47 protein-coding genes and 4 tRNA genes are annotated in these 57,671 nt (G+C 44.5%); 9 read left to right on the plus strand and 42 right to left on the minus strand.

What is annotated here, in order from left to right:
• From F9K33_10890 to F9K33_10910, 5 genes are all read right to left on the minus strand, one after another.
• A partial coding sequence (locus F9K33_10890) for a type III restriction endonuclease subunit R (GenBank protein ID KAB2878972.1) occupies nucleotides 1-1,326 on the minus strand: 1,326 nt, incomplete at its 3' end.
• A gap of 165 nt (nucleotides 1,327-1,491) precedes the next feature.
• Nucleotides 1,492-2,178: a DUF3800 domain-containing protein gene (locus F9K33_10895; protein KAB2878973.1), complete on the minus strand. Its 687-nt coding sequence runs from the start codon at nucleotides 2,176-2,178 to the stop codon at nucleotides 1,492-1,494.
• A 170-nt stretch (nucleotides 2,179-2,348) separates the two neighbouring features.
• Nucleotides 2,349-3,137 carry an ImmA/IrrE family metallo-endopeptidase gene (locus F9K33_10900; protein ID KAB2878974.1) on the minus strand — a complete coding sequence of 263 codons (789 nt, stop codon included), beginning with the start codon at nucleotides 3,135-3,137 and terminating at the stop codon, nucleotides 2,349-2,351.
• Nucleotides 3,134-3,589, minus strand: a complete 456-nt coding sequence (locus F9K33_10905; protein ID KAB2878975.1) for a hypothetical protein — start codon at nucleotides 3,587-3,589, stop codon at nucleotides 3,134-3,136. Before F9K33_10905 ends, F9K33_10900 begins: the two co-directional genes overlap by 4 nt.
• A complete protein-coding gene (locus F9K33_10910; protein ID KAB2878976.1) occupies nucleotides 3,576-4,157 on the minus strand; it encodes a hypothetical protein in 582 nt (193 codons plus the stop codon). Before F9K33_10910 ends, F9K33_10905 begins: the two co-directional genes overlap by 14 nt.
• A gap of 142 nt (nucleotides 4,158-4,299) precedes the next feature.
• On the opposite strand from F9K33_10910, the gene F9K33_10915 reads away from it, so the two are divergent.
• Nucleotides 4,300-4,608, plus strand: a complete 309-nt coding sequence (locus F9K33_10915) for a hypothetical protein (GenBank protein KAB2878977.1) — start codon at nucleotides 4,300-4,302, stop codon at nucleotides 4,606-4,608.
• A gap of 50 nt (nucleotides 4,609-4,658) precedes the next feature.
• On the opposite strand, the gene F9K33_10920 is transcribed toward F9K33_10915, so the two are convergent.
• Nucleotides 4,659-7,259, minus strand: a complete 2,601-nt coding sequence (locus F9K33_10920; protein ID KAB2878978.1) for a site-specific DNA-methyltransferase — start codon at nucleotides 7,257-7,259, stop codon at nucleotides 4,659-4,661.
• Between the two features lie 361 nt (nucleotides 7,260-7,620).
• On the opposite strand from F9K33_10920, the gene F9K33_10925 reads away from it, so the two are divergent.
• From F9K33_10925 to F9K33_10940, 4 genes are all read left to right on the plus strand, one after another.
• Complete coding sequence (locus F9K33_10925) at nucleotides 7,621-8,340, plus strand: hypothetical protein (protein KAB2878979.1); 720 nt, start codon at nucleotides 7,621-7,623, stop codon at nucleotides 8,338-8,340.
• Nucleotides 8,341-8,597: 257 nt separating this feature from the next.
• Nucleotides 8,598-9,986: a hypothetical protein gene (locus F9K33_10930; GenBank protein ID KAB2878980.1), complete on the plus strand. Its 1,389-nt coding sequence runs from the start codon at nucleotides 8,598-8,600 to the stop codon at nucleotides 9,984-9,986.
• A gap of 621 nt (nucleotides 9,987-10,607) precedes the next feature.
• Nucleotides 10,608-10,796, plus strand: a complete 189-nt coding sequence (locus F9K33_10935) for a hypothetical protein (protein KAB2878981.1) — start codon at nucleotides 10,608-10,610, stop codon at nucleotides 10,794-10,796.
• Entirely contained in the window at nucleotides 10,793-12,310 is a 1,518-nt protein-coding gene (locus tag F9K33_10940; GenBank protein KAB2878982.1) for a recombinase family protein, read from the plus strand. The genes F9K33_10935 and F9K33_10940 overlap by 4 nt, the downstream gene beginning before the upstream one ends.
• On the opposite strand, the gene F9K33_10945 is transcribed toward F9K33_10940, so the two are convergent.
• From F9K33_10945 to F9K33_10960, 4 genes are all read right to left on the minus strand, one after another.
• Nucleotides 12,284-12,357 (minus strand) — tRNA-Val (locus F9K33_10945). The genes F9K33_10940 and F9K33_10945 overlap by 27 nt on opposite strands.
• 15 nt (nucleotides 12,358-12,372) lie before the next feature.
• Nucleotides 12,373-12,458 (minus strand) — tRNA-Leu (locus tag F9K33_10950).
• Between the two features lie 32 nt (nucleotides 12,459-12,490).
• Nucleotides 12,491-12,561 (minus strand) — tRNA-Cys (locus F9K33_10955).
• A gap of 109 nt (nucleotides 12,562-12,670) precedes the next feature.
• Nucleotides 12,671-12,743, minus strand: a tRNA-Gly gene (locus tag F9K33_10960).
• Nucleotides 12,744-13,095: 352 nt separating this feature from the next.
• Between F9K33_10960 and F9K33_10965 the strand changes: the two genes are divergently transcribed.
• From F9K33_10965 to F9K33_10980, 4 genes are all read left to right on the plus strand, one after another.
• On the plus strand, nucleotides 13,096-13,986 hold the full coding sequence (locus F9K33_10965; GenBank protein ID KAB2878983.1) for a M23 family metallopeptidase: 891 nt from the start codon (nucleotides 13,096-13,098) through the stop codon (nucleotides 13,984-13,986).
• Between the two features lie 102 nt (nucleotides 13,987-14,088).
• Nucleotides 14,089-14,979, plus strand: a complete 891-nt coding sequence (locus tag F9K33_10970; protein ID KAB2878984.1) for an exopolyphosphatase — start codon at nucleotides 14,089-14,091, stop codon at nucleotides 14,977-14,979.
• Nucleotides 14,980-15,106: 127 nt separating this feature from the next.
• Complete coding sequence (locus F9K33_10975; GenBank protein ID KAB2879017.1) at nucleotides 15,107-15,505, plus strand: hypothetical protein; 399 nt, start codon at nucleotides 15,107-15,109, stop codon at nucleotides 15,503-15,505.
• Between the two features lie 170 nt (nucleotides 15,506-15,675).
• Nucleotides 15,676-16,803 carry a hypothetical protein gene (locus F9K33_10980; protein ID KAB2878985.1) on the plus strand — a complete coding sequence of 376 codons (1,128 nt, stop codon included), beginning with the start codon at nucleotides 15,676-15,678 and terminating at the stop codon, nucleotides 16,801-16,803.
• Between the two features lie 183 nt (nucleotides 16,804-16,986).
• On the opposite strand, the gene F9K33_10985 is transcribed toward F9K33_10980, so the two are convergent.
• From F9K33_10985 to F9K33_11140, 32 genes are all read right to left on the minus strand, one after another.
• Nucleotides 16,987-17,247, minus strand: coding sequence for a hypothetical protein (locus tag F9K33_10985; GenBank protein KAB2878986.1), 261 nt, complete (start codon nucleotides 17,245-17,247; stop codon nucleotides 16,987-16,989).
• Nucleotides 17,248-17,493: 246 nt separating this feature from the next.
• Nucleotides 17,494-18,648 carry a saccharopine dehydrogenase gene (locus F9K33_10990; protein KAB2878987.1) on the minus strand — a complete coding sequence of 385 codons (1,155 nt, stop codon included), beginning with the start codon at nucleotides 18,646-18,648 and terminating at the stop codon, nucleotides 17,494-17,496.
• Nucleotides 18,649-18,664: 16 nt separating this feature from the next.
• Complete coding sequence (rsmB, locus tag F9K33_10995; GenBank protein KAB2878988.1) at nucleotides 18,665-20,338, minus strand: 16S rRNA (cytosine(967)-C(5))-methyltransferase RsmB; 1,674 nt, start codon at nucleotides 20,336-20,338, stop codon at nucleotides 18,665-18,667.
• A gap of 9 nt (nucleotides 20,339-20,347) precedes the next feature.
• Entirely contained in the window at nucleotides 20,348-20,674 is a 327-nt protein-coding gene (locus tag F9K33_11000) for a tetratricopeptide repeat protein (GenBank protein ID KAB2878989.1), read from the minus strand.
• 78 nt (nucleotides 20,675-20,752) lie between these two features.
• Entirely contained in the window at nucleotides 20,753-22,114 is a 1,362-nt protein-coding gene (locus tag F9K33_11005) for a glucose-6-phosphate isomerase (protein ID KAB2878990.1), read from the minus strand.
• A 224-nt stretch (nucleotides 22,115-22,338) separates the two neighbouring features.
• Nucleotides 22,339-24,321 carry a Glu-tRNA(Gln) amidotransferase subunit GatE gene (gene gatE, locus F9K33_11010; GenBank protein KAB2878991.1) on the minus strand — a complete coding sequence of 661 codons (1,983 nt, stop codon included), beginning with the start codon at nucleotides 24,319-24,321 and terminating at the stop codon, nucleotides 22,339-22,341.
• 90 nt (nucleotides 24,322-24,411) lie between these two features.
• Nucleotides 24,412-24,954: a CBS domain-containing protein gene (locus tag F9K33_11015; protein ID KAB2878992.1), complete on the minus strand. Its 543-nt coding sequence runs from the start codon at nucleotides 24,952-24,954 to the stop codon at nucleotides 24,412-24,414.
• An 11-nt stretch (nucleotides 24,955-24,965) separates the two neighbouring features.
• The gene (locus F9K33_11020) at nucleotides 24,966-25,370 is read right to left on the minus strand and encodes a CBS domain-containing protein (protein ID KAB2878993.1); all 405 of its coding nucleotides are present in this window, start codon (nucleotides 25,368-25,370) and stop codon (nucleotides 24,966-24,968) included.
• Between the two features lie 199 nt (nucleotides 25,371-25,569).
• Entirely contained in the window at nucleotides 25,570-26,571 is a 1,002-nt protein-coding gene (locus F9K33_11025; GenBank protein KAB2878994.1) for an FAD:protein FMN transferase, read from the minus strand.
• Nucleotide 26,572: 1 nt separating this feature from the next.
• Nucleotides 26,573-26,773: a hypothetical protein gene (locus F9K33_11030; protein KAB2878995.1), complete on the minus strand. Its 201-nt coding sequence runs from the start codon at nucleotides 26,771-26,773 to the stop codon at nucleotides 26,573-26,575.
• Nucleotides 26,774-26,794: 21 nt separating this feature from the next.
• Entirely contained in the window at nucleotides 26,795-27,373 is a 579-nt protein-coding gene (locus F9K33_11035) for an RnfABCDGE type electron transport complex subunit A (GenBank protein ID KAB2878996.1), read from the minus strand.
• Nucleotides 27,366-28,025: an electron transport complex subunit E gene (locus tag F9K33_11040; protein ID KAB2878997.1), complete on the minus strand. Its 660-nt coding sequence runs from the start codon at nucleotides 28,023-28,025 to the stop codon at nucleotides 27,366-27,368. The genes F9K33_11035 and F9K33_11040 overlap by 8 nt, the downstream gene beginning before the upstream one ends.
• Nucleotides 28,022-28,711, minus strand: a complete 690-nt coding sequence (locus F9K33_11045; GenBank protein ID KAB2878998.1) for an FMN-binding protein — start codon at nucleotides 28,709-28,711, stop codon at nucleotides 28,022-28,024. The genes F9K33_11040 and F9K33_11045 overlap by 4 nt, the downstream gene beginning before the upstream one ends.
• Nucleotides 28,711-29,712 carry an RnfABCDGE type electron transport complex subunit D gene (locus tag F9K33_11050; protein KAB2878999.1) on the minus strand — a complete coding sequence of 334 codons (1,002 nt, stop codon included), beginning with the start codon at nucleotides 29,710-29,712 and terminating at the stop codon, nucleotides 28,711-28,713. Before F9K33_11050 ends, F9K33_11045 begins: the two co-directional genes overlap by 1 nt.
• Nucleotides 29,712-31,055: an electron transport complex subunit RsxC gene (gene rsxC, locus F9K33_11055; GenBank protein KAB2879000.1), complete on the minus strand. Its 1,344-nt coding sequence runs from the start codon at nucleotides 31,053-31,055 to the stop codon at nucleotides 29,712-29,714. The genes F9K33_11050 and rsxC overlap by 1 nt, the downstream gene beginning before the upstream one ends.
• A 45-nt stretch (nucleotides 31,056-31,100) precedes the next feature.
• Complete coding sequence (locus F9K33_11060; protein KAB2879001.1) at nucleotides 31,101-34,958, minus strand: hypothetical protein; 3,858 nt, start codon at nucleotides 34,956-34,958, stop codon at nucleotides 31,101-31,103.
• Nucleotides 34,958-35,827: an RnfABCDGE type electron transport complex subunit B gene (locus F9K33_11065; GenBank protein KAB2879018.1), complete on the minus strand. Its 870-nt coding sequence runs from the start codon at nucleotides 35,825-35,827 to the stop codon at nucleotides 34,958-34,960. Before F9K33_11065 ends, F9K33_11060 begins: the two co-directional genes overlap by 1 nt.
• Before the next feature lie 22 nt (nucleotides 35,828-35,849).
• The gene (locus F9K33_11070; GenBank protein KAB2879002.1) at nucleotides 35,850-38,402 is read right to left on the minus strand and encodes a ferredoxin; all 2,553 of its coding nucleotides are present in this window, start codon (nucleotides 38,400-38,402) and stop codon (nucleotides 35,850-35,852) included.
• A gap of 24 nt (nucleotides 38,403-38,426) precedes the next feature.
• A complete protein-coding gene (locus tag F9K33_11075) occupies nucleotides 38,427-39,380 on the minus strand; it encodes a 2-oxoglutarate oxidoreductase (protein ID KAB2879003.1) in 954 nt (317 codons plus the stop codon).
• A 194-nt stretch (nucleotides 39,381-39,574) separates the two neighbouring features.
• A complete protein-coding gene (locus F9K33_11080) occupies nucleotides 39,575-41,482 on the minus strand; it encodes a 2-oxoacid:acceptor oxidoreductase subunit alpha (GenBank protein ID KAB2879004.1) in 1,908 nt (635 codons plus the stop codon).
• A gap of 426 nt (nucleotides 41,483-41,908) precedes the next feature.
• Entirely contained in the window at nucleotides 41,909-43,378 is a 1,470-nt protein-coding gene (locus F9K33_11085) for a hypothetical protein (GenBank protein ID KAB2879005.1), read from the minus strand.
• Nucleotides 43,366-44,445, minus strand: a complete 1,080-nt coding sequence (locus F9K33_11090) for a cytochrome bc complex cytochrome b subunit (GenBank protein ID KAB2879006.1) — start codon at nucleotides 44,443-44,445, stop codon at nucleotides 43,366-43,368. Before F9K33_11090 ends, F9K33_11085 begins: the two co-directional genes overlap by 13 nt.
• Complete coding sequence (locus tag F9K33_11095; protein KAB2879007.1) at nucleotides 44,442-44,897, minus strand: Rieske (2Fe-2S) protein; 456 nt, start codon at nucleotides 44,895-44,897, stop codon at nucleotides 44,442-44,444. Before F9K33_11095 ends, F9K33_11090 begins: the two co-directional genes overlap by 4 nt.
• Nucleotides 44,898-45,082: 185 nt before the next feature.
• Nucleotides 45,083-46,579 carry a cytochrome C gene (locus F9K33_11100; GenBank protein ID KAB2879008.1) on the minus strand — a complete coding sequence of 499 codons (1,497 nt, stop codon included), beginning with the start codon at nucleotides 46,577-46,579 and terminating at the stop codon, nucleotides 45,083-45,085.
• A gap of 93 nt (nucleotides 46,580-46,672) precedes the next feature.
• Entirely contained in the window at nucleotides 46,673-49,471 is a 2,799-nt protein-coding gene (locus F9K33_11105) for a hypothetical protein (protein ID KAB2879009.1), read from the minus strand.
• Between the two features lie 40 nt (nucleotides 49,472-49,511).
• Complete coding sequence (locus F9K33_11110; GenBank protein ID KAB2879010.1) at nucleotides 49,512-51,665, minus strand: cytochrome B; 2,154 nt, start codon at nucleotides 51,663-51,665, stop codon at nucleotides 49,512-49,514.
• 62 nt (nucleotides 51,666-51,727) lie between these two features.
• On the minus strand, nucleotides 51,728-52,075 hold the full coding sequence (locus F9K33_11115; GenBank protein KAB2879011.1) for a cytochrome c: 348 nt from the start codon (nucleotides 52,073-52,075) through the stop codon (nucleotides 51,728-51,730).
• Between the two features lie 244 nt (nucleotides 52,076-52,319).
• Nucleotides 52,320-52,898: a cytochrome C554 gene (locus tag F9K33_11120; protein KAB2879012.1), complete on the minus strand. Its 579-nt coding sequence runs from the start codon at nucleotides 52,896-52,898 to the stop codon at nucleotides 52,320-52,322.
• A 27-nt stretch (nucleotides 52,899-52,925) separates the two neighbouring features.
• Entirely contained in the window at nucleotides 52,926-53,324 is a 399-nt protein-coding gene (locus F9K33_11125; GenBank protein KAB2879013.1) for a hypothetical protein, read from the minus strand.
• Between the two features lie 32 nt (nucleotides 53,325-53,356).
• Nucleotides 53,357-54,436 (minus strand): hypothetical protein, encoded by a 1,080-nt coding sequence (locus tag F9K33_11130; protein ID KAB2879014.1) that lies wholly within the window; start codon nucleotides 54,434-54,436, stop codon nucleotides 53,357-53,359.
• 13 nt (nucleotides 54,437-54,449) lie between these two features.
• The gene (locus F9K33_11135; protein ID KAB2879015.1) at nucleotides 54,450-55,829 is read right to left on the minus strand and encodes a hypothetical protein; all 1,380 of its coding nucleotides are present in this window, start codon (nucleotides 55,827-55,829) and stop codon (nucleotides 54,450-54,452) included.
• A 400-nt stretch (nucleotides 55,830-56,229) separates the two neighbouring features.
• The gene (locus F9K33_11140; GenBank protein KAB2879016.1) at nucleotides 56,230-57,579 is read right to left on the minus strand and encodes a hypothetical protein; all 1,350 of its coding nucleotides are present in this window, start codon (nucleotides 57,577-57,579) and stop codon (nucleotides 56,230-56,232) included.
• Nucleotides 57,580-57,671: the final 92 nt, after the last annotated feature.

A 57,671-nucleotide genomic window follows, 5' to 3' on the forward strand; every position in this document is an offset into this window, starting at 1 on the left:
CCGATTGGCAACAGTGATCATCACCGGTGGAGTAAGAGCCTTTGTTTCTTCCCACCTCTTAGCGGTTTCGAGCCAATCCTTGCCGAGCAGATAATATCCGTTTGTCACAAGGTCGGGAAGAGGTTCGTGTTCATCCACTTTGCGATTGATGTCGGACTTGACTTCTGGATCGTTATAGATGTGATATAGCCTTGACTTGTAGTCTTTCGAGAGCTGGCCGTCGTCGCGAATAACGACGCGCGGGGTTTTTACAAGACCGGATTCAATGGCGTCGTTCAGACCGAAATCGCTGACGATCCAGTCAAATAGCGCCTCCTCGGTACTGCGCTTACCTGACGGTGCGAATGGTGTTGCTGAAAAATCGAAGCAAGTCAGAATGTTTCTTGCTTTGTTAATACGATCCAGTCCGCCGATCCATTTCGTGGCTTCTTCAATGTCTTCTTTCTTCACACCTTTGATCTTTGATTCTGCGGGAACGCGCCAAGCGTGATGCGCTTCATCATTAATAACGATAATATTCTGAGCATTGGACATTTCCGCAAGCACTTCGCGAACGTAAGCTTCATCGCTTTTCGCTCCGCGCTTGTCTACTGACTTTCTCTTTGCAAGGCGTTCTTCTGTGTCCCAATTTAAGGCATGCCAATTGCGGATCAAAACACGGCCTTGCCTCAACTTATCATTCAGACCGGATGGAACAATGTTGAATTCATCATAATAATTCCCCGGCTGGTGAGGATTCAGAACTTGCAGACGGCTTTTTACGGTGAGCCCAGGAGCAACAATAAAAATATTTTTTGAAAATCGTGCGTCCTGTGGATAGGTAACTTTATTCAGTATCTGCCAGGCACAAACCATGGCCATTACAATCGTCTTGCCGGAACCGGTAGCCATCTTAGAACATAGCCGGAGAAATTCTCCGCCATCAGAGGGTACATCGATACCCACCTTTTCCGATTCATTGGCTTCGACAAGCCAGATGAGAGTCTCCATCGCTTCAAGCTGGCAGAAAAAGAATCGTTTGTTTTCCCGTGCTTCCGTGTCTCGCCAATGCTCAAGCAGTCGCTTGGTCATGCCGGAAACTCCCGCGTATGGATTGGTAGGATGCTCACTCCACGCTTTGATACGCGGACGAATAGTATTGACGAGCGGTATTTCGATGAAAATGCCCGGATCGTCAAATGCTCGGGAAGACTCCGACGCTACAATATATCCCGCAGGGCGACGGCCATTTTTGCGGCTGAATGTCCGCGTCTTTGCGTCGTAACTCCAGTAGCTTTTCGGCTCCCCGTAGGGGGAATTGATGATTAGTTTATCTATTGAGTTCATATTGACAAAAAGTTAACAAAGACTTGACAATCTGTACGCTTCATGTTACCTTGTATCAGAGCTTTTGATGACGAAAGTTGCCATTGGCTTTGAAATTTTAAAGGTTCCGCCCTGATGATAAGAGCCCATGGGGCTCTTCGAAAGATAGTCAGGGCGGTCGTTTTTTTAGTAATATAGATTAGTTCCCTGTCCAAATGTCTCGTACTCGCTCGAAATAAACTTCTTAATCAAATCGTAACTCCGCAAATCCTTTTTTTCCCACTTTCTGAAAATCGCCCAGTTCAAATAATCGGCTATTTGAAGATTCAGGTCTGACTTGGAAGAATGAAACATCAAAATATATGGAACACGTGACTCTCTCGACCATTCTGCAAGAGTTAATTTAGTAGCTTTCTCAATTTCCTTCCTTTTCTTCTCCACCGGTATTCGATCTGAGACAACAATTACTCTATCCGGCATAGTTTTCTGGCACTTTAAAACGTACCTTAATAGAATGTTCAGGATTTTGTGATAAAATCTTGCATGGTCAATCTGCAATGTTGGATTAGTTTTTCTCTTTTCCACTATCTGGCAGTCAATGCGGCACTTCGGAAGATGGATTCTGAGTATGTCAAACACACGATCTCGTACCATCTGACGATCTTCAGACGCATGAAAACATTCGAGATCCAGCCCGCCAGATTCCCAAATGTCATATTTCAAATCGACCAGTTCGGTTATTGCATCAAAGGGCCTCACGAGAGAAAAAGACGTGAAAGTGAAAAAAGCCGTGCCCTTATTTGAAAAATCAAAATTTCCAGCTTCATCGAGAAAAATATAAAGCGCCTTTTTACCTCCGGGAGTCTCAGTCATGACCATTCATCGTTTAGTTCCGCCATATTTGGACCAGTTCTGTTGTCATGAGAATATCAAGTAATAGAAATTTTTATTACATGTTATTACATACGCAGTTTTCTTGCACTTCTCATCATAAGGAGAGTTGAAGATGAGTTTGTCTATCGATGATTTCATCTAATCAGGCTTTAGTTATTGTCTTCATCAATCCAAATAAGGCTTAAGACGGTATTGTAGCTTTTAAGAGGGATTACTTCCTCATAAAGGAAACAATTTTCCCCAATGCCGTAATCAGTTAACCACGCTGTACCAATAACGCTTTCACGACTCGATGGGGTCTTGCCTGATTGAAAAAAATCATTTGCGCATGAATATTTGTCCAGGTTAACTCCCCGTCCATTAACTCTATACGGAAAGGCACTATTGGCTGAAACCCATTCAATTTTGCCGTTTTTAGATGCAACGAGAACGCAAGCCTTATTTCCAATGTTTACATAGCGAATTGCAGCAGCACTCAAGCTTGTTTGAAACTCATGTGCTAGCCTTTGTACTTCCGCGAAGCTTGGGGTCTTGTCGGCACAACGCGGTCGGAACAGATCTTCCGGCATAAGGAGTTCAGCAGCGAAAACATTTGCCTCAGTTTCAGCGGGTGATTGCTCGTACCAATCTTGAAAGTCGTCATCAGTACAAATAGTTAAAGGCTTGGCTGACCTGTGAAGAACATAGTGGCCAATTTCATGAGCGATTGCAAACCTCTTTCTGCCAGATTCGATAATGCGGTCACTTACCGAAATAAAACCGGCACTGCCTTTACAGACAATTCTTGCGACCGCTCCAGTGATAGATCGTTCAATTATAAGCAAATTCATCTGTGATGCAATAATTTCTAGGTCAATCTCAGCCGGATTCATGATTGACCATTCTGCGATAATCGCGCGTGCCTTTGCTTTTGCTACTGCGAATGTACTATAGCTCATTCTTGTGGATTCGAGTCAAGTTTTTTGAGTTCTTCTTCGAAAAGATTCAGAAGCTCTGCATCAGAAAGTAAATTTCTTAAATCATCTTCAGTAATATCTTTGTGTTTGTGTGCAAAAGCTTGTGCGAATTGCGAGTCGCCTTCCGCACTAAGAATCGTGCTCAGTTTATTTCGTACAATTTCGATTGGTTGCATTACGTCTATTCGTTGTAACTTATCATAAAGAGACAATAGCTGTTGCCTCCTGGCTTGCGCGACCTTTACTTTTTCTTTTTTTTCAAGATCAAGAATCAGTGCCAATCCTTTTCTAGCGAGCGTATCAGGATTCACTCCAAAAGAAATAAGTTTCTCACGCACTTCTTGCATATTGTTTTCATCAACGTCATGGACGAACTCGATAAGGCTGTCCAGTTTCTCGGCAAAATTTTTGGGAGGGGTGTCATTTTTTTTCATTTTTTTCTCCTTCAAACACTCTAAGAAAGTCCCCTATTTTCTTTTTCGCTTTATATATTTGCTCAATGGACATTCCAGTTTCGACCTTAATATCTGCTGGCTTTGATATCCCACTCTCAATACAACAAAGTACCAACTCAGCATCCTCATCACTCTTGACCATTGTCCACAGCTTCTCGAAAATGTCTTTTGCTACCAACTCATCGTAAGGGGTTGGCATACTTTGGTCTGGTGGATCAAAAATAGTCTCATCTTGTTCGGCGTCTCTTTCGATATCGTCTTGCCTTTTATGGTCCTGAGACTCAACAAGATGACTGATCAAACTATTAACTACGCTCTTCAGATGTATAAGTATATCCGGCTTTCCCTCAAAGTCCCAAGCTCTGTCACCCGTCCAAACTGCCGTAATTGCTTCACATGCAATGTCGTCTGGTTTAAGACCCGCTGGTACCCTTGACTTGTTCCACTTGAGTCGATGCAACTTACCAGCTGCATGCAGTGTCAGCTTGGAAAGAATTGTATCCCAATCCTGCTGCTTAAGCTTTGCTAATTTTTCAAAATCGGCCAATCGAATAACCCTTATAGTAGTATGCCAATAAAAGGATGTTTTTTTCACCTAAGGCATAAAAAACTGCTATTTGTCCGGCATATAATAAAAGAGGGCTAACCTCACCCAAGGTTTTCCTTGGTTTAACTAAATTAATAACTAAATGAAGAGGTGCATCATGTACCAAACTCAAACCTTAACCCCGTTTACGCCTCGGGAAGTTGACAACGTTCCCGAAAGAGAGGGGGTGTATCAGCTTTTCGACGCCAGCCAAGAGCTCACCTACATTGGTAGGTCAGATAATCTTCGCCGGAGACTATCTGAACACCTTAACACCTCGGACTCTTGCATTAAAAATGCAAGATATTTTGTGTACGAGGTTACGAACCGATCCGAAGAAAAGGAGCAACAAATGCTCGCGGAATACAAACGAATACACGGACGGTATCCTCGTTGCAATGATAGAGGATAAAGCTTGTCACAATCGGTGAGGGAGTAACAATGTTACTTCCTCACCCGTTTTTACTCCACCTCCATTACTTTCAAACTCTCAATCCCTCTATCATCCACGATCTTTACCGCTATCCGGTTATGCTTGCCCGGCTCAAAGGGCAGTGAGATCGTGCCGCGATAGGCTTCGATCAAGTCTTCGTCTATCTCGGCTTTCAGATTTCGTGCGAGACGTGACCAGCCTTCATTCTCAGCGGCCATCGGAAAAAATACCTGACGTGGAAATAAACTGCGCCCATCGTAATCCGTATCAAGCAGCCACATGGCAATACGTTCGTTTCCGCCGGAATCAATCGTTCCGGTTTTGGTGTTGTAATAATCAAATCCAAGAACATCGACTTGATAGTTTCCTTTGGCGTCACCCGATTTGATCTTCGACAATTTCACATCCGGCTGACCGATAAGCCAGAAGCTTTCACTGCTGGAACGTTTTTTTCTCAGATCGTCCGTAAGTAGATCGGCATTCATCTGAACTTTCAGAAAAAGCATGCCCGCTTTTTGTGCATCGGTTTCGTCAATATCTTTGGCGGCTTCGGGATCGAACTGGAATGCGGCAAATACAACCAGATCCGGTTTCGGTTTTAATGTGCTGGCTTCTTCCCAGGCAAGTTCCACCTGCCGCTGTTCCAGCGGGCCGTGCTCCGGGCCAAATGAAATGACGACGCGCTGAATTGCTTTGTATTCCTTGATCGTTTCGCGAACAGAATCGGAACCTTTGTCATTCGTCTTTGTTTCCGCTTCGGCGTGAAGCCATCGCGTGCCCGACATAGCTTCTACACGCGAGAAAAGAATATATTGGCCGTTTTTCCCGCGTATGCCCGATTTGAGCAATTCGTCGCGCCACTCACGCTGACGTAATGTTTCACCGGAACGTGCAATGGTCGTATCAGCTTCCTGCTTAGATGATTCTATTGCACCGATAGCTTCTAACGCTTTTACAACAGGCGCCGGTACCGCTTCCACAGTGAACGGCCCTGTTACTCTTTCTTTTTTGGAATCTGCGATTGGTTGATCGTAGAAATAAATCTCGTCTGGCTGTAAATTGTTTGCAAGTGTTTCTAATTTTATTCTTTTGGAAGATCTATATCTAAAACCACTTCCTACACCCTCGTTAGGATGAGCAAATTCGTAATATTCAAAATTTGCCGTCATTAATCTTTGCTTTGCCAATGCAATAGCAATTCGTGAAGTATCACATGTAATCCATCGTCTTCCCCATTGCTCGGCAACAAATGCCGTTGTTCCGCTTCCACAAGTAATATCAAGAACCAAATCTCCGGGCATACTTGTTAAGAGCATACATCGCTGTATTGGCAATTCATCAGTTTGCACGGCATAGACTGGGAACTGTTCTGCAAGAGTATCATCCCAAAGGTTATTTAAGATTTGATATGGGAAATCACTATAAAATATTTTATAAGGACGTGTTGGGCTAGTACCAACTAGACGATTTAATTCAGCTAACCTCTTCATCCCTTGTGGATTCGCTTTCCACTCATGCCCGCTTGGTGGATGTAAAGTTTTAGCTTCAAATTTTATCGGTTCTGTGTATTTAGGTTCTTTGCTTTTTTTGGAAGCTGAATGAGTTCTGAAAACTTTTGATAAATCTAGATTGGGGTTTTGAATATCCGCCTCTGTTATATTCCTAACTTCACCTTTGTCTTGATAAAACCTGAATTCACCTCGAAGCTGTTCTTCTTTATTTGATGGCACATACAACGGGTTTACTTTCACCTTTTCAATATCTTTTGCAAACCAAATTATATAATCAAATAGTTCAAATAGTCCCTTACCAAATCTTGAAAGGAATGAAGCTCTCTTTTTAAAAGGAATAATATTTACACAATTATCGTAACCGAAAATTTCATCCATCACTGCTTTAACGAGGTGCAAATTATTGTCATTGATTTGAACAAAAATACTCCCGGATTCATCCAACATGTTTCTTGCTAATAAGAATCTATCTCTAAGGTAAGTTAAATATGAATGAATACCCAATTCCCATGTATCACGGAATGCTTTTATCATTTCAGGTTCAGCAGTCAAGTCTTCGTCTTTTCCATCTTCGACATTTTTTTTATTAACGAAGGGCATAAAATTACTTCCATATTTAATTCCGTACGGCGGGTCGAAGTAGATCATTTGCACTTGTCCGCCGAGGCCCTCTTTTTCGAGGAGTGAATTCATCACAAGCAAAGAGTCGCCTGCTATCAGGCGGTTGCTCCAGTTATGCCGGTGCTTATAGAAATCAATCGCGTCCCGCAGGGGCGGGTTTTCGTCCTTGCTACTGAATAGCGACATCTGTTCGTAGTTCGATCCGTTCTTGTTTCGCACCGCTTCGATGATCGAGCGCGGGTCTATTCGTTCGTGGACATGCAGCGACACCGTAGGAATTTCAAAAGATGTGTGTTCCGCCTTGCCCGCCCATACAAGCTGTGGATCAAGATGCGGATCGTATTGGTACGTTTTTTTTGGTTGTCCCTGCTTGACATCCGGATCGGTATCCGGCGTGACGAGACCTACCGGCGGATTATTGACCCGCTGTTTGTCCTTGTGTTCGTATTGCTCGATAGGCTTTTTCTTGGCGGGGGATTTAGTTTTTCGTTTTTGCATATTCGGGATAGAATTAATATTTGTGAGTTTTCTGTTTGGTCAGAAAACAGTCGGTTTCTTGTTTGGATATTTTCTTGGGAGACACGATTAGGCTCCACGATAGGTGCATCCACAATTGCTTACGAAAAAAATTAGCGATATTTACGGGCATACGCAAGATAAATTCAAATTGAAATCATGATTGGGGTTTTTCAGATCCTGAAGTCATCCAAATGAGGAATCAAAAATCTAGCATTGCAGAGATATGGATAAGATACTAAATCGAAAAAAATAAATATCGCACATTGCTTGATTATCTGCTCATGGTGTTGCTAATTTAAAGGAGGTTCGGAAGTCACAAAGCAATGAAAGACTTATTATTATGAAATCAGCCAGTAGAAAGCTATTTCGACTCAGTCAAGGTGAACTCGACTTCGCAAAGATCAGATCGTTTTGGAATTTGGCACGCAATGAACATTTAATGCATGGTAACGCTGAAGTTCCAGAAGGTCAAATATTATACTTCACGGAAAAAAATGAACTATTTATGTCAATCTTGGATTCAGATGGTTCTGACGAGATAGTTCTTTCAAACATACCGAGGAAGGCTCGTTCCCTCATTGGAGACCTTTACGTTTATTTTGTAAAGACATATGGATCCATCCTTGTGAAAATGGGGAGACAATCAGAATTACAAGGGCATTTGAATCAATGGTTCAAGTTATTTTTGATGCTTAGTGCGGAACAAATGAGAAATCTGCATTATGGTAAAACTTATGATCTATTTTGGCAAGAATGCATGAAGTCCCTCGAACCAAAGATGGTAAACAAAAAGGGCAAACCAAAAAAGAATATATCTGCTACATTGGAAGTTATTGCAATGGCTCTGAGAGAGTTGTCAGTGGTCCGCAAGCTTAAGAGCTTTCGCGAAGCATATGTCTGGGCAGAAGATGAGCTCTTGGAAAATGGCCGCCCTTTCAGCTGGGAACAACTTGAAAAAGCTGCAAACAATGTCACTTCAAAAATTGCAGAAGCTGAATTCGCCGAAGACAATTCAAAAATAATTAGCTTTGTTTTATCTGAAATTAGTAAGATCAAATAAATAAATAGTTTATAGTATTTTTCCCTACCTCTTTTCTACCTTTTTAACCTCCATCCTATACCTTTTTACAAACACTCGCTACCTCACGACAAATTGTTTCGATTCAACAGTGACCGTAAATTAACCTCAGCAGATACGGAAATGAAGGTGTTTATGAAAGTACAATTATTTGCATCATAGACATGCGCGACGTCGATCTGTGCTTTTACAGAGATTGGAGAGTAAAGCAGTAATGGAATATAAACAATTAAAGGATAATGATTATGGAATCGACCGATGTTTTAGGGAGTAGCATAGGACCGGCCCCTGATGAAAACCTATTGGACTCCTTAGTTGATGATCTAAAACAAGGCCGAATACGAGTCAACGAAATAGCCCTCTATTTGCAAAGCGTACTACGCCTCATCTATAAGGGATCGTCAAACTACTGCTATGATGAAAAGACCGGTATTTGGATTGTGGCCGAAGTGCACATCATCAACAACAGGATTGCAGATTTTTTGACCCTCTATTCTCCAACCAGAGCAGATAACATTCGCATTAATGACATACGGAGGCGCCTGTTTGACATTGTAAGAGAAAGGCACCAATACTACCCAAAATCCGAAAAAACACGGTTTGTCAATTTTAGAAATAAATTATATGACATTGAGACCGAAGGCGTATATCCGCATATCCCTGATATCTATTCATTTTTTCAACTGCCCGTTGACTTTGACCGTAAAGCCACCTGCCCTATGTGGCTCGAATTTATTGATTTTGTCACAGAGGGTGATCTGGAAGTTGCCCGGCTCTTACGTAATTTTGTTGGTCTGATCCTTTCTGAGCGAACTGATATACAACACTATCTCCATATCATCGGTAGTGGAGGTACTGGCAAATCTACGTTTGCAAAGACAATTCACCAACTCATTGGACGAGAACAAACGGCCATCCTGGATTTCGGAAACGAACGTGACAACTTTTCCCTATCTGCTATCGAAGGCAAGAAGTTCTTATTCGTTGATGAATTTGAGTATCCGCGTTTGTCACCCCAAGCGGAAGGCCATATTAAATCGCTTGCTTCCTTCGGGCCTGTTCGGGTAAACCAGAAATACAAGAACGCTCTTGAAATCTACAATAGAGGCAGACTAATCATCTGTTCAAATAATTTCCCCTTGATCTCTGATGCATCAAACGCACTGTTCAGGAGATTATTACTGGTTAAATTTGAAAAGACAATTCCTCGCGACTCGCAGACCAAATGGTTCTCCGATACGAACGCATTCCAAAAAGAACTGCCAGGAATAGCCCTTTGGGCTCTTGAAGGGTTAAAAGAGGTCGAAGCTTTGGGTTCAGCGGCCCTTGCATTGCCTGACAAAGTAATCGAGTGGATCGAGGAAATAAAAAATGACGCTAACCCAGTGATGCGCTGGGTTCAAGATTGTTGTGATTTCGTAACTGATCAGAAAACACCAACCGAAGCCTTGTATAAAAGCTACAGTGATTGGTTTATCAGAGAAGGTATGCACAGTCAATTCAGATCAAGCAAGAATAGTTTTAGTAAGAAACTGAAACAGGCTTTCCCCAGCAAGATTCAGTCTGATACGGACGGAAACTCACGGGGCTACAAAGGAATAACACTCAAAATTAAACCAATTTCTTAACATGTGCTGTAACATAAAAACATGTATTAATTCTGAAGTTAGAATTTACACGAAACCGCTGGTCATGGTGACCTAAATGACGTGTAAATATCAAATTATTGAGAGCTATGAACTTATTACTTACAGGACAGCTAAAAAGAATCGCCTATGAAAAGTAGAAATTTAGCCAAAATGTAGTTGAAGAAAACTCAAAGAAAGGAACAGATATATGACACTAACACAAGATCTCCGCTATCCGTATTCTTTTACCATCTCAGTAAAGGTCGAGTCAGACCTATATGAAATTATCATGGTGTGCTATGACAGGGACCGATTGACATTAAGTGGCTACCTCAGAGAAGTTTTGAACAACTTCTTTTTGGGAAAGACAAAAGCCAATTTAGAGCGTTATCAACTCTACATGGGTCACTTCCATCAGGTATTGAAAAAACAAATCGTCTTCTGTGTTGACCGAAATGTGAATGAAAAACTCATAAAGTGCTCACAACAGTTTCATAGGAAAACGCCCGTAATAGTTAGGACTATCCTCAGACAGATGTATTTTGGATTCTGGAATGAATACAGAGATTACTTGATGGAACTGTCAAAGAATGACGTTTATCGTTCTGATCCTTGGAGGCAATGAGATTATCTAACGAAAAACTGAGATCCATCCTGGAAGATAATGGAACAAAGATGGATGATGTAAAACTCGCTAAACTGGTGGAACTGCTTTACCAATTGGCAGAGATAGATTATGCTATTTTTAAATCAAAGGAATCAATTGACAACGAGAAGAATTCAGAGTACTTTCTGGAAAAAGCATCATGAAAAATGTTGTAATATATCCTCGTGTTTCGACCGGTGACCAGGTCCACGGCTATTCGCTTCGTGACCAGGAAGATAAGCTGCGTCGACATTGTGAACGAAATGGTCTTATAATTCACAAACACTTCGAAGATAGTCAGTCAGGTAAGAATTTCAACCGCAAAGAGTTCCAAAAAATAATTGAATATGTTAAGAGCAATCCTATCATTGACGGATTATTGGTAGTGAAATGGGATCGATTTTCAAGAGCCGAAATTGACGAATCGATAACGATGATCAAAAAATTTCGAAAGCTCGGAGTAGAAGTTCAGGCCATAGAACAACCGCTCAATTGGAATGATCCTAATCACAAATGGATGCTATCCATTTATCTGACGGGTGCAAACGTAGAGAATGATCAAATATCGAATAGAGTAAAAGTTTGTATGCGACGCGCGATGTTAGAAGGCAGGTGGATGGGCAGCGCGCCTTTCGGGTATCGTAATTCGCGAGACGAAAAGATGAAGCCGATCATTGTGCCTAATGAAAATGCAGAGACGGTAAGGTCGATTTTCCGAGATTTCACATCAGGTCAGACCGATGTTTTTGCACTATTCAAGAAGTACAGTGCATTAGCTTATAATGGCTCCCGAAGTAACCTATACAACCTCCTTACAAATCCAGTTTATATCGGAAAAATAAGAATCAAATCAGGTGATAGAACACCGGAGACTATGGTTGATGGAATTCATGAAGCAATTATTTCTGACGATATGTTTGAGAAGGCTCAGGCAATAATCTCTGGGCGACATGTGAAAAAGACGAGAAACCTTAATACAAACGTTCCTCTCAAAGGTCACATCTTGTGTTCAAAATGCGGCAAACCAATGACATGTGGAACTGCAAATGGGAACGGCGGAAAGTATTGGTATTATCGATGCAATCCGTGCCGAGAGATCGTGTCCGTTGAAAAAGCCGATAGACTCTTACAAGAACATATGGCATGCTACAGGCTCCAGCCTGAAGTAGCTGAAATTTATTTGACAGTCGCACAAGATGTGTTTGAACAAAAAGAAAAGTCTGAGCAGACGGAAGCCATGAGGCTAGACAAGGAGATTCAGAAAACAGAAGCCAGAATTTCAAGCTTAGATATGAAGTTCATCGACGATGCTGTTGACAAGGCGACTTATGGCTCACTGAAAAAACAATTGAAGGCTGAAATTGATGTTCTCAAAGGACAGCGTCACGATATGACGTCTGTTAAAGGTAAGGAATTCTTGAAATACCTGGCGGGTGCTTGTACATTGCTAACAGACCTCGATCAGCGTTACAAACAAGCTCCTTCTGAAATTAAGAGTCAAATACTTGGTTGCATATTTCCTGAAAAATTACATTTTCAGAAAAATAGTTATGCAACCACGAAATTGAACCCTATTCTCGCTTCAATCCTATCAAAAAACAATACGTTGGAAAACAAAAAAATCGCCACTACTGATGGCGATCTTGTTGGGTGGACCCGACTGGATTCGAACCAGTGACCCCTACGATGTCAACGTAGTACTCTAACCAACTGAGCTACGAGTCCGAAATTTTTTCGCTGTGCTCGGGACCGGAATCGAACCGGTACGGGCTTTGAGGCCCGCAGGATTTTAAGTCCTGTGCGTCTACCAGTTCCGCCACCCGAGCTTAGGTAGTTTTCGACGATTATGAAAGAACTGAGGCGACGAACAGAGTCGAACTGTTGATGGGGCTTTTGCAGAGCCCTGCCTTACCACTTGGCTACGTCGCCAAAAAAAATGACCAGAACCCGTTAGTAGAATTCTGGTCATCGAGTTACACATACCTCTACAATCTACTGGGTTACAGTAGATCCCATCTGGATTACACAGGAGCAAAAGAGCGAGAGACGAGACTCGAACTCGCGACATCAACCTTGGCAAGGTTGCACTCTACCAACTGAGCTACTCTCGCGTGTAATAATACACGTCTATGTCAAAGAAACCCCTATTTATCGTAGGGATAAGAAATATACCCAAAAAATAATCCCTTGTCAAGCAAATTAATGGCTGATCCATAATGCACCATATTAAACTATTAATAACATTATATTTAACTTTTAAAATTAATATCTTGACACGATTTCAGGGATGAATTGCAATTAAGTCATTATGACATATAGTATCATAAGTATATTAAAATATAAATTTATAAAAAGTCAAAAATCAGACATTTTAACAGTAAAATTTTGTGTTGTTTCCTAAATAATTAGTTTTAAATTTACTTAACAACTTATTCACATTTTTTTTTGATATTGAATTTATCCATGAATATAGTTCGTATCACAATGATATTTTGTTTCATTATCCTGAATTGTTTGTCAAATTCATGCACGACAACATCGTTTAAAACTAAATATCGCCGATTAATTTACCAGCGTGATTCAATTTCTACTGAATTAAATTCGCTGAATCGTGAACTTGAAAGTACGGAACTTGAATTATTCAAAACATTATATGAGATTGAGTTCTTACGTAATACCATTGTAAAAGCCGAGGCGGATTCTGTCGTCCATTTCTATCACAACTATATTTTTAATTTCCGGCGACCTATTCTGGCGCTGGTCGAACCGGATCTGAATTCCCCGTTTCTTTTTCCGCTCACGGTCGAAAAGATAGAACGGAACTGGCATTGGCCGGTTCTCTGGGGCAGGCTTTTTTATTTTGACTACAATCACCTCGGCATAGACCTTCATGCGCGTGAAGGCGACACCGTGAGGGCGGTTTATGACGGCGTGATACGGAATTACGAGCCGGCGAACGGATACGGCGAACTGGTTGCCGTTATCGAACATGCGTACTCACAGAAGTGGAAGAACAACGTGCTGTCGCCCGAATTTATTTCCATTTACGGCCACATCCGTAAGGAAAAAATTCGCGATTCCACGGCCGCGCTTCATTGGAAAAATGACGATCGTATCCAACGCGGAGAGATTATTGGTTTTATCAACGACGATGATCACAACGGCGACGGCGGCGAACACCTGCACTTTGGAATACGCCTGCAAACCGCAGACGCCTCTAAAGCATCGGACGGCGGACGCTGGCTCAGAGGTTATGATAATCGCAAAGGCGATCAGCTTCAATATTTTCTTAATCCGGTGGAACTGTACGGACGGTACATACGCTTTACATTTGACCCGATCGACAGGAATTGAATGAACTTACAATTTATTTTGCATTTTTATTTTATATTCCCTATTTTAATTTCCAATTCGCAATACCATTCCACATAGAGATCAATCAAGGAGCAATAGATTATGCGTCTCATTACACGAACGGATCTTGATGGTTTAACCTGTGCTGTATTCATCACCGTTATGGAAAAGATCGATGAAGTTCTGTTTGCCGAACCCAAGGCAATGCAGGATGGGAAAGTAGCCGTCAACGATCATGATATTATTGCTAACCTTCCGTATCACCCCAAATGCGCGTTATGGTTCGACCATCACACCAGCCAAATGAAACATTCGGAGAAGGAAGGCTACCGGGGAAAATTTGCAGTTGCGCCAAGCTGCGCGCGTGTGATCTATGATTTTTACGAACGCCCGGATGAACTGAAGCCTTTTGATGAACTGTTGGTCGAGACCGACCGCGTGGACAGCGCCAATCTTAACATGGATGACGTGATGAACCCGAAAGGATGGGTCTTATTATCTTACACATTGGATCCGCGTTCCGGCCTGGACGCATTTGAAGATTATTTTCAGCGCATGATTGGCTGGATTCAGGTTCACAAAGTCGATGATATTCTGAATCTCCCGGACGTTAAATCCAAGGTGGAGACGTATTTGGCGGAACAGGATAATTTCAAGAAGGCCTTATTGGAACATAGCCGCCAGGACGGAAACGTTATTATCACAGATCAACGTCCTGTACAGAAATTTCCAGCCGGCAACCGTTTCCTTATCTACACCTTATTTCCTGAAGGCAATATCTCCGCTCGTCTTTTCAGAGGCAAAGAGCCCGGTATAACGGTTTGCGCGGTTGGCCACAGCATATTTAACCGCACGTCGAAAACGGACGTGGGCGCACTGATGGCAGAATACGGCGGCGGCGGCCACAAAGGCGCCGGCACATGTCAGTTGCCTGATGCCGAAGCGGATGCGAAAGTGAAAGAGATCATTGAAAGAATGAAAAAAGCCGGGTAATACCTAAAAAATTCTCAGCCACTAAGGCGCAAAGACTCAAAGTTTTTAAAACCTTTTTAATTCTGTATTAAATAACTTGGTGTCTTGGTGCCTTTGTGGCAATATAAAAATAATCTACCATTTGAAAATAAATACAAAACTACTCATGTCTTCCAGCGCCATTGTCATGGGAGTGCTGGGCATATCCGTTTCATTTCTTCCTCAGGAAATACTGCGCAGCGAAGGCATTGAACCTGCAGTTCTCCCTGTGTTGTTACTGCAAATCCTCGGAGCTCTTCTCATGGCATTCGCGATGGTCAACTGGATGGCCAAAGATATTCTTATCGGCGGAATTTACAGCAGGCCTGTTGCGGTGGGAAACTTTATGCATTTTATGGTTGGCGCGCTGGCGCTGATCAAAGGAGCATTCAAGAACCCCGATATGCCAGTTCTATGGGCGGCGGGTGTTATCTATATCGTATTTGCCGTGGGATTTGCTATAGTCCTTTTTTTCCATCCAACTAAAATAAACATTGACAATCCGTAATCTTTTACCTTAACTTTCCTTTGTTCGTTATCCAAATCTTGCTTATCTGACATCTGCCCCAGATGTATTATTCAATGAACTACCAAATCTAAAAGAGGAGAAACTATCATGAAACACATTTCTATCAAGCCACTAATGGCAAATCTTGTCTTGTCTTGTCTTGTCTTGTCTTGTCTTGCACAGATGAACAGACCAACGTAAAAGATGATGGTCAAATTTCATTTAGTATGCCTCTGTCTGTAGCTAAAACACAAGCCGGAATCCAAATTGATAGCGTTCGTGTAAATTTAAGTGGGCCCACAAATACGAGTGGCAATTTAGTAATTTCCAATGATTCTACAGTAGCTTCTGGTTCATTTAATAATTTAGTTGCTGGAGAATACTCAATTTCTATTCTTGCGTTTGCAAACCATGATACGGTCGCTACTGGATCTGGAAATGCCACGGTCATACCTGGACAGATTACAAATGCAACTATAACACTGACCCTCTTAACTGGTGGTTTGAATATTAATGTAAATTGGAGCATACCTCAAACGATAGTTTATGTAAAAGATGTGGCAGGTATTCAACAGATTTGTACAATCAATACAGATAGTACCAACTTTACAATCCTTACATCTTTTTCCTCCAATCCTTCAACAATTGGAAAGCCGGCGTATTCACCAGACGGAAACAAGATTGCATTTTATCTTAATGATGGATCTGGCATAAATATATGGGTTATGAATTCTAATGGCTCAAATCTAACTCAGGTGACATTTAACAATGAATCGTTCATAGGAGAAAGACCTGAATTCTCTTCAACATCTGATGTATTATATTATCGTCGAACAACCGGGGCAGGTGCTGCTTCAATCTGGAGGGTTGACATTAATGGTCAAAATGACAGCTTATACAATGACTTCTCTGGTAACGAATATATGATAGAGTTCATTGGAAACAGTTATCTGATGTTTTTTGTCCATGGCGGAGGTATCTATCGAACAAATAGCCTCATTGATTTGGCTTCAACTTTATTGATTAGCGGAGCTCAATATCCTGCTGTCAATCATGATTTAACAAAACTTGCATACGCTGGTTCCGGGTTTAATTCAATATGGATTTCTAATCTTGATGGAACATCACCTCTACTTTTAAAGGATGAAGGTGTATTTAGTGGCTCAGTATCGTTTACAAAAGACGGCCAATATGTTGTATATAGTAGGAATGGCGCCACTATCAAAATTGTAAAGATTGATGGCAGTGCGGAAAAAATAATTACTGATGGCTGGGACCCTATGGCAAAACCAAATTAATCACTTGATTCTGGTCTTTTGAGGGCAGATACCGGAAATCATACAAAAAAATAAGATTGTTCTCGTATTTCACCAAATGCATTTTATCGATTAACAAAAAAAGCAATTCCGCATATTCGGAGTTGCTTTTTTTATTCTGCCAGAATTTCCCTTAACGAAGTAAGAAAATTTACAGTTTCTTTACTACCTTTTACTCAGACTCAATAAATGATTTTCAATCTCGGCCATATCCAATTCTTTCAACTCACTCCGGTGCATCCACTTAAAGATCTCAATCTCTAACGCAATCCCGTCCAAATCCGGTTGCTGCTTCTTAACGACCAACTTGGCAAAATATTTACCTGACGCATACAAACGCCCTGTCTTATGCAGCCTTTCTTCGGGGCTCATCGCCGAGATAAGCTCAAGCATCTGTTTTTCAATTTCGGGATGTGTGTCGTTCATAATAATTGTCTAACTATACATCTGTCAGCCCAAAATACCGAGCGTGTCATTCTTGTAAGAATCTTTTTTGAATCATAGATTGCGCGTTGCAAAAAAAAGGATTCTTACAAGAATGACAACGGCTTTTTTTGATTTCCTTTTTTTCTTGATTTCCATTAATCCCTAATTAGTCAAAAAACATCTGGAGAGAAGTAACCATTACTCGTTCGATTCCGGTTTGGTGTCTTTTAATTATTTTCAGCTCTCTCACATCTCCCTGATCTCAATTCCAATACTTCTCTTTTTTAACTCCTCGATGAATTTTTCCGCCGGCACACAGAGTTCCTGCGGGATAGCGCCTTTTTCAGTAATTTCTCCAGCCGACATCATTTGAGCGATCACCGAAATCGGATAGGACGTCAGCCGCATCATAGCGGTTATGTTATTTGCCGCATCGCCGTAATCGATAATTTGATACTGTATACGACGCGGTGTGCCATTCTTCTTTCCTTCGACAACCACGCGCACTAAAACGCAATCTTTACCATCCATGGTGAGTTTGTCCGTGATTAAACTCGACAGTAATTCGCGTGGAGTGATTTTCTGGTCGCCAAGTTTATACGGTTTACTGTCCATCAATCCGAGATCGAAAAGCGTCTTGAACTGCGCGCAATGGCCGGGATAACGGATCGTTTTATAATCGAGGTTCTTAACTTTTCCTTTGTAAGTCTGGGGTAATGTGGATGTTCCGCCGGATGTGTTGAATGCTTCCAATTTGCCGAACGGCGCGGGAAATTCAAGTTCCTCCACATCGATCAACGGTTCTTCTTCAATGATTTTACCATCGCGGATCTTGACGCACGATTCAACGTACTCATTGATCAGACCGTGTACCGAAAAAACAAGTTTATAATTCATCGGCGGTTTCGGATCCACCGGCAGTCCGCCTACCCGAATCTTCACATTATCTGTCTCATCCATCTTCGCCATCCCGTGCGCGACCAGCACAGAAACCATACCCGGCGCTAATCCGCAGTCAGGAACGATGGTGACAAGTTTTTTCTTTGCTTTTTCGTGCAGTTCCAGTTCCTGATTCACGATCGTATTATTTCCGCCGAGATCGCAGAAATTGCATCCGTTGACGATCGCAAGTTTAGCCAATTTAAAATTGTATTTGTACGTCACTGCACTGACAACCGTATCGCAGCCCTGCATCAGTTTGGTAACTTCTTTATCATCGTCGATGTCCAGTTTCTTGTATTTGATCCGCAATTCGTTAGGATCGTTGATCAACGCTTCCGTTTCTTTAAGCTGTTTCGGATCATGGTCTGCGACCACGAGCCCTTCTAGTTTTGGGTTACGCATCATGTCAAATACGACCGCGCGTCCCATGAGCCCTGCGCCGAGAACTAAAATTTTCATATCTTTCTCTCCAAATTTATTTTCTGATCAGTTTGCATCCAAAAAATCCACTGAGTTTATGTTCAAATGGTTTTATATAAAAAAATCCATTACTATCGATAAAGGGAATAAATTTTCCATGATGATCGGCGCTCATTCTGAATCGGGTATCCGTTGCCAGAAAATGACGAATGATATTTTCGTTTTCATCCGGATTCAAAGTGCACGTTCCGTAGATCAATTCCCCGCCGTCTTTCACAAATCGGGCATAATAATTTAATAAAGTTATTTGTTCCGCGGCTAATGTAGAAAAACTTTCCGGGTCAAACCGCCACTTAATATCGGGGTTTCGTCCAAGAACACCCAGGCCACTGCAGGGCGCATCAATGACGACTTTGTCCACTTTGCCTGTCCAGTGTTCTGCCGTTTCCGCAGCATGTAAATCCACAATCTCGATATTGGTGCTCCCCGACCTTGTAGATCTTTTTCTTAGTTTTTCAAGAGAGCGAGGATTGGTATCCGTCGCAAGTATTTTTCCTTTGTTATTCATGGCCGCGGAAAAATATAACGACTTCCCGCCCGCACCTGCGCAGGCATCGATCACGGTATGATTAGGTTGCGGGTTGCACCATGCGGCGAATAGCAGACTCGATTCGTCCTGAATTTCAAATGCGCCGTCCTTAAAACTCTGCGTAGAAAATATTTCGCCCTGGCCTAACACATTAAAACCGTTTTCTGCATGCCGGCACTCACTCACTTGAAATCCGTCGCGCTCAAGGTTTGCCATAACATCTTTTTTGGTCGCCTTGATCGAATTGAATCGCAAAGTCAATGCCGGTTCGGTGTTGTTAAATTCGCATAATTTCGTAACGGCTTCTTCGCCATAAATGGCAATCCATTTCTCAACCAGCCAAACCGGGTGGGAATATGTTATCGACAACGCATTCACAAGATTTTTTTTAGGATTGGGATACGGAATATCCTTTTTGGCTTTATTAAGAAATTTAATAAAATCACGGATCGTCTCTTTATGTCTACCGAACTCTTTCGGAATGGCAAAGTCCGACAGCGAGATCGATTTCTCAGCAGACTTATTCATCCACACGACGTTAAAGGTTGCCAGCCGATACGAACTCTTGAGTGTCGTATCCAGCGATTCCGCATCCCGCTTCAGTGATTTGGAAATAATATAATCGATCTTTAGTTTCCACCGGATAATATTCAAAACCGTTTTGGACAAATTCCCTTTTTCGCGCGCCTCAAGCAGCTTAATATTTTTGTGAATAGCCTGCTGAATAAGGTGATCAAGACGATCGTGTGTCTCCTCGAATGTGTTGAGAATTTCCAGGGCAATACGCTGGACGGTTCCTTCCGCCAACTGCGTTTCCTCGTCTTTGGAATGCGCGCCTTTAAAAGTTTTGGGTGTGTAAAAACTAACCCTGCCGCGTCTTATGGGGCGTGTAGATTTAGCTGATCCTTCAGTTTTCCTTTCCCGAAACGGCGGCCTGACTTCATCGGATCTTGGCGAAGTCGACGATTTGGCTCTCCATTTATTATTTCCGGATTTACTGCGATTGGAAGATTTGGAATCAGAGGTCTTTGAGGTTTTTGGACTTCGGACCGGCCACTCCGATTTGTTCGTTTTCTTATAAACGGATGACTTAGAGTCAGAGGATTTTGAACTCTTTGAAAAGTTTTTTTTGGACTTCATCGATTGGTTTTAACACTCCGTCGCGTATCTGAGTTCATCTCTTGCGTCGATCAATTCATTTACTGCGTGTTGATTATTAAGTTTCCTGGCTATGAGAATTCCAGTTTCGTAAGCGGCAAACGCCTCTCGAACTTTCCCCAACGCCTCATACGTTTTTGCAAGGTGATAATAGGCTGCATGATACAGAGGATCGCGCCTGATCAGTTCGTTAAACGTCTCGACGGCTTTGGCATGGTCGCCGGTGCTTGCGTATTCCATCGCAAGACCGTATCGGGAAAAAGAATCGTTCTCATCTTTTTGAACAAGATGAAGCAATGCTTCAAGTCGTGTACTCATGGCAATTTTCACTTTCGGCCATTGAATTATTTTGTGGAGAAATATTTTTTTCAACGGCCATGTTCTTGACTGAATTTTCTATACTACTTTTCTTTCCGTCTTTGCTAATACAGCGTTCAATTCTTTCGACTTCTCTTCATATCCTTTTTTCCCGAGCAGCGCAAACATGTTGGTCTTATAAGCCTCTACGCCGGGCTGGTCAAACGGATTGACGCGCAACAAATAGCCGCTCATCGCGCAAGCCTTTTCAAAGAAATAGATCATTTGTCCGAGATAATACGCATTCAGTTCCGGCAGAGTGACCGTCATATTAGGAACGTTACCGTCATGATGCGCGAGGGTGACACCTTCATACGCCTTGCGGTTAACATGATCGAAAGATTTACCGGCCAGGAAATTAAATCCGTCCATATCCTCTTCTAATGAAGGCACCAGCGCATTCCCGCGCGACTTCTCAACCCACAAAAACGTTTCGTAAATATTTCTAGTTCCTTGCTGGACCCACTGTCCCATGGAATGCAGATCAGTCGAATAATCCACCGAAGCCGGATAGATGCTCTTATTGTCTTTGCCTTCGCTTTCACCGAAGAGTTGTTTCCACCACTCGGAAACATAATGAAGAGACGGATCGAAATTGGTGAGTATCTCTATGGCTTTGCCGTTAGTGTACATCAGATTTCGTATCGTCGCGTACATGTACGCCGGGTTCGATTTGAGATCGGGATTCTTCAGTAATTTTTCCATATCGCGCGCGCCCTGCAGAAGTTCGCCGATATGAATTCCCGCTGCGGCAATCGGCAGAAGTCCGACCGGCGTCAGTACGGAATATCTACCCCCGACATCATCCGGAATCACAAATTGCGTATAACCTTCTTTGTCTGCCATCGTTTTAAGAGAACCCTTCGCTTTGTCGGTCGTAGCGATGATGCGCTGGCGAACCTGTTCATTCGACATATTCTGGCTCATCAGGTCGCGCAGATAACGCAACCCCAGCGCGGGTTCCGTCGTCGTGCCGGATTTGGATATCACGTTGACTGACACGCGTTTATTCATCAATACTTCTTTCAGGTCTTCATAATATTTCGCGCTCATATTCTGCCCGGCAAAATAGATCTGCGGCGTCTTGTGCGGCAGATTATTATGGAATGAATGCGACAGCGCATCGATCACCGACTTCGCGCCGAGGTACGAACCGCCGATGCCGATGACGACAAGAATATCCGAATTCTTCCGGATATCATCCGCAACTTTATTGATCTTGTCCATTTCCGACATAGTTACACGGCTCGGCAGATCAAGCCATCCCAAAAAATCATTCCCGATCCCCGTGCGGTCCTCGATGACCTTATGAACTTCATTCACTTTGGCCTGCATTTTCAGAATGTCTTTTTCTTTGACGAAATCCAAAATGTAAGTGTAATCCAATTGAATATTCTTCACGGTTTACTCCTTGAATGGGATAATTATTGTTGATTGGTGAATTGTCCAAATATACGCCGACGGAATTTCAAAAACAATTGTTTTGAAAAGGAGTGCACCGCGCCCTGACTCTGGGATGAGATTCTCAACGCGACGGAGTTATTCCCAGTTTACCGGCCAAAAAACTTTCTGCCCAGTCAAGTATAGCATGCGCAGATTGCTTTCACTGGATTTCATAATAATTTTTAGTGTCTTGAATTTTCTTCTGAAACTTTTGCGCTCAATTCCGGCAGACTCATATTACCCAGAGCCATCTTTCTTAATTGTCCCATGATCCACCTGCCGGCGGCGTCGTGAACTTTTGAATTATTTATCTGTGTAAATTTGGTTGCCATGAACGGAATCAATTCGGTGATCTCTTCTTTGGGAACCGGCTTATAGCGTATAGTGGAAAGAACAGAATCAAAGTCTAATTTCGGATGCTGATAATATTCGACCAACATTTTTCCGGCAATGTTTAGTTCCATATCCCGCTCTTTGAGAAATTTGAACAGGTCAAATATTTTTTCGTAGCTGAAATCCTTAGTAGCCGCATAGTGATTTTCGATGAACTTCATTGTATGCCCGATGAACGCACCCGAAAACCGATGGTTGATCCCGATCTCGTCATAAATTTTTTCGATCAGAGGCACGAGATTTTTTTTTAGAATATAAGTAAACGTATCCTCCGGCACATTCCATGATCGTAACTGCTGAATACGGTCAAACACATCGACAGGAATATGTTTTCTGATATCTTCAATGCTTTCGTTTTTCAATGGTATCGGAGCAGAATCGGTGTCGGGATACATGCGGTCAGCGCCAGGCAATACCCGTTCAAAAATACTGGTCCCGTCCGCCAGACCTTTCCGTGTCTCATTGGGAACCCCCTTGAATGCCATTCGACAACGCTCTTCCACCGTTTCAATTGCCGTAGGCATATCTTCTTTTGGGCCCCACAATACGATCCATGCGTCGTCATTTGCGCAGGAAAGAATTTTAGAGATCTTTTCGGAGTCCTGGTCGGTAATTCGCTTTCGAAAATTCTCCGAATGGATCATATTGGGTTTTTCTATACAGGCAATGACTTTCAGCCTGGTGGAAATCTCATCTGCAAAAACTTGTTTTGGCTGTGTGAAATGGGATAGAATGCCTTTGAACCAGGGCAACCGGAGGGCCGTGATTTCCAGCTTATTAGTTTTTGCATGCTGAAGCGGCACATAACTAAAATCAAATTCGTCAGGATTGAGTTTCACCGAATTTATTTTCCATTGATTAACACCACTGATTTTTGCATTCAACAGGTTCTTAACATGCAGCAATGCAAATTGCCTGAATGATTCGTTATGTGTCAGTTCCGGCATCCAATTCGTATGAGCAACGCCCTTTATTTCCACGCGTGTCCCGTCTTTGCAGCTCACATTGACGTCCGCTCTGGTGGAACCAATTCCGGTTCGCACTTTTCCGGTGCTTCTATTCAGAAAACGAATGTAGTCCGCGCCTTCTTTTACTTCATCTGGATTTTTAAAATCCGCGTGGGTTACTGTTTCGATCAAAGGCATCCCGAGGCGGTCGGTTTTGTAAACTCGAACATGGCCGATGTCGGAAATTTCACGGCATGAATCCTCTTCAATACTCAATTGGATAAGATTCACAACCTTATTTTTCAATTGGATCTTTCCGCCGACACCGATGATCGCCGTGCGTTGAAATCCGGTCGGAATACTTCCGTCAAGATATTGTTTGCGGGTGATGTGCACTTCGCCGACAATATTCATTTTATTTAGAATAGATATTTCCAATGCAATGTCCAGCGCTTTTAAGTCAATTGAAAAGGGCGGCGTATCATCTACTTCATACGTACAGGCGGTTTCATTCTTTATGCGGTAAATAATATTTTTTCGCGTTTTGAATTCCATCAGCGCCGTACCGTCATACTCCCCAAGTTCGCTCAGCGTCGGGCGCATGTGCCTGACTATCTCTGCATCATAATCATCATGGGGATTAAATTTTCCGGCGGGGCAGCGGCAAAAGAGTTTGCGTTCGGTCAATAATTGCTGATGAACTTCCAAGCCCGACATGAATCCGATTCGGCTGTAGTCTGCTTGTGTGGCGTCCTTCCTGCTGACGTAGCCGATGGCTTCTTTCGTTTTCTCGTAATTCTGTTCCGGGTCAAAAGGCTGGCTCATTTATTTTTTACGTCATTTGGATCATCGTTTTAGTAACGAGAGATAAAATAGTATGCCCAGCCTTTACACGGCGGAAAAGGGGACGGTTCGCTACGCTCCATCAGCGTGTTTATCGCCGATTCGTATCGGGTGCGGCGGCAAATTGAGCACCTCTTCTGAAAAAAACCCTACGATGTAATCGATCATGCCCTTCACCGAAGTATGCCCGATCGGCTCGTTATTATTATTCACAATAGCAATGTGGCGCACTTCGTGTTCACGAAATATTTTGACTGCCTCCCGCACCGGATCGGTGAGTTTCAGACAGACGGGATCTTTACGCATGTAATCGTCCACAACATCTTTCTCATAATCAGGACATTGATCGGCGATCCTGTAAAGCAGATGACGCTCGGTTAGTATGCCAATGAGCTTCCTATCCTGCACGACCGTCACGCAGCCGACGTTATGCTCCGCCATGAGTTTAACCGCGTTTTTCAGGAGGCTGCCGGAATGTACGATCAAGGGCGCCGGGGGTTCCAGAACGCCGATCGGCTGGTCAAAATCCTCGATGTTAATTTCGTGTTTATCGAGTTCGCGTTGAAGTTCGTCCATATGAACCAACTCATCGTCCAATTCGTGTTGATTTGCCATAATCGCCCTCCTTAAAAATTCAATCTGTCAATGATGTGATCGAGAATATGTTCGATCGTCAGAATACCATTGGGTTTATTATCCTTTCCCAGAACGGAAAGACTGCGATGACCGCCAACGGACATCTCATTCAGCGCATACGCTGCAGAATCGTCATCATAAAGATAATTCGGATCGTCATCCATCAGTTCGGCAACTTTAATATTCCGGAGATCAACGTTGCGGGATAAACTGCGCAGCACATCGCGTTCCGTCAGAATACCAGCCCATTTTTCACCGTCTTTGATCAAAACGCATCCCATCTGATGCTCTTTCATGCTTTTGACTGCATCCTTGACTGAAGCGTCTGCGCTTAGATAAAATGGTTTTTTCGGATCCAATGACCCCACTTTTGATTTTATCAGACTTGCGTTCATGGCATCCCCTTTCGTGTTTGTTCGGTGCCGGTTAGTAAATCAGTTTACATTTTTTTTATAAAATTGTGTATAAAAATGAAAAATCAAATTTCAAATGTCAAACAGTGCGATTCAGATATTAGAAACATCGAAAATATAGATATTTAAAACCTGTAGTTTCATTTTTCTGTTTCGAAATATTTTGAATTAAGCATCATTTTTATGCGCCAAACCGCATGAATTCAAATCCCTCCGTGTGATCTTCTAAAATTTGTTTCTTCTCGGCATCAGAAACAAAAAACAGTCCCGTTGCCAATGCGTCCGCGTCACGGCAATTATTGCCAATGACCGTCAGGCTTTCAAATGTCGAATTGCCAGGCATCGCCAGTTTCGGATCGATCAGGTGATGATAAACATGTCCTTTGGAGAGAAAATACTGTTCGTATGTCCCGGACGTGGCAACGGCCTGGTTTCGCAGGGTTAGTACTTCTATGATATCATGTGGCGCTTCCGGATTTTTTACTCCGACGCGCCAGCCATCACTTTCCGATTTTCCTCCCAGCGCAACAATATCTCCGCCCAGATTCACTAGCGCCTGATCGATGCCCTCTTCTTTTAATATATCCATGGCACGGTCGGCGGCATATCCTTTGCCGATACCTCCAAGATCGATTTTAACGTCTTCGGTGAGTAGTCGAATCGTTGAAAATTTTTCATTTTGAGTCAAAGATATCTTTTTGCTGAAATGCCTGCCGGCAAGTCTTATCCACTGCTCCTCCTGCGGCGGTTCCGACCGGTGCTTGACATCCCAAAGTGCGCTGACCTTGCCAAGCCCCGGTTCAAAACATCCGCGTGTGGCGTGAGACCACTGTAGCGCGCGCGCGATGAGTTCTGCAGTTTCACGAGAAAGATTAATATCCTGAGATGCGCCAAACCGGTTGATGCGGCCGATCTCGCTATCGTCCGAAAAATAGGTCAACTGCTTTTCAATTCGATTTAATTCTTCAAAAGCCATTTCAATAGCACGCAATGCCAGAAATTCGTCGTCATGCACGACCTGTATTTCACCGATGGTGCCCATCAGACTTTTGGACATGCTGTAGACTCTGCGGTTACGAAATAGTACCGGCCCCAGTCCCGCGCCGGCAACAAGGAACAAGGCGCCGGCCCCGGTTTTTAAAAACCTTCTTCTATCCCACTTTGCGCTGTCATTGGTTTTCATATTATCCCTTTCGCATCATTTTATTATCCTCGCATACATCGCCGCCGCAGCTGCAGCTACTTCCGAATTCAGAACACGACGTCGGACGATGGTCAAAGAGATTTTTTGTTTTCATTTTTCTCGCTACCATTTGTACGACGATCCATCCCGCGCATAAAAGCGACGCGGTCAAAATTCCGATTATGTATTGTGTTATTTCCATAGGATAAAATTTTTAAGAGCATTATTTCGAACTAAATAACCCGGCAAAACCCATGAAAGCCATCGACAATATTCCCGCGACGATCAAACTCAGAGCCGTTCCATGCACCACCCGAGGAATATCAAGAATGCGCGCTTCTTCACGAATTCCAGCCATGATCACGAGTGCCAGCGTCATGCCCCCGCCGCCGCCCAATGCGTAAAATAAACTCTGAACCAGTCCGTATTCTTTCGTTGTCTGAAACAGGGCAAGGCCAAGTATAGCGCAGTTGGTCGTAATGAGCGGCAGAAAAATTCCCAACGCCTTAAATAGGTCCGGGCTGAATTTCTTGATGACCATTTCCACGAATTGCACCGTACTGGCGATCACAATAATAAAACTGATCAACCTTAGATAAGGCGCATAAATAAGTACGAAGGTATTTAATGCCCATGCGCTGATCGCAGTAATGAGCATGACGAAGATATTTGCAAGGCCCATCCGAAGCGCGGTATCGACACGATCCGAAACGCCGAGAAACGGGCAAATTCCAAGAAAACTGCTCAGCGTAAAATTATTGATCAGTAGCGCAGATATAAAAATCCATAACAGATCACCCATGCTGCACCTTTACTTTCTCTGCCTCCAATTTCGCGCGATCCAGGCGAACCGCTTTCAGCCAATTGAAGAATAGCAGCAAAAATCCTAACAATAAAAATCCGCCGGGCGGCAGAATCATAATCACCCAAGGTTCAAAATGATTTCCAAAAAGCGACACGTCAAAGAAAGAGCCGTTCCCAAGAATTTCACGGATACCGCCAAGCATCAAAAGAGCGATAATAAAACCAATACTCATACCCAACGCATCAAGAAAAGAAAGCCATGGCGGATTTTTTGATGCAAATGCCTCTTGCCTTCCTAATATGACGCAATTCACCACGATGAGCGCAATGAAAGCGCCGAGTTCCTTATGTATTTTTGGGAAAAATGCTTCAAGCGCAAGATCCACGGTAGATACAAAAGTTGCTATGATCACAATATACGTGGTGATGCGAACCTGCTTCGGAATCCATTTTCTCATAAGCGAGACCAATAAAGACGATCCGATCAGAACAAACGTCGTCGCTAACCCCATGGCGAGGCCGTTGATGGCGGAATTCGTCACCGCAAGCGTCGGGCACATACCGAGTACGCTAACAAAGATCGGATTTTCTTTCCATATTCCTTTGATGAGTTCCTGATAGGCGCGGCCGCTTTGTTCTATCGCATTCATGGTCTTTGGTTGTAGGTTAATTGGTTTTTCTGAACGTACGCATCAATGGCTGAACGCCACTCTTTAAGTGATTTTTGCAGGGCGCGAATCACCGCTTTGGATGAAATTGTCGCGCCCGTAATGGTCTCCACCTGATTAGGTTTTACTTTCGCGCCGGTTTTTACGGCTTCGAGATCAGGCTCAACTGCCAGTGCAGTAAAATTGGAAACAAAATGTTTGTCCTTAAAAATCCGATCTCCGAGTCCGGGTGTTTCCTTGCTGTCAAGAACTTCAAATCCCACAATGACTTTTCCGATACCTTCAAAACCGTAGAGAAGCCTGATCACGTCCACAAAACCCGGTTCGCTTGCCGGTATCGCAAAGCCTATGACAGTTCCGCTGTCATTGTAACCCAAAAATATCCGTGATACACTCTGGCCCGCCGCATTTTTATCCTGTTTAACCAATTCACCGTTTTTCAAAATCATCGCATCGTAGCTGCTGCAGCCCGGCAATACCCGATAGATCGCGGCCTGCAGTGCCTCCTCTTTATTCCTTTCGATCAGCGGCAACGTAAAAACGTACGCTGAAACGAGAATGAGACCTGAAAAAAATCCGGCAATTCCCAGCGTCATGATCAATCGTAGTGAACTCGGCTCCGCAGAAGAGACTATCGGAATTTCCGTATGTACCGGCTGATTATTCATTAATTTGTTCCGTAAACGCGGTATCTTGTTACGCGATTTATTAGAGGCGTAACCGAATTCATCAGTAAAATGGCATACATCACGCCTTCCGGCAGTCCTCCGAAAACACGGATCAGAACAACCAAAAACCCTATTCCCGCTCCGAAAATCCAAATGCCTTTGATTGTAAATGGCGAGGTCACCGGATCCGTGGCCATAAATATTGCGCCGAGCAATAACCCGCCAGAAAACACCATTTGCAACGGCGCCGGATATACGGTGGGATCAACTAAAAACAAAATTCCGGACATAACAATCGTTGACGCAAGTATGGAAACAGGAATATGCCAATTAAATATTTTTTTTGAAGCGAGATAGATCCCGGCAAGCAATATGATCATTCCTGACGTCTCGCCAAGCGATCCGCCGGTATTACCGATCATCAATTTAAACAGCTCCGTGGATTCATGTTGAAATTTCATCAAGGAAAGAGGCGTTGCGCTCGTCACGGCGTCAAGGCTCTCCCCCTGAAAAAAAGGCAATGCGAGATTCGTTCCTCTTGCGGCGAAAAGATTTCCGCCCGGGGCAGACCATGTCGTGATCGCCGTCGGGAATGCCGCTTGCAAAAAAGCGCGGCCGACCAGCGCCGGATTAAAAACATTTTGGCCGATGCCGCCCCATATAATTTTTCCAATGACAATGGCGGCAAAACCGCCCAAAAAAGCCATCCACAAAGGAAACCCCGGCGGCAGACAAAGCGCCAGCAAAAGGCCAGTGATCAATGTGCTCCCGTCCTTAATAGATTTTGTTCGCGGCTTTTCGTTGGTGAAGAACCATTCTGCGGCGAAGCATGAAGTCACGGTCGTTACGCATAACAATATGACGCTGAGTCCAAAAAAATAAAACGCCGTGCCGATCACGGGAACTAACGCAAAGACAACCTGGTACATAATCCACGGCGTCGTGTCCTGATCATGAAGAAACGGCGATGTCGAAAGGGATAATTTGGAACGCTCTTCCATTACTTTTTTGCTTTCCGCTCACGAATAATACTTTTAGCCACCCTGAAACTTTGGACCAGCGGGATGCCCGACGGACAAACAAAGGAACACGACGCGCATTCAAAACAATCCATAATGTGCAGTGGCTCCATATCTTCATACATGTCTTTTCGGGCGAGAAGCCCCATGACGGAAGGATTTAAATACATCGGACAAACTTCCACACACCGGCCGCATCGGATACATTTGTATGTTGTGAGGTCTTGAACTTCGTTGTCGGTGAGAACAAGCACGCCGGAGATGCCTTTGGTAACGGGAACATCCAGCGTTTTCTGAGCGACACCCATCATCGGCCCGCCCAAAAGAATTCGCACCGCTTCTTCCTTAACGCCTCCACACCATTCGATCAGATGCCGGATCGGCGTTCCGACCGGAACCATCAGGTTCGCCGGACGCCGTATCGCCGTTCCCGTAACAGTCACGACACGTTCTATCAGCGGCATAACTCCTGAAAAATATTGGTCAAGCGCGACCAATGTTCCCACATTCGAAACCAATGTATCAACGTCAATCGGCAGTTTCCCGGATGGAACTTCTTTGTTCAATACTGCTTTGATAAGCATTTTCTCAGCGCCTTGAGGATATTTTACCTTTAGCGGAATCACTTCGAAATCGGTATTCTGCTTCTTGATTTCGTCATTAAGAATTTTGATGGCGTCGGGCTTGTTGCTTTCAATACCAATGTACAATTTTTCTGCGGGAATAAACTTTCTCAGAATGGTCATCCCATGAACCAACTCCGCAGCAAACTCGACCATGATCCTGTGATCGGAAGTTAGAAAGGGTTCACATTCACATCCGTTAGCGATTATGTATCGGCAGCGCTTACCCTCGGGAATAGAAAATTTTACGTGCGCAGGAAAACCTGCTCCGCCCAATCCGACCAAGCCTGCGGTCTGCACGGCCTCGATGAACTCCTTCAAATCCATCTCCTGCCAAGGTTTCGGCCTTTTCATTTCAACCGTCTGCGCAGAAAACGGATCGGCTTTGATCTTTATGGCAGTGACTAATAAACCGTTAGGGTGTTCCGCTAATTCAACTGCCGTTACCGTTCCGGTCACAGGTGCGTGTTGTGCTACGGAAACGAAACTCGCCGCTTTTGCAATGATCTCGCCCCGCCTGACTCTTTGACCCTTCTGCACAAGCGGTATGGAAGGTGCGCCGGCATGTTGAGACAGAGGAATTATATAGTCTTCAACAAACGGAATTCGTTCGACGGGTAAATTCGCCGTTAGTTCCTTGAATTCTTCCGGGTGAACACCGTGACGAAAACTCAGACGTGATGTCGAACCGTTATCATTCATAATGTTTCTTAGCACTCTCCGTGTCTCTGTGGTAAATATAGAGCTCTATTTATTCCCATACCCGGACAACGCCATCAGTTTATCGCTCAATTTCTGCTTAATTTTTTCAAGTTGGACGTTTTCCAATTGCTGTAATTTTTCTTCATAATCCGCCTTTAATTGTTCCAGTGCCGCAGTGTGCTTTACCGACCATTCTTCGTCCATTCGATCTTTCAGTTTCTGCGGATACGGGGTCAACATGCCGGCCATTTCCCGTAAAGTGCTCCATGAGATATCTGCAGCTTCTACGGCTCTGACAATTTTTTGGGATACTTGATGTTTCTCGATATTATTTTGTTCGTTAACCGATACGATAAATGGAATTTTATCGGCACGCGCTTCGGGCTCCAGTACGACGTACTCGCTGACAGGCATGCCCCGGCGATTCTGATCATCCATTAATGTAAATTGATCTTTCAGTTCAGGCTGATGAAATGCCCAATCTGCAAAAGTTAAGACATATTTTGCCGGTTGACTTCCGGCTGATTCTTCCTGTTCATACTGGAGCGAAATATTATCTTCATACGGATCCGGATTTGCGCTCATATTGAGTGCCTGTGCAAAAGTGGATTTTTTAGCCGAAGGTACAAACCGAAGCAAAGGGAACGCGCGGGATTGAAGTGCGAGTTGGAAAGACTTTTCAGAATAATCAAAACCGGGCGTCAGTATATGAAAAAAACTGGGCGTCATATGCCGCATACCGTCCATCAGGCCATTGAACAAATGTTCTTTCTTCGCCATCGATGACTGAAGGAAGAACGTATTTCGTGCAGACAACACCGTAGTCGTAATGGCCATACGGCCGCGCCAATATTCAGCAGTACCGCATGCGGAATCAAACATTAATATTTTAATTGGAAAATCCGAAGACAACAGAGCGACAAGGGATGACGCGTTTATATCTGCTATCATTTTGTAATCGGCTATGACAAAAACCGGGGGGACGAACACTTTTTCATTTTCCGTCAACTCTCCCCAAGCCAGGGCGGCTATTCTTTCGTCGTGGACAATGGGATCGTATTCATTCTGCATTTCCTGATCGGCGCGACGCAGAAGTTTGACATTATCCATCATCTGCCGGATATGCCCGTGGCATAATCCATGTATAAAATTCATAGAATCAGGCTGATCATAAATCACTACCGGAGAAGTAAACGCGTTATAAGGAAATTGTTTAGCCCATGCCATAGAGCCTGTCCCGGACAGAACGGCTCCGAAGCGCGCGCGTCCAACGCCGGTAGGACCTTTGGATAATGCCCACCCGAGCGTCTTAAGATCATTGATCAGCGTCACGATTCTTTCCATCCAGGCGGTTTCAACGATACCGAATCGCTGCGATTCACTAAGCTTTTTTAGAATAACGTCGAGGGATACTCGCGCGTTTTCAGTGCCTTTGAAACTTGTGATTACGGCGTCAAAATTACTCGTCGGAAGCGCCTCGCGTAATTTATTCTGAATTTTTTCAGAAAGCGATTGTATGCGTTGTTCGATCTCCTTGATCACTGTATTCATCCTCGATTGCGTCAGAGATTCCGTTACGGCAGTGACGAGATGGGTCATCGTCTTCTCAGACGAACTTTTTCCATAGTTGAAACCGCCGGCCATCGACATGTAATAATTTCTGCTTAGCAGTATGGCTGCGAAAGGATCGTACGCTTTGTCCTGAACCATTTTCTGGATGACATCTGCAGGTGTATCGGGCAGTTGCTCCCATAAGCGGAAATGCTTTTGCAGTTGCGCGGAACGCTCGCTATCCTGCGCGCGCAGGACTAAAGCTTCTTCCGGGCAAACATCCGCGCAGATTCCGCATCCGGTACATGACTGAGGATTTATCGCAACCGAGAAAAGATAACCGCTTCCCTTCTGCTGCCTTTCACAATCGGAGAAAAACGTTTTTGTGACTGCAACAGGAAAGAAATTCAGCAACGGCGTCATTGCGTTAAATTGTTCCTTCAACGTGTGCAGACGCTCTCCTTCCATTTTCATCTGCCCGGCTAATTTGATTAGAATATCCGGCAATATCCCGCCGAACGTCGTCCTATTTTCCTTCGGTGAGGACAACGCCTGATTTATCATTTTGGCAAAATTCTTTATAACGGGAGGCGCCCACGACGACATCGCCGTTCCACTGACCTGAACCTGGTCCACAGCAGATTTAATAAAGGATTCCGCCGAGATCACGATCGGAGGAATTGCCGATTCCGGGCAATAGACGGAACATTGACCGCAGCCCGTGCACTTGGATGGTATAAATTCAGGAACTATCTCTCGTGTAATTTCATTCCGAATAAAAGTGGCCGTTGAGGATGGAACAACAGGAATACTTTGAAATGGATCGGCTACTATTTCCTGTGTTGCGTCTGTTTCATAGAAAACACCCGTGCGATCGTAAAATTGTGAAACGCGAGAATACGGTGGCCCGTGATCTTCATATTGCCTTAAAGAAAGCGGCAATTCCGATGGCTCCGTTTTTTTCGTGTTGGATACGGACGAATCCTTCGTTTTCGTCAAATCCGGTGTGAGCGACAAGCTCAGCGCTTCGGGATAATCACGATTTATATTCTGTAATAATATCTGCTGTTTTGGATACTGCGATGATGTTCGCGTAAAGTCAATGTCAACAAAAAAACGGCGTTGCCCTCCGCCGATCATATTTTCAAAAACGCGAATCATATCGGCATAGTTTAGCGATGCTTCGCCGGTTCCATACTGGCCGGAATATAAGACCGGCTTTTCACGATCGCTCATGGCCGGAAAATCAGGGAATACCGGATTTTTCTTCTTTCCACTATTTTGTGAGGCTTTATCCAAGGCTGAAACAATGTCACGGTAAATCGGAGGTTCGGAATCTAAAGGCTGTATCACTCGTTCCAATATCGCAACGCCTTTTTTGCCCGTTAGCATTTCGCATACTACTTTGACGGGGAAGGGACGAACCATACGCAGATGCATAGCGCCTGCCTTAATCTTTTTTGAACGAAGGTGATCTACAACCGAAGCAATTCGCTGATAAGCAGAACCTTGAATGATGATTACATAATCGGCATCGTCGGTTTTGTAGGATGCAATGGGTGAATAGTCGCGGCCGGTTAACTTGGCAAATTCATTAAACAGTTGATCTGCTATAGGCGCCGCATGAGAACCAAAGTAGGCTTGCTGCGCCGCCAATTCAAATGCCTGCGCTTGTCCCGTTTTATCCATTCCCTGGATCGTTGGAAAATCAAAGTGAAACCAGTTCGGAATCCGTCGCCGCGACTTCCCAAATATCATTTTCTGCGCCGGTGTCGGAGACTCGATAAAGTCGTCACCTTGGCCGAGGAATTCTTTCAATATATTTTGATCCGGCAGTGTTACCTGTTCCACTGATGACTTAGCATTATCCATGGCAACCATAACCGGGCAGAGTGACAGTTCAGCCAGTTTGTGTCCCAGAATAGTCAGGTCAACTGCTTCTTGAACATTGGGTGCGAAAAACTGAATACAGCCAGAGCCGGTTACGGCATGGAAATGGCGATGGTCGGTATTTTGAGAATGGCCACCCGGGTTACTATTTTCCGTATAATGTTGAATTACATAGGCAAGATGCCGATGTACGGATTCCGATATCGATTCCTCTTCTCTCAGAATATTCCTGCCCTGCATGACCGTATTGGCGCGCATACCGGAAGCAGACAATCCCATTGCAAATGCAGCCCCTTGCGTATGTTGCTGCAATATCAGAGGTCGGCCGAAAATATTTCGAACAATCCCCGTTGGTATTTCCGTAACGCCTTCACAAATAGCCGATTCCACTATGTCTATGGCTGACGTGCCTGTCAACGTTGTTGTTTTTCCAAGATACGATGTATGGCTGTGCTGATTCATTATAATTCCTCAGGTAAAACTTCTACTCTGCCGACGGGCAGGTTCGCGCTGGATTTTTTCTTAAACTGCATTCCTTCAATCCACACGATCGCATTAGTCGGACACCGGCGTGTCGCTTGCGGGGAGGCCAATTCATTTTTGCTGTAATCGATCACCGGAAGATTATTTTTCATTTCGATCAGGCCGGGTTCTGCATCGGCAACGCACCGCGTGCATGCATTGCAAGCGACGGAGCATCGCTCAAGCGCGGCGTCGCCTTCCAGAAGTGACCGGCATTGGACGATGAGATTATAACTGATCGGCATGATCGTAAAAAGTTGTTTGGGACAAACGTCCACGCAGTCATTGCATGCCGTGCACAAATTAATATCCACCACCGGCAATCCGTCGTCATTCATGGTGATCGCGTTAAACTCGCAGACCCGCGCGCAGTCGGCAAGTCCAAGGCAGCCCCAGACGCAGTCTTTATTTCCGCCGGTTATCATCGACACGCCGCGGCAGGTTCGCTGCCCCGCGTAGTCTGCCTGATTGTGGCTTTCTTGTTTTCCACCCGCGCATAGTAAACGCGCCACGCGTTTTTCTTCAAAACCTGCATTCACACCGAGAAAGCCTGCGATAGTTTCAACTCCGGCCGGCGAACTGACCGAACATTTACCGGGCTTATTTTCACCGATGATAACGCTTTCTGCAAACGCACGACAACCGGGTTTTCCGCAGGCGCCGCAATTCGATCCCGGCAGCATGGATTCAACCTGGTCGATTCTTGGATCTTCATACACCCGGAGTTTTTTGTAGGCTACAGCGAGGAGCGCGGCAAAAAATAGCCCCAACCCCACCATGATGATAACTGCTGTTATGATTTGTGATATCACGATCGTCCTGACTTCCCGATCAGTTAAAAGCCGCCGCGCGTTTGATTAAATCGTCCAACCCTTCTTCATCCGCATTCAATGGGATGCCCGGGTGAATACATTTTGCAGGACACTTTTCAGCAGCCTTAACCAATTGGGCGTAGGTTCCGCTCTTTGCATCGGCGATATACGCCTGCTTGCTTCCGTTATATTTAAAAAGGTTCGGATTTACGTTAATGCACTCATTACAACTGGTGCATCGGATGGTATCCAGCCAAGGCTCCGTAGAAACCGGTTCTTCCTCTTCAACCGCTTCCGGCGCTTGCGGTTCAGCAGTCTTTTGTGTGACAGGCTCGGTAACCGCAACCGCAGCTGATATCTTTACGGCCGGCTTAACTTCCAGCGAATCAAGTTCTAAAAGGATCGCAGATAATTTTTCCATCGCTTCACGAGCGGTAGATTGTTTGACTTGTTCTATCTCAGTGTTATGCGCTTCATTCAACCCTGCGATCTCTTTGGTTTTTTCTTCGAGCAACATTTGACGCGCTTTTTCGACGGCACGATCAACATGGTAACTGTTGATCCCTCCGAATTCCTGTATGAAGTGCCAAAAATCCAGACGTTCCTGTCCGTACAACACCAGAAAATGCGTCGTGGCTACCTTATGCAGCATGTTCTGCTGATCGACCATCCAAACAAATGGAATTTTCGAATAGGCCTCTGTTGGTTCCATTTTTAAGTAATCAGCAAACAAAACTAAATCATCTGACCAGTATTGCGGGGGAACATCAAAAAAGTGTTCCGCAAAAAAAACATCCTGTGAAGCAAAATCGGCGAATGAAAACGGCACGTTTATCACGGATTTTTGATCGCGTTTTGTTATAAAACTCAGTTCATATATCGGCCAATCCTGATCAGTCTGAGGATTTTTTTCAACATTGAATCGGCTTCCCCATTGAACCCCGCGGCGTTGATCGTAAGTAAATTCGGGGAATGCCCTGCTTTCCAATGCCGCTCCTGCCCAAACGTAAGTGTTTCGGCCGGATTCATCCCTGGGTGACAAAATATAAAATAATGCCGGAGAGAAGCCTGATATGCCCTTCATATAACCTTCGTACAAACCTTTCGGGTGAATCGTTGTCGATTGGAACACATAGGCGTTTCGATGCGATACGGCCAAAGCGCCCAATTCCTGTGGAAAAGAAAAATAGTCCTGGGCCATTGATTTTGCGGAGTGAATAATTTCCGCGTCCGATTTGATCACGATGGTCTTAATGGGTTTGTGCGATGCGAGCAATCTGGAAAATTCCGTCAGGTTATGCATTATCAATTCCTCCACCGGCGTGATGAGAAGTACCGGCGGGCACAGCGCCATTTCATCCTCGGTAAAAGCGCGCCAGTCAAAATTTGAAAAATACGCATCGTGAATGTCCGGTATATATTTTCCTTCAACTTCAAGCCGCGCAATACGAAACGCGCTTAACCATTCCGACATCGACTTCATGTGCATCTCAAAAGCATTTTGCGCTTCAGAGCTGATGATGCGTTTGTCCGCAATGAGAATACTAGAATGCGCCAACAGGTCCGACCAGTTTCCTGCGATCGATCCGCTGAGGTTTTCTGCGATAACGGCTACGGAATCATACTTGAAATAGGAATCTATATTGCGAAGTATCGTAACTATTTTCTCAATTCGCGTTAATCTTTGCGGCATCATCATCTCCGACGACGATTCCGGAATAACATTAGAAAATTTATCAAAATTGATAAAGGATGCGCCGTAGCCATACGAACCTTTAAGCGTTTCCGGGGCATTCGCGGCAGGTGTTTTTTGATTTTCTATGCGGAGCAGTTCATCTAATTTGTTTCGCAGAACGACTGTATCTTCTTTTACTTTTTGATATGATCGATGAAATTGAACACGAATTGCGGCTGACAAAAGCCAATACGGAGATTCGTGCGAGAAATGTAAGAGCTGCCCCGATTGAGGCAATTGGCTTTTAAGTTTTTGGATATCCTCCGAAAAAGTTTTCCCATCCTGCCCTTTGATTTTTAATTGGGTTTCCAATTTTTGCAGCGCCGGCCACATCACATCGGTAAAAACAACGGACGCTGCCCTTGCATCAATGGATTCACGAACTATCAATTCCAGTCGGCCGATATTGTCTTTGAGAATTTTTGCATCCTGCGCTGACGGAGCAAAAGTTTTCAGGGCATTGTTCAGCAGTTCTGTTAACGATAGAACCGCAGCGTCATTTTCTGCCAAGCCGGCTTCATCCGGAACCCACACCGGGTAGTCGTATCGGACATGCATCATATCACGATAGTCACTGAGCAGCGCAGGAAATAATTGACTCCCTTTGATCCCGCCGCCCTGTGCGCTTCTGTAAAATGATCTGAGGTTCCTCCAAAATGTTGTGAGCGTCTTCTCGTCCGATTCGTCCTTGATTTCAGGAAGGACCGGTATAGTTTTCAGGCCGGACGTAATTTTTTTTTCCGCGGATGATTTATCACGAGGATCTTCTCGCGATCGAATCGTTTTTTTCTTCAGCAGTTCATCCAATTCTGCAAATTTACTATCTACGCTGGTCATCGGACCCCTCTCTCGATAAGGCGCTTACACCGCAAATTTATCGAGCTCTAAGTTAATAGCTTTTTGTTTTTCCTCAGGCGTTATTCCCATATTGTGCGCGCCGTACAGATCATATCGTTCCTTCGTCTTGTCCTGATAAAGCAAACCGATCACCTGACGGTCAAGATTTTCAGCAAGTTCACGCGCCTCATGCAGATTCGAAGGATCATGATCCACGGTGTGTTTGTACATTTTGGCAACTGCGGGATCAATTTGAATTCCGTTCTTATGAGTCAGCAACGTAATCTCATCAGGGTTATTAATGACCGGTTGGAATAGTTCTTTTTGAAACACAGGACAGCGCTGCAGGATGCGAATAAATGAAAAGCCCGGATGCTCAAACCCCGCCTCGATTGTGGCATACAAATGAGCCGGATTCCAGTCAACCGTCTGTGCAACAAACGATGCATTGGCAACGCCAAGGGTCGTTTGAATCGGATTGATTGGCGGTAATATAGAACCGCGCGGATTCGTATTTGAAATGGTACCTTTGGACGAAGTTGGCGACGTCTGCCCTTTCGTTAAACCGTAGATCTCATTATCCAGAAGTAAAACGGTGATATTCATGTTGTAGCGAATGGCGTGAATCCAGTGCGCGGTTCCGATGGAACAGCAGTCGCCGTCACCGGTTGCAACGAACACGTGCAGATCGGGCCGGCGGAATTTAACGCCGCAGGCAACGGGCAGCGCTCGGCCGTGCAGGCCGTGGAATCCGTAGGTCTTCATATAATGAGGAAATCGGCTTGAACAACCGATACCGGAAACAAAAACGGTGTTTTCCGGCGCAAGTTGTTTTTCACTGCAGAGTCTCTGCACGGATGTAAGTATGCCGTGGTCGCCGCATCCAGGACACCAACGGGCAATCGCGCTCTCGTAATCGGCCAGCGTGTAATATTCCTCGGGAATATCGAGGATACAATCGGATTTTAATCCAAACACGGGAGTTCTCCTTATTTATAATTCTAGTAAGTGCTCATCAATTGAGAAACTTAATTCAATGAATAAAACTAAACAAAAGACATAAAATATATAAGGTGATTTTCTTTTTCATTTCTTGTTATATGTTTTTCATTTCTTCTGCCGCCAAAAACAGCTCCTTAAGGAAGACTGATAATTTAGATTCAAAATTGTCTTCAAGCCGGAACCAGTTCATCGCCATTGACAAGCGTTAATTCTTTTTCGAGCATCGCCACGATCGCGCCGGGGCGTAACGGCTGTCCGTGAACATTGGAAAAACAGTCCACTTCGATCAGCGTCTGCGCTCTCAGATAGAATGCCAATTGCGAAAGCCGGCGATTTTCACTTGTGATCATCGGATCGTTAGCATTGTCGGAGTAATTGATTTCTACCGTAATAATTTTCTTGAATCGCTTGAAAATATCTTTCAGGCCTGGTTCGAGCGGCGAGAGGAACCGGAGATGCACCGACGAAACGCGTCCGCCTTTTTCACGGATCATGTCGACGGCTTCTTCGATCGCGCCCAAGGTTGATCCCCAGCCAACAACGAGAATATCGCCTTCAGGTTCTCCGTGAACTTCAGGCGGTTTCAGAGACTGTAAAAACGATGCAAGTTTACGGCTTCGCCGGTCACAGCCTACTTGATTGATAGATGCTTCATAAGCCACGTGGCTCCATTGATCATGAGCCAAACCCGTCAGCGTATACATGCCGCCTTTTTGGCCTGGAATAGGCCTGCGGCTGAGTCCGGTTTCTTCATCCCAATCAAAAGCAGGCGTCCCTTCTTTCCAAGGGCTTTGATCAATCGGCGAAGCAAACCACTCGGTATCAATTTTTGGCCTGGGGAACGGCTGAACGCCTGTCGCAAGATTGGCGTCCGTCAAAAGTATAACAGGCATCCTAAAGGCTTCGGCCAATCGGCGCGCCAATATTACAAAATGGAAACATTCTTCGATAGTCGCAGCGGCTAAAACGATTTTGGGCGTGTCACCCGGCTGTCCGAAAATAGAATATAATAAATCGCCTTGTTCGACTTTGGTGGGCAAACCCGTTGACGGGCCGCCGCGCTGCACGTTTACAATAACGAGCGGCACTTCGGCCATTACAGCGAATCCGATGAATTCCGTTTTCAACGCCATGCCCGGGCCCGATGTAATGGTAATGGCCGTCTTGCCGGCGTAAGATGCGCCGATCGCAAATCCTATAGCAGCAATTTCGTCCTCCGCCTGATGAATCAATCCGCCGGCATTCTGAAAGCATTCCGCCAGGTGATGCGACGCCGACGTTGCCGGCGTGATAGGATACATAGCGCACAGTTCAATTCCGGCTGAAATAGTTCCGAGACTCACCGCTTCATTTCCATTCATTACAACAAATTCCTCTGTCGTATCCATTACAGGTATATCAAATTGAAAATTCAAATTTACCTTTGCCCATTCAAAACCGGCGCGTAAAAGCTTCAAGTTCACATCGACCACATCCTGTTTTTTCTTTCGGAAGACGTGCTTGATCTGCGCTTCCGCTTTTTCCATATCCCGCGAGTAAATGAAACAAAGCATTCCAAAGACCCACATATTTTTTCCTTTACGCGGATCGGCGATATGTTTCATTGACTCATGCTCAATTGGAATCTCGATGATTTCATAACCTCTGTCTTTGAGGTCCTTTAATGATTCCGCATATTCAGCCTGAATCGTTTTGACTTCATGGTTTGCCCATTTGTTGTCCAATAAAATGATCGTTCCTTTGCGAAAGGCTTGCTGATCTATACGCCCGTACAGAACCTGTTCATTCATTGCAACTACCAAATCCGCTTCGTCGCCCATGTTCGTTACCTTCTTTGACCCGATACGAATGCGAATCCCCGATGCCCCCGCTTTAGAGCGTGCCGGAGGTTGAATTTCAGCAGGAATGATCTCGACCGTCCAAACTCCGTTTCCCATTTTGGCCGAAATCAAGCCCATACTTTGACCGGTTTTTTGGGCTCCTTCACCGGAGTCGCTGACAATTTCAATGATATGTTGCTGGAGAGTCGTTTTCTTTATCAAGGTCTTTTGACCCCCGTTGGACTTGTTCTCTTTCATGGCTTCCTCTGTCTCTTATTGGAACGAATTTATTCACCTAAGTTCGTATATATACATGTAAATAATATATCGGTTCCGCCTTTAAAAACAATGACATTGGTCATGTTTGCCATAGAAAATTGAAATAGTTTTTCCTACAGAAAAATCGACAAACAGCACCCAAAAACCGCAGTCCCTAAATTAGGCGGCACGAATCAGCATGTCATTTTTAACAGCATTTTGTTATAAAAATCTGCCAATGTGTCACTAGTTTTTGGACAAATAGAGCTGGACAATATCTAATCGGTACTCAATTTGTTTATCAGGTCTCGCGCAATAAAGAAAGTCCGCTTAGACACATCCAAGCGGACTTGTTATGGTGTAGTGATTTGAACCGTAGCAGCGTTCTTCGAGGTTTACAGGATCAAGACAGTGAGGTAAAATTTTTTATTTATTTTCAAGACGCCTGATATACGCGTACAATGATACGGCAAGAATTGTAATGATGAGCGTCGCAATTCCGAGCCCCCACCGACGAAAGAAATACTCTTCGACAGCCCGTTGTGCTTCGGCCGAAACAAAAGACGTTACATTCAGCCCCTTCTTCACAACCTCATCAAATTTTTCCTTGTTAAATGAATGTATCATCGTGCGAGACTCCAGCCGCGCTTGGTGGGCGTCGCGTAGTTTGAATTTGGCCTCGCCGATCTCCATACCCCTTTGTTCAGCTTCTTCTACAATACCCAGTGCCCTTTTCTGATCGTTTGTCAGGCTGTCTATAAGCAGTCTCATTTCCATCGCAACTTTATAGCCTTTAACGCTCTTCTGTTCCGTATGACATTTACTGCACACGGCGGTAGAATCCACACCCAGCATGCTCACCGTTGCAGTCGTGATGCCGTGGTTTCCGTGGCAGGTTTCGCATTCCGGAAATTTGTTTTCATCAAAAGCTTTTTTATGCGGGCTGGCAGAAAAAAGATCCGCATTAAGCGCGTGGCAAGATCCACAGACCTTTGAAATCGATTCAACTCCGGGAGGAACCGCTCCATGATTACCGTGGCAGTCGTTGCAGGCGGGCGCCGACAGATCGTGCTTCTGCAACAGCGCTATTCCATGCACGCTTTTGGTAAATTTTTCATATTGATCCGTCGGAATCTTGTATTCTTTCATATAACCTGCATCCGCGTGACACTTCGCGCACGTTTCTGGAATAAGGGCGGCATTAACATGAGACTTCGCGCTCCCTGCAGGTTGAATATCATGCCCGCTGTGACAACTGGAACATACGGCAGTCTTTGCGTCACCCTGCGCATTGCGAATCCCGTGCACGCTCGTACGGTATTTATCCAACTGATCGACGGGAAGTGACGGATTATACAAACGCATATAGGCCGCGTTGGCGTGACATTGAGTGCAAGTCTGAATAACTCGAAGCGGATGAACCGGAGACTTTGGATTCTTGACAGACACAATACCGTGCGTGCTATGACAGGTTATACATTGGACAATATGCTGGCCGCCTTTGATTGCATTTTTTCCATGTACACTTGCTGCGAGCAAATTCATTTGGTGCGTCGGCAATTTTGAATTGTAACGGCTCATCCTCAGAGAATCCGCATGACAATTCGCGCACACTTTGGAAATCTCATCGCCGCGCGGAACCCCGATGAATCCATTACTTTTTTTCATTGCTTCATCCTGATCCTCTTTGGACGCGTCACCGCCATGACAGCCGGAACAGGAAATTCCGTTCAAATTATGAACATCGGACTTGTATAGAGATGCCGGTTTGTCTCCCATGCCCTCGTGGCAGATGAAACATTGGTCAGGATTTTTGGGTGACGCTGCAATCGCATAAGGAATCGACAGGAAAAAAAATGCGATTAAAATTTTTGTTCCGTATTTCATGTCAACCATCCTAAGATCGTTAGAAGAAGCATATAAATAACGACACCGATTCCGAAATAGTTGACAAGCAGATTCCTTTCACCTCGGGAACTTTTCTTATCCCAGAAAGGCACAAGAATCCACAATAAACCGCCAATCCCAAAGAGCAGAACGCCCAGCACTTCTCCATCAATAAAGAAAACGTGAGCGGGAATATATTTCAGCGTTTGAAACATAAACAAGAAATACCATTCGGGCTTAATACCCGCAGGGGCGGATGCGAAAGCGTCCGCTTTCTTGCCAAGTTCCCATGGGAAGAACACGGCCAGAATGGCTAGAATATTAAGAACAATGAGCCAGAACAAAAGATCGCGCAGCAGAAAATTAGGAAAGAAGGGCATCGTTTTTCGCACATGCGCAGGATTGTTTGCCAACTCAAGCGGCTCGCTCATCCCTTGCCGTTGGACGAGTAATAAGTGCACAGCTAATAGAACTGTAAAAATCCCGGGAAATACTGCGACGTGAAGGCCAAAAAATCTGGAAAGCGTTGCGCCGGTAACGTCTTCGCCCCCTCGCAAAAATACAAGGATCGGTTTGCCAATTACCGGAACTACTCCGGCAATGTCTGTCCCTACTTTCGTTGCAAAAAAAGCAAGTTCATTCCAAGGCAACAAGTAACCGCTGAATCCAAAACCGAATCCGAGCAATAGCATGAACATGCCGGTCAGCCATGTTATTTCACGGGGTTTCCGATAGGCTTTGGTGAAATAAACGCTGAACATATGGATAAACGCCGCCAGAATAAATAAATTAGCCGCCCAGCTGTGAATGGATCGAATCAACCAGCCAAACTGTACTTTGGCCATAATAAAGTGAATACTCTCAAACGCTAGATCTTCACTTCCTTTGTAATAAAGTAAAAGTAGAATGCCCGTAATAACCTGAATGATAAAAAGAAAAAGTGAAATTCCGCCAAAATAGTACCATACCGAATGGCTATTGATCGGGACGTATTTCTTTCCCATAAATTCCACTAGATCGTCAAGATGAACCCGATCATTTACCCAATCATATAATTTCTTAGATAGTGATCTCATGTGCTCTTTGAAATAAATATTTCATCTTCTTTAATGATTACTTTATACTCATCCAACGGTTTTGGAGGCGGGCCGGAAATATTGGATCCGTTTAGATCATACTTGCCGTTGTGGCAAGCGCACCAAATTGATCCAAAATCTTTGCGATATTGTACCGTACAGTCAAGATGAGTGCATGTGCCTGAAAATGCTTTCAACTCGCCATCAGCCTTTCGAATAAGAATAACCGGCTTATTGCCAAATTTTACAATCATGCCGCTGTCTTTCTCCATATCAGAAAGCTTCCCTGCTTTTACGCTGCTGACTTCAACCTCGCCTTGCTTCGGCGGTTTCAGAAATGAAAGAATAGGGTATGTGACCGAAACAACCCACGCTGCCGTTGCACTTCCGATAAGCCATTTGAGAAAATCACGTTTGCCCGGTTGCACAGGAACATCAGTGGATTTTTCCATATTCCCCTTCGATTTGATTTATTTTACTGAAAAGTCTTTTAGTAGATATGGATAAGTCGAACGGAAAAGAAGCGAATCTAACTTGAGAAGAGTAATGCAAAGTGACCCAAAAAACAATGACAAAAGTCATGTTTTGACATGACGAATCGTAATACAATCCATATCCGGAATGGGGCTATTTATTTTCAATCATTCTTGCTGTGGCACTCACTGCAATTTTTCTGTTTCCACTCATTCCCGACATCCACAGGATGAATATACTCTACTCCGCCCAGTGCAATTCGTTTATCGCCTTTTTCGAATTCCTGAGCCAATAACGTATGGCAGGTATTGCAGTCCCGTGATAATACTTTACCCTCTTCGTTCACATGTTTCCCATCATGACAACGGAAACAGCCTAACGAATACATATGACCAATATTGTCCGGATAATGTTCCCAACTCACTTTCATCTCCGGGAAAAAATTGCGGCTGTATATTTTCTGGACTTCCTTAATGGCCCTTTCAATCGGTTCCTTCTTGTTTTGCAGTACATCCGGGTTATGAGTACTGTAGAAGTCGGTTACGGCGATCCGTATACTATCAAACGCAGACTGCCTTGTGGCATAAGGATGCTGCAGCGCTTCTACGGTGATGTTTTTGATAAAAGGAAGCGTCGGATCAATCCAGCCAACGGACATTGCCTGATTTACCGATGCGGCCGGATGATGGTAAATATGTGTCGGCCTGTTGTGACAGTCAATGCAATCCATTCTCCGCTTTTCAATTTTATTCAAATCCTCTTCGTCGATTTTCACTTCGGTGCTGCGATAAACCGACTCTTTGCCATTGCCATGTCTAACTCTGACCCATGGAATTATCTGGCGCTCCCGGTCAATCGGCGCATAGGTGATCTCATTGGCAATATTCATGTGCCAATGAATACCGGACGTTGGCCCTTCGTCGGCATTGCCACCCCCGATTTTAACCAATAGATTCAGCGTCCATTTGGTGTTGTGTTCATCCGAAAGGTAATAAGTCAGCACCCGCTGTTTTTCGCTAAAAAAATGTTTTGGCCAGTGACATTGTTCGCAAGTCTGCTGCGCCGGACGCAAGTTTTCAATCGGCGTCTCGATCGGTCTGGCATATTTGTTGAATAAAACAGAATAGACCTGGTAAGACCCTGATATCTTTGCCTTGACAAACCACTCCGCTCCGGATCCGATATGGCACTGGGCACAGCCCACCTTGGCATGAGGGGAGAACTGGTAGGCCGTATATTCAGGGCTCATCACCGTATGGCACATTTCACCGCAAAATTGATCGGAATCTGTGAACTCATACGCCTTGTAACTGCCAAATGCAGACAAGCCCAGAAAAAGAATTGCTCCAAAAGAAAAAACAGCAAAGGCCGTGCGGTGCCTCGGGATATTAAAATCAATTTTCGGCAGATGGCCTTCCGAAGTTATACCCGCTTTTCTCCTGCGAATTTCCCGTAACATCCCCCATATCATTATAACAATACCGCCCGTCATGAACATGGGGAGAATGATGAGCGTGATAATACCCATGTATGGTTTCGACGTCTCGGAGAAATACTCCAACACAAACAGAAAAACGATCAGCCCTAAACTGATTCCGCTCAATGCCGCCCCGCTTAAGGACATCACATTATAAAAGGAACTCGGGAGAATTCTTCTCATCGTTTTTTCTCTTTTATTTTAGATTATGTAAAAATAAATACCCAGCTAATCTAAATCAATCGACTTTCATTTTTTGCTTCAACAGCGCCGTTCTTATTGATACGAAAACAGCATGGCGTAAATGATCCAGAGCACGATGCTAAATCCGATCGTCAGCGCGGCCCACCCGAATATACGAATGGCTTTGATCACGATTGGTTGATACGGTTCAACCAGATATTTTTCAAGTTCGCCACTCGCAACCAGTGCCTCGTATTCGGCGGGTTTGTCGCGCTTAAATTCTTCCACCGGCATACGCCCGGTGAATACGACAATATCCATCGGAAATTTTTCCGGACGCAGATGGGTATTAAAGAAGTGGACGGTGAAGATAAATCCGACAGCGAGCAGCGCCTCATCGGAGTGAATGATCGTTGCGATATTGATGGCCCATCCCGGCAATACGACGGTAAAAAATTCAGGAAACCACAACATGAGTCCGGTGGAACCGATCACGGCAACTCCCCAGAATACGGCAAAGTAATCGAATTTTTCCCAATAAGTCCAGCGGCCATAATGCGGACGCTGCCCCATACCAAGAAACCATTTGACGGATCCGATAAAATCCTGCAAGTCCTTTTTGTTGAACATGAGAGAACCCGGGCTGAATATCATCGCTTTCCAGCTTTTGAATTCTCGCCGTTTTCGTCTGACCAGATCGGTAATGTGGGTAATAAAAATACCAAACATGAAGACCCCGGCCAAGCGATGTATATAACCCGCCGATTCGAAGCCGCCGAAGAAATTAGAAACGAATCGCGCCCATCCTGTATTTGAGAATTTAAGCGTCAGTCCAGTCAGAGCAAGACTGATAAAGCTGACTATCATGACAATATGAAGAATACGGTTCAAACGAGTAAATCGTTGAAATTGTTTTTCACCGGGATCAACCGCGTATTCCTTATGCGCATTCCGCATCTGCAGCGCGCGCGGCAGCCAAAGCAGCGTGTGAAGTCCGCTGAAAAAAAATGTAGTTAAAAGCAGCCCCGTCATCCCCCAGAAAACCCAGAATAAGCCCGGATATTTGTCCGGATCATGGTGCGTTGCGTGCGTCAGATAACCGGCAAATTTTCGATTAGCTTCAGGATGGCATTTCTGGCATGTTGCAACTACGTTCTCCCGGCTAAGATGCGACTTCGGATCAATCACCCTTAATATATCGTGAGCGCCGTGACAATCGTAACATTTCGCCGTCTTGGTATAACCCAGTTGCGATACTTTGCCGTGGTACGTGTCAAAATAAGTTTTCGTTATTTCCTCGTGGCATTTACCGCAGGTGTTGGTTAACTCTAATTTAAATCCCGTTTCGTCCGTTCTCCGAATGGTATGCGCCGTGTGGCAATCGTTACAAACAGGTAATTTCTTATCTGAGGTTGACACTGAGCGCGCATGAATGCTTTTATTGAACATCTCTTCAATTCCGCTGTGGCACTTACCGCAGGTCTCCGGAATATTTCTGAAATTCACGCTTGATGTAGAATCCGATGCGGGCAATTCCCGGTGAGACGAATGGCAATCGGTACATTTAGCAGTAACTAACAGCCCGCTTTTAAGCAAACCCTTGCCGTGTATACTTTCCTGATAGTGTTCAATAATATCGTGTTCTTCGCCTTTGTACCGTACGGCCGCCTTTTCCCCTTCTCGATGACATTGCGCGCACAAATTTGGAATATTCGTCGGATATATCGGCGATGCAATATTTTGCTTCCCCAATACATTATGCGTGCCGTGACACTCAACACATACCGGCGCATTAGAATCGTTTTGCGCATGCAACTGGCCGTGTGTGCTGTTCTTGTAATCCTCTCCAACCTGTGCGTGGCATGACGCGCAATCTACTTTCTTGGTAACCGTTTCGCACGGACGATCTTTTCCTATGGGCGTTACACCCGTATGACATTGGCTGCATGAAATTTTATAGTGTTGCGAACCCGATACTTGCCGTTCATTCACAAACATAGCGCGTCCGTCTTTGGACTTCAGATCTTTCTTATCATGGCAAATCATACAATCGGAATTGGCCATTCCTTGTTCATAAAACGCTTTACGTGCCTTGTGCGGCTGATGACAGTCCACACAAGCCGGCAGAACATGGGCTTCCTTTTCCCACAATTCACCTTTGATCACTTTTTGATGAACGGCTTCGATCGCCTGATGACACTTGGCGCAAGTGCGGGCGATATTGACGCGCGCAATGGACGAACGCGGATCGGTATGCGGCAAAATACGATGCGCGGTGTGGCATGACGCGCAATTGGCGCTGACGGCAAGACCTTTTTTTAGCAATCCTTCGCCGTGAATACTTTCGGAATAGTTTTCTAAAATATGCGTCTGCGGAATATCATATTTGATCTGAACCGGCGAGCCTTCGTGGTGACAACGACCGCAGAGTTCCGGTATTTTTATCGGAGCGACAGGTGAATTGGGGTTATAACGCGAGATAATGTCGTGCGGAGCTCCGTGGCACGTGATGCAAGAAGGAGCCAACGGGTCGCCCGCTCTAAATACCTGCCCGTGCAAACCTTCATCATAAAATCTCTGAGCTGTTGTGTGGCACGATCCGCATTGCGCTTTCGAAACAAACTCTTCATGCGGCATTTCCTGGCCTGCTAATTCCGCATGGCAGCCTATACACTTGACATCCTTATGGGCCGAATATCCGAATTTTTTTTTACTCACATACAGCGAGACCTCACTGTTGTTTCGCTTAACGGTCAGCGTAATGTCATCGTGACAATCAAAACAGTCGCCGTTTTCCTGAGTATATAAACTATTCGTAGGAGTCAGAATACACAAACACAAAAAGGAGAACAAAATAAAACATGTTTGCATTCTAATAAGTCTTTGTATCATTATTGTATCCTGTTATTCATACCAAGGGCTACATCCTACATCATAATTTATCGGAATCCGTATTCTTTTTGGATTCCTCATATTCCTTTTTTTTGATCTCGCGTAATTCCAACGGATGTTCGTCGTGCATTTCTTCTTCAGAAACTTTTCCAGTCAACCAGGCTAAACTCATAGGATAAACATCCGGATTAAATATGACAAAATAAAAATGCCATACGATTATTGCCAACGTGGCCAGTATCGCTTCGTAGAAATGGATCGTGCGGGCGATGTCCCATCCTAATTTTGACAACATGCCCATTGATGTATTTTCAAACCACATGATCACGCCGGTTACGCCCATGACAACCGTTCCCCAAACCAGCGCCCAATATTCGCTTTTTTCGATATAACTGAACCGACCGAACTGAGGTTTTTCTTTGCGAACTCCGGCATAATATCGGAAAGCGTCCATCAGATCAGTGAAGTCCTTGCGTCGCGGCAGCAGATCTTTGACCAACTGGCTCCCGCGGGGATTAAAGAAAATATAGTAGGTGTGATACAGGCTTGCTAAAACCATAGTAACACCGGCAATGCGGTGGATCCAGCTTCTGAATTCAAACACATTATCGCTAAGGTTGCGAATAGATACCACCCACCAGGCTTCGGGATAGCGGAGCATGAAACCTGTAATTACAAGCAGTATGAAACTGATGACCAAAGTGCCGTGCTGGAGCCTCTCGTTTAACGTCATGCGTTCATACATCCGGTGGTCAATTTCTTCCGGTTTGATTAACCCCTCATGGATCTTCAGTTTCCGCCGCACCTTCTTAACGAAATCGACCGCATTGTGCAGGCCCATTCCTCCGATCAGAACCACGATCAGCCAGAAATACAAATTAGCTATCCAGTATAAGATCGGATCTTCTTCTTTTGATTCGGTAGTGGAATGAACGGACCCGATGGCAAAACGCGTATTGGCTCCGGGATGGCACTTGCCGCAGGTTTTGATAAGATTTTCCTTGTTGACTGACGACGTCGAATCGCTCGAGTGTTTGATACTGTGGGCGCCATGACAACTGGCGCAATTGACAACTTCCACCGCTCCGCCGCGCACCGATAAACCGTGGTAGCTATCCGAAAATGATTTGAAACGATCGGTGGATAATCCGTATTTCTGGGACATCTTTACTGAGGCATGGCATGTTCCGCATACTTTTTGAGAAACATTTTTGGCGGATACCGGTGAGTCCGGATCGGTATGTTTGAGTATGTCGTGCTCACCGTGGCAATCCGTGCATACCGGAGCGTCTTTGTTGCCTTTCAAAACGGCCTTCGCATGCACGCTGGTAGAAAATTCTTTCTCAATTCCACCGTGGCACTTCGCGCAAACCTGCTCAATGTTCTGTTTGTTAACACGCGAACTTTCCGAAATGCTTTTGTTCATTTCGTGACTGCCATGACAATCTACACAACTCGCCGCTTTGGCGTTACCGCCGCGCAGCGCCGATCCGTGAATACTCTTGTCATAGGATTCAATAAATTTTGTGCCGCGAACGGTCATGTCGGCGACGTCCTGATTATCCAAATGGCATGATATACAAACCTTTTCCTGCGTCAGTTTCAGTTGAACCGAATCCAGTGCGGCAGTCACTCTGGTTATATTGCTCTGATGACAATTCAGGCAAAGCGGCGCTTCTTTGATTCCCCTTTCGGCGGCCTTGTGATGCTCGGAATGAAGAAATTTTTTGGTGACGTCCTCATGGCATTTTCCGCATGCATGGATGATATTCTCCTTGCTGAACTTGGTTCCTTCGATTTTTGGCGACTGCACCTCATGCGTCCCGTGACATCCTTTGCAATCCACGTCAGGAGTACCGCCTCGACCCGAGGCTTTGACCATGTTGATATGAAACGCATGTTTTGTTAATGCTTTATTATGGCAGGATAAACAATTAACTGCAGTCATAGGCTCTTTATGCGGAACGTTGTCCGGGTCAAAACCTGTGTGGCAGCCAACGCAGGACACCTTGTCATGCGTCGAGTGGCTTAAAACCTTTTCATTCACATACAAAGAAACTTCTTTATTATACTTGGTCATGGTTAACGAATTGTCGTTGTGACATTCCAAACAAGCCTGACTGGTCTGGCCAACTAGAGGCACACTCCCGAGCATGAGTAAAACAAATAACAGAGTAGCACGTGTCATTTTCATTTCCTTAAGACATAGGTATAGTTTAATAAAAGCAGTCGATCCACAGAGAATCGTTCCTTAGCCTATTTCCCATTTAATGTCGCAAGCCAATTAGCAAGCTTTTCGATGTCGGCGCCGGATGTTTTCAGGTTCTTGATATGTTTCTTACCGTTAATAGCCACTTCTCTCTTCATGTACTTAACCAACCATTCCCCGGTATACCTGGAACCAACGGCAGAAAGATCGGAAACTACCCTCTGGCCGGTAACGTCAATGTTCATCGCCGAGATCGAATGGCATCGTTGGCATTTTTCAGCTAAAAAAATTTCTTTTGCATCATCGGAGTTTTCCTGAGCAAACACATCTTGCGAAAAAAGGCACATCACCCCGACAAAGATAATCAGCCATTTCATTTTCATTCTCTTCTTCATTTTGTAAGACCGGATGTAAGAATATTTATTAGGTTAGAATACAAATTTTTTTAGTATTTAACAACGACCAATGTCATACGGTTTCATGACTTTTGTCATGAAACAGACTCCGCCGGAAAAAAGTAAAATAGAATGAACTGAATGAATTCTCTCAATTCTCATAAAAAAACGTCCCAGTAAGCCGTATAATACCGGACTCACTGGAACGTTTTTTAAAGGTAAAAGAAAAAAGATCAGCTTAGAATTATTTAGGCATTGGATGTGCGATCTTCTTAAACATTTCTTCAAAGTTAAATCCGGCAAACGTCGGTGACTCCTCGTTGTGACATTTCTTACAGGTTTCTTCAACGGGTTTCACCAAACCAACCGTTGCGCCGTCGATTTTTTTGGTTGAAATATCCGTCATAACTTGTTTAGTCCAATAATCCCCGCCGGCTCCGTGACAGGATTCGCATCCTACGCCGTCTTCTTTTTTGTATTTTTCACCAAGGAACTTAGCGTCCACTCCAAATCCATCTATATGGCATTTCAGACATTTGGCGTCTTCCTGAGGATTGGTCACGCCAACTTTTGCGCCGAGTTCTTTTGCTTTGTCCGTTGCCAAAGTTGCAAACGCGCCTGCATGTTTGGATTCTTTCCAACTCTTGTATTGCGCTCCTTTTTTCTCGGACATGTGGCATGGTTTACATTTATCCGCTCCGACAAAAGCTCTCTGCTCATCTCCCGTCGCCCCATACTCTTCAGTCAAAGTCACAACATGGTTATTTACGTTGAATGAGATCAAAAACAATGCAACGACTGTTAATACTAATGATGTTTTCAATGTTCCCTCCTTATATTTATTGACAGGTTAATTTTCCTTAAGAGAATCCACGACGACCCACTGATATATCATATCCTGATTGGGCTGACTGACCGACTGATGTCCGCCTGCAAGCTTCGTAATCAAGAGACTGTTCGGATCACCCGCTATCGCGTTGGACGTGGCATCGGTGCCGTTACCGAGCACACCCCCGAAAGCGCCGGAAGAATAAGAACTCAAGTCGTAACTCCCAAAATGATTAGCCGCCGAATGGCAGGTTGTCGCGCAAGCCGCATCCAAATAAGGTTTTATATCGGTGCCGTAAGTCAGAACCGCGGGCGGTCGCTCTTTATAAACTGACGTAATACCCTGCCGTTCACTGCAACTGTTTATGAATAACATAAACATTATAAAAGTAACGGAACAAAGTGTGATAATCTGTTTCATGATGATGTCCTATCGTTTCGATAAAAATCTCATTATTTCATTTTAAATGTATGACAATCCATGCACTTTGGATCTGCGTTTTCAACCTGATGGCACGACGTGCAGTTTTCCATGTCCTTTTTGGCTAACTTCGCATGCATACCGCCGCTGGCTGTTACGAATCCCGGTACAGCGTGCCATACCGGTTTTGTAACTTTACTGCTTCCATTATGACACTGACTGCAAAACGACTCGGTCTCGTGACAGCTTTGGCATTCCATCGTTTTTGCCTTGGCTTCAAATCGATGAGTAAAGACATAATCTAATGCGTGCGCTTTCTCAAGATTCATCAAGCTGTTGCCGCCCGTACCCGAAGGAGACATGGATGATTTGAATTCACCTTTGCTTTTGAATTTCTGCAGATTGCCGCCTTCGTGGCAGTCTGCGCAGGTTTCTTCCGCATGGCACATTTCACAATTCGCCGTCCCGTTGGATGCAACCACTTGTTTGTGCGTGCGAACAAATTCCATATTATGATCAGCCGGCTTGATGAAACGTATATCGGTATGGCAGGTGCGGCAGTCGTTGCTTGCCTTGGCGCCGTCATGGCAACTCATACACGATTCCATGGTCGGCAGAAGACTTGCATTCACATAATCCTCTTGCGCAGCGTCCTTATGGCAAGTCTCGCACTTCATACCTTGATCGCCTACATGCTGCTTGTGTGAAAAAACCAGTTCCCGTTTCGGGTTCTTGAAAGCAGAATACGGTTCCGATTTTTCCAAATGGCATGTTTTACAATCGGTGGTCTTTTGATCGTGGCAAGTATAACACTGATCCATTTTTCCTAAGTTGTTATCCGACGATCTTTCGCTTTTTTCAATACCGGCATGGCATTGCGCGCATTCAGCGCCCGTATCCTGAATATGGAATTTATGGCTGAATTTAACAAGCTGGCTCCGGTCCTCTTCCTTATAAATGTCGTGGTATTTATGACCGAACATTTTCTGAACCAATTGGGATTTTGTGAATAAACCCGAGACAGCCTCGCGCCCGACGCCGGATAACGAGATCATCGAAAGAATCAAACCAACAAATGGTATGATAAGTAATAAAGAAGTTTTGTTTTTCATGTTCTTTCACCCGTTAGAGTTTATGAAAAATCCAATAATTGGCTCTTAGAAAAAGCCGGACATCCGATTTATTACCGGCATAGACCGGTGAACTTTTAATATTTTGCGAAAGATACTGTCCTTCAACGTCAACGTTGAAGGAACGGAAAAATTCGTAATTAACTCTGCCCGTCACTGCGATGGAGGTATTTGTGGCGGTTAAAATCTGACGTTCAAGATTAAATCTATCCCAATCCCCGGGGTTGGCGGGATATTCCCAGCTGTTTTTGTCTATATCGTCCGCCAGATCAAATCGAGCGTAAGAAATGGAACAATCCGTTTTTAATTTGTCGTTCACCGGATAATATGCCGCCGCGCTGATCATATCGATCGTACCGCCATAACCCATGCGGCGCTGATAGTTCACATTGGTTCTCCAGAAACCTACGCCAAATCCGTATCGCCAGGCGTCTTTCAGATCGTAGAATACGTTGGCGTATTCGGCGTTCACCGACCAGAGATCGTTTATACGGTAATTACTTCTCAGCCAGATCTCCTGATTAGTGCTTAGATCGTCAAACGAACTGAAAATGGTATTGTACATAATATTCGGACGGCGAAAGATATACTCCACTCCTACAAATAGATTTTTGTTGTGCGTATACTGTACGTCGGTGGAAACGCGGCGCACGTTCTTCTGAAGCATATCGTATTCGAAGTGATAGAACCAGTTGATCTTACCCATAAACATGCGGTTGAGATCAAATCCGATCAATCGTTCCTGCATATCCGCGCGCTGGAACAAACTGTCGCCGCCAAGATAATTCAGCGAATGAGCATACGCGCCGTCACGGCTTTTATCTACAAAGGTCAGCGCCGCTTTGGTCTCAAAATATTTCGCCGTGGAAACTTTTGCTCCCATAGCATGCCTGTCGAAAGGCTTCAACACGGTGAGCGATCCGTCATCCGGCGGCAATGCGCCGAAATAACCCGAGACGGAATAATTATCCGCATTGGAATAATCCGCGCGGATGCCGTCTATCGTGGGGCTGCGCAGTCCGGTTAAAACCTGCTGTCTTCCCGCTTTTATATCCAGCCTGTGTGCCTTTTGATCCCTATTTTTCCACTGCGCATACATATTGTAAACGCGGTATTGCGGGTTTTCTGTCACCTTTCCTGATCCCATGTCGTATGCGCCGCGAAAGTAGGTATGGAAAGACAGGTTCGGCATTCCTACGCCGTTGGCGTGAATGATCGCCGTCTGGTAACCTCGGAAACTTTTCGACGCGGTCGAGTCGGCAAACTGATTTTCCCATGAATACACCGACGTAGAGAAACGCGCATTAAGTGTCTGCGCTTGCATCAAGCCGGGCAGGAACAAGAAAGTCAACACGAAAAACATTTTCGATTTCATTGTGACCTCTTTATTACAAAGTAGAGTTAGATTAGAATGAATGATTCCGTAAATTGAACACTTTTGAAATATTGTAAAAAAATTGTAATAATCAAATATTTTTTTTAACTACCTACATGCTCAAAATGTCATTCTCTAAGAATCTTTTTGAATCATAGATCGCACGTAGCAAAGAAAAAAGATTCTTATAAGAATGACAACGGCATTTTTTGATCTCTATTTAAATCTTGATTCCCATTATCCTCCACTAACCGAAAAACATCAGGAAAGCTGTATAGTTACATTTTTTTTAATAAAAAAAAGCCGATCTAAAGCTCACATCTTTTCAGATTAAGACGAATCGAAAAAAAGGCTCCGCTATTTGCGGAGCCTTTTTTTACGTAAGATTAACTGATCCGGCTTATGGAAATAGAGCAATCGTGTTAGCTAATAAAGCGGATGTATAAGCCGTATTATGGATACCATTGCTGGATTCTCTCAAGGCAAATTGGAAATTGATCATAGCGCCAATATCACGGGCTGTCAGTGATGGAAATTTCGGTTTTGCATTGTTGATCGCAATCTGAGCAGAGGTCATTCCGGAAGTGCTCGGATTTCTCCAATAACCATTGTCATTGGTGTTTGCCAGATAAATATCAAGATATCCATCCCAGTTACCTGTCGTCAAACCTGCCCACAGGTTCAGTTCTGAATCAGTCTCCGAGTGCAGAATGGGGGTTCCTCCGCCAAGCGCATTCAGCTTCGCAGCCAAAGCGTCAAGCTGAGCTTTTTGATTGGCTCGCGGGGTAGTCCACTTGGTAGTTGATGATGAAGAAATAGGAGCCGCTGAATGGCAGCCGGATACGTTGCAACCGTTGAAATTTCCCTGAACCATAAACGTATGTCCGCCTGCACGTCCTGAACGGGTCGCCATGTGGCAATCCTGGCAAGAAGCAACCGATGTGTGCGCTGAATTGGCATACGTAGCGGAACCGGTGAACTCCACGCCGCCCTGGCCGGCAAATACAGCGCCTACGACGCCATAGTGAACGTGTGTCCTGTAGCTCGGAATAATCTTGTTTGGGAAGGCATTGCCGACGGCGGAATCATACAAAACTGTGCTCGGGGCCAACACCAAGGAATCATATTGCACACGATTACCGTTTGTAAAGGATGAACTATATGATAATGCACGCGGTTGATGGCACTTCACGCAAAGATTGGATTTCCCACCATCCTGCGTAAGATTGATTGTCTTAGTAGCTCCCCACATAACCATAGGAACTGCTGCCGTCGTCGTCAAAGCATTGTCGGCTGAAGTATAGGTTTCATGCAAATTGGAATGGCAAGTGCCGCAGCGAATTTCTCCTAAAGCCTGAGAAGATGTCGTCGAATATTGCAATGCATATTTTGGCGGAGTGGCCGTATTTAATACGAATTGGCCGGTTGCAATAGTTGGGTTTGCTACCACATACAAAAATGCTTCTTGTGTATGGCAAGGAGAACAACCGGTATTGCCGGCTTCTTCAAAAGCGGCTTCACCATAGAAGTGTTTCGAGAATTCAAATTCAAGGGCGAGTTGGTCTACTACAGCAGGCGTGTGGCACTGCTTGCAGGTTTCATTGGCATCAACACCGTTGATACCATTAGTACCATTCGTTCCGTTTTCACCTGCCGGTCCTCTTGGTCCTTCGCAGCTGATCACTAAAAACATAGCCATCAATGCCAAAGGAAGGGTCATTGCGGCTATAAATCGGAATGCGTTTTTCATATCAACCTCCGCGGTTAGCGTTAAATTAGGTTTTTGAGTAACTTGGGGAGAATTAAATTTCAACTTTGACAAAAAACATACTAAAATCTTAC

This window comes from bacterium (assembly GCA_008933615.1).
Lineage (GTDB): Bacteria > CLD3 > CLD3 > SB21 > SB21 > SB21.

What these genes read in the sequence shown, in the direction of transcription:
- F9K33_11130 (KAB2879014.1), bottom strand. Translation starts at nt 54,436, where the DNA reads ATGAAAAACAAAACTTCTTTATTACTTATCATACCATTTGTTGGTTTG.
- F9K33_11085 (KAB2879005.1), bottom strand. Translation starts at nt 43,378, where the DNA reads ATGGTTGACATGAAATACGGAACAAAAATTTTAATCGCATTTTTTTTC.
- F9K33_11140 (KAB2879016.1), bottom strand. Translation starts at nt 57,579, where the DNA reads ATGAAAAACGCATTCCGATTTATAGCCGCAATGACCCTTCCTTTGGCA.
- F9K33_11040 (KAB2878997.1), bottom strand. Translation starts at nt 28,025, where the DNA reads ATGAATGCGATAGAACAAAGCGGCCGCGCCTATCAGGAACTCATCAAA.
- F9K33_10990 (KAB2878987.1), bottom strand. Translation starts at nt 18,648, where the DNA reads ATGAAAATTTTAGTTCTCGGCGCAGGGCTCATGGGACGCGCGGTCGTA.
- F9K33_10985 (KAB2878986.1), bottom strand. Translation starts at nt 17,247, where the DNA reads ATGAACGACACACATCCCGAAATTGAAAAACAGATGCTTGAGCTTATC.
- F9K33_11095 (KAB2879007.1), bottom strand. Translation starts at nt 44,897, where the DNA reads ATGGAAAAATCCACTGATGTTCCTGTGCAACCGGGCAAACGTGATTTT.
- rsxC (KAB2879000.1), bottom strand. Translation starts at nt 31,055, where the DNA reads ATGAATGATAACGGTTCGACATCACGTCTGAGTTTTCGTCACGGTGTT.
- F9K33_11020 (KAB2878993.1), bottom strand. Translation starts at nt 25,370, where the DNA reads ATGAACGCAAGTCTGATAAAATCAAAAGTGGGGTCATTGGATCCGAAA.
- F9K33_11070 (KAB2879002.1), bottom strand. Translation starts at nt 38,402, where the DNA reads ATGACCAGCGTAGATAGTAAATTTGCAGAATTGGATGAACTGCTGAAG.
- F9K33_11115 (KAB2879011.1), bottom strand. Translation starts at nt 52,075, where the DNA reads ATGAAGAAGAGAATGAAAATGAAATGGCTGATTATCTTTGTCGGGGTG.
- F9K33_10940 (KAB2878982.1), top strand. Translation starts at nt 10,793, where the DNA reads ATGAAAAATGTTGTAATATATCCTCGTGTTTCGACCGGTGACCAGGTC.
- F9K33_10935 (KAB2878981.1), top strand. Translation starts at nt 10,608, where the DNA reads ATGAGATTATCTAACGAAAAACTGAGATCCATCCTGGAAGATAATGGA.
- F9K33_11060 (KAB2879001.1), bottom strand. Translation starts at nt 34,958, where the DNA reads ATGAATCAGCACAGCCATACATCGTATCTTGGAAAAACAACAACGTTG.
- F9K33_11110 (KAB2879010.1), bottom strand. Translation starts at nt 51,665, where the DNA reads ATGAAAATGACACGTGCTACTCTGTTATTTGTTTTACTCATGCTCGGG.
- F9K33_11015 (KAB2878992.1), bottom strand. Translation starts at nt 24,954, where the DNA reads ATGGCAAATCAACACGAATTGGACGATGAGTTGGTTCATATGGACGAA.
- gatE (KAB2878991.1), bottom strand. Translation starts at nt 24,321, where the DNA reads ATGAGCCAGCCTTTTGACCCGGAACAGAATTACGAGAAAACGAAAGAA.
- F9K33_11125 (KAB2879013.1), bottom strand. Translation starts at nt 53,324, where the DNA reads ATGAAACAGATTATCACACTTTGTTCCGTTACTTTTATAATGTTTATG.
- F9K33_10920 (KAB2878978.1), bottom strand. Translation starts at nt 7,259, where the DNA reads ATGCAAAAACGAAAAACTAAATCCCCCGCCAAGAAAAAGCCTATCGAG.
- F9K33_11000 (KAB2878989.1), bottom strand. Translation starts at nt 20,674, where the DNA reads ATGAGTACACGACTTGAAGCATTGCTTCATCTTGTTCAAAAAGATGAG.
- F9K33_11035 (KAB2878996.1), bottom strand. Translation starts at nt 27,373, where the DNA reads ATGGGTGATCTGTTATGGATTTTTATATCTGCGCTACTGATCAATAAT.
- F9K33_10905 (KAB2878975.1), bottom strand. Translation starts at nt 3,589, where the DNA reads ATGAAAAAAAATGACACCCCTCCCAAAAATTTTGCCGAGAAACTGGAC.
- F9K33_10930 (KAB2878980.1), top strand. Translation starts at nt 8,598, where the DNA reads ATGATTATGGAATCGACCGATGTTTTAGGGAGTAGCATAGGACCGGCC.
- F9K33_11025 (KAB2878994.1), bottom strand. Translation starts at nt 26,571, where the DNA reads ATGAAAACCAATGACAGCGCAAAGTGGGATAGAAGAAGGTTTTTAAAA.
- F9K33_11080 (KAB2879004.1), bottom strand. Translation starts at nt 41,482, where the DNA reads ATGAAAGAGAACAAGTCCAACGGGGGTCAAAAGACCTTGATAAAGAAA.
- F9K33_11030 (KAB2878995.1), bottom strand. Translation starts at nt 26,773, where the DNA reads ATGGAAATAACACAATACATAATCGGAATTTTGACCGCGTCGCTTTTA.
- F9K33_10965 (KAB2878983.1), top strand. Translation starts at nt 13,096, where the DNA reads ATGAATATAGTTCGTATCACAATGATATTTTGTTTCATTATCCTGAAT.
- rsmB (KAB2878988.1), bottom strand. Translation starts at nt 20,338, where the DNA reads ATGAAGTCCAAAAAAAACTTTTCAAAGAGTTCAAAATCCTCTGACTCT.
- F9K33_10915 (KAB2878977.1), top strand. Translation starts at nt 4,300, where the DNA reads ATGAAGAGGTGCATCATGTACCAAACTCAAACCTTAACCCCGTTTACG.
- F9K33_11045 (KAB2878998.1), bottom strand. Translation starts at nt 28,711, where the DNA reads ATGAATAATCAGCCGGTACATACGGAAATTCCGATAGTCTCTTCTGCG.
- F9K33_11050 (KAB2878999.1), bottom strand. Translation starts at nt 29,712, where the DNA reads ATGGAAGAGCGTTCCAAATTATCCCTTTCGACATCGCCGTTTCTTCAT.
- F9K33_11090 (KAB2879006.1), bottom strand. Translation starts at nt 44,445, where the DNA reads ATGAGATCACTATCTAAGAAATTATATGATTGGGTAAATGATCGGGTT.
- F9K33_11135 (KAB2879015.1), bottom strand. Translation starts at nt 55,829, where the DNA reads ATGAAATCGAAAATGTTTTTCGTGTTGACTTTCTTGTTCCTGCCCGGC.
- F9K33_11100 (KAB2879008.1), bottom strand. Translation starts at nt 46,579, where the DNA reads ATGAGAAGAATTCTCCCGAGTTCCTTTTATAATGTGATGTCCTTAAGC.
- F9K33_10900 (KAB2878974.1), bottom strand. Translation starts at nt 3,137, where the DNA reads ATGAGCTATAGTACATTCGCAGTAGCAAAAGCAAAGGCACGCGCGATT.
- F9K33_10895 (KAB2878973.1), bottom strand. Translation starts at nt 2,178, where the DNA reads ATGACTGAGACTCCCGGAGGTAAAAAGGCGCTTTATATTTTTCTCGAT.
- F9K33_10970 (KAB2878984.1), top strand. Translation starts at nt 14,089, where the DNA reads ATGCGTCTCATTACACGAACGGATCTTGATGGTTTAACCTGTGCTGTA.
- F9K33_10925 (KAB2878979.1), top strand. Translation starts at nt 7,621, where the DNA reads ATGAAATCAGCCAGTAGAAAGCTATTTCGACTCAGTCAAGGTGAACTC.
- F9K33_11105 (KAB2879009.1), bottom strand. Translation starts at nt 49,471, where the DNA reads ATGATACAAAGACTTATTAGAATGCAAACATGTTTTATTTTGTTCTCC.